Raw genomic sequence first — 56,456 nt, 5'->3', positions numbered from 1 at the left:
GATCGGCACCACCAGCGGTCCGGGTGCGATGGCCAGTCCGGTTTGCAGCGCCGACCACCCCCACACGTTCTGTGCCCACAGCACCACCGAGAGCAGCATGCCCGCGAACGCGATATTGAACAGCATCGAATTGCCAACCATGAGAGCGAAATTCGGCAGCCGCAGCAGTGCGGGATCCACCACCGGACTGTGATGCCGCCGCGACGACAGCACGAAGGCGAGCCCGAAAACGAACGCCGCGACCAGTCCCCCGATCACCCCGGCCGAACCCCAGCCCCAATCCTCGCCCTTCACCAGCGCCAGGATCAGCGCCGCCACCGAGGCGACCAGCATGAGCGCGCCGAACCCGTCGGGCAGCGCACCGCCGTCACCGGCCGGATTCGGCAGCAGTCGCCAGCCGACGACCAGCGCCGCGAGCCCGATCGGCACATTCACCAGAAACACCCAGCGCCAATCGATTTCGACGAGCAACCCGCCCAACACCGGACCCAGCGCCGCGCCGAGACCGCCGAACGCGACCCACAGTCGCACCGCCATGGCGCGGCGCTCAGGCGGAGTCGCCGCCAGCACCAGCCCGAGCGAGGCCGGGGTGAGCATCGCGCCGCCGATGGCCTGCACCACCCGGAAACCCACCAGCGCACCGGTATTCCAGGCCACCGCGCATAGCGCCGAACCGAGAATGAACAGACCGAGCCCGACCAGGAAGGTGGTGCGGTTCCCGCCGCGATCACCCAGTCGCCCGGCGGGCACCAGCAGCGCCGCGAACACGATGGCGTAGGCGTTCAGCACCCAGGACAGTCCGGAGATATGCGAGCCGCTGAAGTCCGCGGCGATCTCGGGCAGTGCCACGTTCACGATGAACAGATCCAGGCTGGACAGCAGTACGCCGATGGCGACGATGCCCAGCACCAGCCGCGAATCGACGACTTTGCGGTCCTGTTCGGCTACAGCGGTATTCACGCTCGTTCCCCTGTCGGTCTCCGGGTTCCGGTGTCCTGACCGTGGCTGGATTCGCCACGGCTGCGGCCGGGAGGGCCAGTGAGTTGCATCATGAAACGCACCATAGCCGGGTGAGTTCTTTCAAGCAACCGACTATGGTGGAGGTATGCGCCGAACCAGTTTCGAGGACATGAACTGTTCCATCGCCCAGTGCCTGGAAGCCGTCGGCGAATGGTGGACGCTGCTGATCGTCCGCGACGCGCTCTTCGGCGTCACCCGGTTCGACGACTTCCGCTCACGCCTGGGCATCGCCCGCAATGTCCTCACCCAGCGCCTGGAATACCTTGTGGCGCAGGACATCATGACGCGCGAGCCGTATCAGGAGAACCCGCCGCGCTACGACTACCGGCTCACCGAGAAGGGCCGCGCGCTCTGGACGGTCATCGCCGCCATGCGCCAGTGGGGCGACACCTTCGCAGCCCCGGACGGTCCGCCGATCGAGACCGTGCACAGGGGCTGCGGCCACACCATGACCGTCGAACCGGTCTGCTCATCCTGCGGCGAGCACGTACAGCGCCGCGACCTGCGACTACAGCTCGGCCCCGGCGCGCGAACCCCGGACCTCCTGCCGACTACGGGGCGGTGAGCGTCGCCGAGTGAACCCGGCGAACCGATCGTCGGAGCGCGAAGGACGGTGCCGCCGGACCTACTTCACCGAGATGGCGAGGTCCGCGACACCCAGGGCGCGGGCGATGCCCTCGGCCTCGGCGGATAGTTCCGACACGGGCGCTGGGGCGTCGTCGAACATCGAGACGATGAGGTCGGTGCCCGAGGTCTCCCAGGTTCCGGTGATGCGGCCGTCGATCAGCACGAGCGGGGAGATCCAGCCCGCGGTGCGGCTCACCTTGGCGCGATGTTCTGCGGAAAGCAGTGCGGTATCGGCGGTTCCGGGGCCGAGAACGTATTGATCGAACGCGCCCAGCAGCCGCACGGAGTGTGCGGGTTCGGTGGTGGCCAGAGCTTCGGCGTGTTCGGTGAGGATGTATCCCTTGCGCCCCTCGACCTCGATTTCGGTGATCCGGTCGCCCATTTCGGCGAACCAGCGGCGCAGCACAGGCTTCTTGATATTGCCGCGCGAGAGCCAGGCGTCGAAGGTTTCCGGTGCGGCGGGACCGTATGCCCCGAGATACGCCGCGATGACCTCGGGTGCGGCGGCATCGGGATCCGGAATCCCCTTCCAGCCGGGAATCAGATGCGCGGGGCTGGCGAAGGTGATCGAATTGCCGTCGGCGGGACCGTGGCACAGCGCGCCCTGCCAGGCCAGCGGTTTGAGCACCGAGCCCCAGCCGGAGCGCAATTGCTCGCCGAGCGGGTGGAACCGGGGTTCGGCGACGATGGCGGACACCAACTCATCGCGCGACAGGATCGCTCCGTCGAGGATCTCCCCCACCGCGTCGACCAGTGCCGCGACATCCTGCGGGGTCGCACCGTAAACCTTTGTCCAGGAAGGCTTTTCCCAGGTGCGGGCCGAACCCATGAGCGATAGCGCCCCGGCTGCGATATCGGGGGTGAGCGCGTGCAGGGTGCCGCGCATGGCCCAGGTCTTGACCAGTTTCCCATCCCCCAGCGCCTTGACCACCGCGCCGGGCTTACCCTTCGCGGTCCGGAGCGCCACGGCGGTTTCGGCCGCCGAAGTCACCTGCGCCTGTACTCCGGCCAATCGGCCCACCACCGCAACGGCATCTGCCCCATCGCGCGCGTCGATGAACTGCCGATTCATACGCCACGCGAACACCTGATCCCAGGAAACCCGCACCGCACCCACCTCTCGACGACACCGAAGCCGAGATCACCGTACGACCCCGCGCCGACATTCTCGTGAACGGCGGCACCGCGCGCACTCACGCTTCCCATCTCCGCCGGACCATGTCCCGACAATCTCTCGCCCGGCTGGCACGCGAACCGCGGGCCCCACACCGTGGTAGTCGCGAACTGCTGGTGACTCGGCGCGATGCCCAGAACGCGGGCGGGGTGCTGAGCCCGCCGAGTCGGCCGTGGAATTCGGCTGCCCCGGCGGGCGCGCTCAGCCGTCGATTCGAATCAGGCTGCGCGAGTGCGAGTTTCCCCGCGAGATCAGAGGCGTTCGATAATCGTGGCGTTGGCGAGCCCGCCCGCCTCGCACATGGTCATCAGGCCGTAGCGCCCGCCGGTCTGCTCCAGGTGGTTGAGCATCGTCGCCAGAATGCGCACCCCGGACGCGCCGAGCGGATGCCCGAGCGCGATAGCACCGCCGCGCGGGTTCAATTTGGCCGGATCCGCGCCGAGCTCATGCGCCCACACCAGCGGCACCGGCGCGAACGCCTCGTTGACCTCGTAGGCGTCGATATCGTTGATGCTCAATCCCGCTCGCGCGAGCACCTTGCGGGTGGCCGGAATGACCGCGGTCAGCATGAGCAGCGGATCATCGCCGACCACCGCGAACGAGTGGAACCGCGCCCGCGCCTTCAGACCGAGCTGATTCGCCTTCTCCTCGCTCATGATCAGCGCGGCGGACGCGCCGTCGGTGAGCGGTGACGAATTGCCCGGGGTGATCGACCATTCGATCTCCGGAAAGCGAGCCTTGAACTCGGCGTCGGTGAACGCGGGCTTCAGCCCGGACAGCCCCTCGACCGAGGTGGTCGGCCGAATCGTCTCATCGGCGGTCAGCGTGCCCGCGGCGACGATCTCATTGTCGAACCCGCCGGAAGCCGCGGTGACAGCGGCCAATTGGTGCGACCGCGCCGCGAACTCGTCCAGTGCGGCCCGATCGAACTTCCAGCGCGCGGCGATGATCTCGGCCGCGATGCCCTGCTGCACAAGCCCATTCGGGTACCGGTGCGCCAGCGGTGCGCGATTGGCGTCCTTACCCTGCGCATTGGAGAACATGGGCGCGCGCGACATGGATTCCACGCCACCGGCGATGGCGATGTCGTACGCCCCGGCGATGACACCCTGCGCCGCGAAGTGCGCCGCCTGCTGGCTCGACCCGCACTGCCGGTCGACTGTGGTGGCCGGCACAGTTTCCGGGAATCCGGCCGCCAGCGCCGCCGTCCGGGAGATATTGAACGCCTGCTCACCCGATTGAGTGACGCAACCGCCGATCACATCATCGATCAGCGCCGGATCGATTCCGGTGCGCTCGACGAGCGTCTCCAGGACCCCGGCGAAGAGGGTCGCGGGATGCACTTCCGATAGTCCACCACCGGATTTCCCTTTTCCGGAGGGCGTGCGGACGACGTCGACTATGACGGCGGAAGTCATGGCTTCTCCTTGTTCGTACCTGCCTACCGGATGTGAATTCCGGTTAACATCAGTACTGTACCGCACCGTCGAGCCGACGCGTTCGGCCCGATCGGAACATCCAGGAAGACCTCAGAATTGGTTGCTAGCCTGTTGCCATGACTGCCAGCCAGGGCGTCTCACCGGGTCCCTTCTGGGATCTCGAGACCCGACTGTCCTCTGTCCTGTCGATGCTCGCCGGATACATCGGCGCGGCCGCCTACGCCCACTCCGCGGGCTATTTCGTCACCTTCATGACCGGCAATACCGAACGCGCCATCATCGGTAATTTCGTCGGCGATCACACCCTCGCGGCGGGTGCGGCCCTGCTCATCGGCTGTTTCGTCCTGGGTGTTTTCGTGGCCTCGATGTGCCGTCGATACTGGTGGCGCAATCACCCGCACGGCGCGACCATGCTGACCACCGCGGCGCTGATGGTCGCGGCGGTCGGTGATCACATTCTCGGCGAACGCGGAATCGGCCTGACGCCGATTCTGGCCGTCGCCTTCGGAATGGGCGCGCTGAACACCTCTTTCGTGAAGAACGGTGAGGTATCCATTCCGGTCAGTTATGTCACCGGCACGCTGGTGAAACTCGCGCAGGGTATCGAGCGGCATGTGGCGGGTGGCGGTACGGTGCGCGACTGGGCCGGATATGCCGTGCAATACGGGTCTTTCGCGCTCGGCGCGCTCATCGGCGGACTGGTCAGTATTCCGGTGTCTGGTGAATACATGCTGGATGCGGCGGTCATCGGATCGATGTTGGTCGCGATCTACACCTGGCGAGCCGATGTGCGCTACTGCCGGAACGAGGAGAAACGCCGAACCGACGTCGCTTGCGCCGCATCACAACCTGACACCACACCGGGCAACTTAACCGCAAAGTGACTTAGCTGGGCATATTCTCCGAAACATGACAACCAGCAAAGAGGAAGTTATGGAAGGGCCGGTGCATGCTCTGGCCCGGAGCGCCTGGCAGTCGATCCTGGTCACCGGCATCCTCTCGGTGGTGCTGGGGATCCTGATCCTGGCCTGGCCCGGCAAAACCATTCTCGTGGCGGGCGTTCTCTTCGGCGTCTATCTGATTGTGTCCGGGCTCTTCCAACTCATCGCGGCCTTCGGTGTGCACCTGAGCGCCGGAATGCGAATCCTGTCCTTCATCAGCGCGATTCTTTCGCTGATCCTGGGCTTCCTATGCTTCCACAATTGGCGTGACAAGGGCGAGGCCACCGCGGTCCTGCTGCTGGCCATCTGGATCGGCATCAGCTGGATTTTCCGCGGTGTCTCCTCACTGATCGCGGGCATCTCCGCGGACGGTATGCCGGGCCGCGGCTGGGCGATCTTCTTCGGCATCATGCTGGTCATCGGTGGTGGCTGGCTGATCGCGGTGCCGTTCACCTCGATCCTGACCCTGACCCTGGTCGCGGGCTGGTGGTTGATCTTCATCGGCATCATGGAGATATTCAGCGCCTTCACGGTCAAGAGCAATGCGAAGGACGTCCCGAAGACGCTCTGACGCAATAGAATTCACCTCCCGGCGGTCGTTCTCCTCGGAGAGCGGCCGCCGGATTCTTTTGTCCCGAGCCGTTTTCAGCGCAATCGTTTGGGCCGTTTGTCCATCAGCCGCAGGATGAGCGGGGTGAAGATGAGCTGCATGGCCAGATCCATTTTCCCGCCCGGCACCACAATGCTGTTGGGCCGCGACATGAACGAATCGTGCAGCATGGACAGCAGATACGGGAAATCGATCACCTTCGGATCGGCGAAGCGAATGACAACGAAACTCTCATCCGCGGTCGGAATCGAGCGGGTGGTGAACGGATTCGAGGTGTCCACGGTCGGCACCCGCTGGAAGTTCACATAGGTCCGGGAGAACTGCGGGCAAATGTGTTTCACGTAATCGGGCATGCGGCGCAGGATCGTATCGATGATGGCCTCACTGGAGTAACCGCGTTCGGTCTTGTCGCGGTGCACCTTCTGAATCCACTCCAGATTGATGATGGGCACCACCCCGACCAATAGATCGGTGTATTGCGCGACATCGATGCCCTCGGTGGTGGCGGCTCCGTGCAAGCCCTCATAGAACAGCAGATCGCTGCCCGGCGGCAGTTCCTCCCAGGGGGTGAACGTACCGGGCGGCTGCCCATAGGGTTTGGCCTCGCCCTCATCGTGCAGATAGCGCCGGACCGCGCCCACCCCGGTTTCGCCGTAGTCGCGGAAGAGCCGTTCCAATTCCCCGAGCAGGTTCGCCTCCGGGCCGAAGTGTGAGAATCCGAGATTGCGATTCTGCTCGGCTTCGGCCATGGCCAACTGCATTTCATTGCGGTCGAAGCGATGGAACGAATCCCCTTCGACGATGACCGCGCTGATCCCCTCGCGGCGGAATATCTCCTGAAAGGTCCGCGTGACGCTGGTCGTTCCCGCACCGGATGACCCGGTGATCGCGACCACGGGATGTTTGACCGACATGGCACCTCCTGGATTGCCGGACAGCTGATTTCGCCGCTAACGGGCCGGGCGGAAGAGCGAGCGCGATCCGAACAGTGAGGCGTCGAAACTCGGCCCCTCATCGGGTTCGGAGTGATAGCGCTCGATGCGCTCGACCTCGTTGCGCGAGCCGAAGATGAACGGGATCCGCTGATGCAGCTCATTGGGCTGCACCTGCAGGATCCGCTCGTGTCCGGTGGTGGCCGCGCCGCCCGCCTGTTCGACGATGAAGGCGATCGGGCTGGCGCCGTACAGCAGTGAGACCCGGCCGGGGCGGTCGGGATTGCGGGTATCGCGGGGGTACATGTAGAGCCCGCCGCGGGTGAGGATGTGGAAGGTGTCCGCGACCAGCGACGCGACCCAGCGCATATTGAAATCCCGTCCGCGCGGGCCTTCGACGCCCTGGAGGCATTCGTGGACGTAGCGGCGTACCGGACGCTCCCAGAAGCGCTCATTGGCGGCGTTGATGGCGAAACCCGAAGTGTCGTCCGGGATTCGCATGCGCGGGTGGGTGAGCACGAACGCGCCCACCTCGCGATCGAGGGTGAAGCCGTCCACGCCATTGCCGGTGGTGAGCACCAGCATGGTGGCGGGCCCGTACAGCGTGAACCCGGCGCACACCTGTTGTACGCCGGGTTGCAGGAAGTCCGTGGCGATGGCCGCCCGCCCGTCCTCCGGGGCGCGCAGCACGCTGAATATCGTTCCCACGGGCAGATTCACATCGATATTGCTGGAGCCGTCGAGCGCGTCGAAGGCGAGCAGGTACTTACCGCGCCGCACTTCCGAGGGCACCGCGTGGAACTCACGCATCTGCTCGGACACCAGCGCCGAAAGCGGTCCGCTCCACTGGCTTTCGGCCACCATGACGTCGTGCGCGATGGCGTCCATCTTGCGATGCACGGTGACCGGGAGATTATCCGGTTCGTACGCGCCGAGCGATCCGACGATGGCGCCCCGTGTCACCTGATTCGCGATGATCTTGGTGGCGGTGGCCAATACGTTCAGGAGCGCCGAGAACTCCCCCGATGATCCGGGGTGCCGGTGCTCCTGCTCGATGGTGTAGCGGGTGAGGGTTTTCAGACCTTCAGGCATACCCCTGCTCAATTCCTCACGTGGTGGCCACCTCCGGTGCGGTGGCGTCCGCGAACACGCTGCTGCCGTAGACGTCGTTGTCGGTCAACGTGATCAGATCGGTCCGGCTCAGCGGCCGGTGCAGTTCGACGAGCCGCTTGGCCTGGCGCAGCCGGCAGCGGTCCAGGGCATTGCGCACGCTGCGGGCGTTGGCGAAGCGCGGGCGGGTCATGCGGAGTTCCAGATAGCGCGAAAACGCTTGCGTCGCCGCGGTATCGAAGTGGAAGTTCTCCTGGGCCACCATCAGCTCGGCGATGGCCAGCAGTTCCGCATGGGTGTAATCCGGGAACTCGATATGGTGCGCCACCCGTGAGGACAGGCCCGGATTGGCGGAGAAGAAGGTGTCCATGCGATCCGGATAGCCCGCGAAAATGACCACGAGCGAGGTGCGTTCGTTCTCCATCTCCTGCAGCAGGATCTCGATCACCTCCTGGCCGTAGTCGCGTTCGTTCTCCGGCCGGAACAGGTAGTACGCCTCATCGATGAACAGGACGCCCCCGGCGGCTTTGGCGAGGGCTTCCTTGGTCTTGGGTGCGGTGTGCCCGATGAACTGGCCGACCAGATCATCACGGGTGACGGTGTGCACCTTGGGTTTACGGATATAGCCGAGCGAATGCAGCATCTCGGCCATGCGCAGGGCGACCGTGGTCTTACCGGTGCCCGGCCCTCCGGTGAAGCTCATATGCATGGTGGGCCGGGTGGCCTGCAATCCGAAGCGCTGGCGGGCGCGGTCGATGAGCAGCAGCGCCGCGATCTCCCGCACCCTGCGCTTCACATTGGCCAATCCGATGAGCTCGGCGTCCAGGCGGGTCAGGGTGTCCTCGACATCCTTGCCCGCGATATCGGTCGAGAGGTCCAGCAGCGCGTCATCGGCTAGATGGTCGGCCGCCGCATCCTGCGGTGACGAGGGGTCGGCGGCCGATCCGCGCAGCGGTGCGGGGTTCGTGGCCCCGGGCCGATGCATTTGGAACCCGTTGCCCGAGCGGCCGGCTGCAGGTGCCCGATCGCCCGGAACCGCGGGATGCGCTGTACTCACGATAGGTCCTCCCGATCCGAATTATGTTCAGCCGCCGTAACGTTGGCCGGGACGGTCATCCAGGGCGTACGCGTGGTAGCCGTAGCGCTGACTGCGGTCGGCCGCATCGGTGCGCTCCAGCCGGAAGCCCGGTTCCTCGGCCGGACGCTGCACCAGGAAGCTCAGCGCGGTGCTCTGCCGCCCGTAGGTGGCGTCGTAGGCGTTGACCCGGATGTAGTGCCGCGGGAAGGTGGCGCGGCAGGCATTGATCTCGGCGAGCACGCCGTCGGGCTCGTCCAGGTCGAACAGGGGCAGGCCCCACATCTCCCAGTAGACATTGCGCGGGTGCGGATCATCGGTGTATTCGATGGATACCGGCCAATTGTTGAGCAGGGCGTAGCGGACCTGGGCCGCGATTTCCTCATCGCTGAAATCCGGCAGGTGCGCGAAGGTGCCGTGGCGCAGTTGCATTGCGGTTCACCGCCTTTCAGCGTGTAGCGGTCGGAATGGCGTCGGGTGCGTCGGTGGAGGTGTAGTCGAAGGTGACATCACCCCAGGTCTTGAGCGCGACTTCGAGGGGGTGATTGGTCTCGGCGGCGCGGCGCAGGATATCCGGGCCCTCCTTGAGCAGATCGCGACCTTCGTTGCGCGCCTTGACGATTACCTCGAGTGCGACGCGATTGGCTTCCGCGCCCGCGGCGATGCCCATGGGATGGCCGATGGTGCCGCCGCCGAATTGCAGGCAGACGTCATCGCCGAACAGATCGAGCAGCTGATGCATCTGCCCGGCGTGGATACCGCCGGAGGCCACCGGCATGACGCCGGGCAGGCTCGCCCAGTCCTGATCGAAGAAGATGCCGTTGGCCGGATTCGCGGGAACGTGGTTGTCCCGCAGCGTGTCATAGAAGCCCTTGACCGTATGCGGATCGCCTTCCAGCTTGCCGACGACCGTGCCCGCGTGCAGGTGATCCACGCCGATCAGGCGGCACCACTTGGCCAGTACACGGAAGCTCACACCGTGCGTCTTCTGCCTGGTGTAGGTGGAGTGGCCGGCGCGGTGCAGGTGCAGCAGCATGCCATTGCGCCTGGCCCACTTGGACATCGACTGCATGGCGGTGTAGCCGACCGTCAGATCCATCATGATGATGACGCTGCCGAGCGATTTGGCGAATTCCGCGCGCTCGTACATGTCTTCCATATCGGCGGCGGTGACATTGAGGTAATGCCCTTTGAGCTCACCGGTATCGGCGATCGCGCGATTGACGCCCTCCATGGCGTACAGGTAGCGATCACGCCAGCGCATGAACGGCTGCGAGTTGATGTTCTCGTCATCCTTGGTGAAATCGAGTCCGCCCCTGCAGGCTTCGTAGACCACGCGGCCGTAGTTGCGGGCCGAGAGACCGAGTTTCGGTTTCACCGTCGCACCCAGCAGCGGGCGGCCGTACTTATTCAGGTATTCCCGTTCCATAACGATTCCGTGCGGCGGACCCTGAAAGGTCTTCACGTATGCAACGGGAATTCGCATGTCCTCCAGGCGCAATGCCGCCAGCGGTTTGAAACCGAATACATTGCCGATCACCGAGGAGGTCAGATTGGTGATCGAACCCTCTTCGAAGAGGTCGAGATCGTATGCCACATAGGCGAAGTACTCGCCCGGGCGGCCCGGTACCTCGTCGACGCGGTAGCACTTGGCCTGATAGCGGCTGTGCGCGGTGAGGCGGTCGGTCCACACGACAGTCCATGTGGCGGTGGAGGATTCGCCCGCGACGGCGGCCGAGGCTTCGATCGGGTCGACGCCCTTCTGCGGGGTGACCCGGAAGACGGCCAGGACATCGGTGTCCTTGGGCTCATAGTCGGGGTTGTAGTATCCCATCGACGCGTAGGACTGTACGCCCGGATCCCACCGGCCGCGGGTGCCATCCTGATCATCGGTTACGGCCATCATTCCTCCTGCGAAGGGGGTTGGGCGACTTGCGATTCCCAGGATGACGGCAGTGTTATCGACAAACAATTCGATTGTTTCTCGTCTCCCTCAACCATTTTGTCGTGTTTGCTACCGTTTGACGATGGGTACGGTGAGCGCTGTCCGCATGGAAACGTTTCTCGCCGTGGCCCGGCACAGCAGTATCCGGCGGGCCGCCGCGCAGTTGCACATCACCGAAGCCGCCGCGTCGGCGGCGGTTGCGCACATCGAGAAACAGTTGGGCGCCAAACTGATTGCGAAATCCGGCCGCGGTATCGCGCTCACCGAAGCCGGGCGGGTGTACGCCGACTATTGCCGCAGCATCCTCGGACTCATGAAGGAGGCGCATGCGGCGGTGCGCGAGGCCGAGACCGGGCGGCTGCGCATCGGGGTGGTGGCCACGGCCGGTGAGTACGTGCTGCTGCGGCTGCTGGCCTCGTTCCGGAACCGGTACCCCGATATCGAGCTGGGACTGTCGATTCAGCCCCGCGACGTGCTGTTCGTCGAATTGACCCACCACGAAACCGATCTCGTGGTCGCCGGGCGTCCGCCGCGTGAGGCCGGGCTGGTCACCCGCGCCCGAAGACCCTGCGAGCTGGTCGTGGTGGGCGCGCCGGGGCGCTGGCCGGATCCCGCCGAGGCGACCTGGCTCCTGCGCGGTGCGGGCTCGGGAACCCGCGACACCACCCTCGCGCTCTTCGACAGACTCCAAATACGCCCTCCGACACTGACTCTCGGCACCCACGGCGCGGCGCTGGCGGCCGCGCGGGAAGGTCTGGGCATCACGCTGATCCACAGCGACGCCATCGAGAACGATCTCGCGGACCGCCATCTGGAAATACTGCCGATCGAAGGCACGCCACTCACCCGTCCCTGGCACGCCGTCACCACCCGCACTCCGACCCCGGCCGCCCGCCTGTTCCTGTCCCACATCACCGATCCGGAACGGGTTGGCGAGAAGGCATTCCGCGCCGCCTGATCCGGGCCGCGTACGCCCACGGTCGTACACCGGAATACGCCCGGGGTCGCAAGCCGACCCTCGATTTTCGGCCTACTGTGGTGGACAGCGAATTTGATTCTCCCGGTGAGGTGGTTGGACATGACCGATTTCAGCCCCGCGGTATTCGGACCGCCCGCCCTGCGCGTGGGCACGGCCGAACGCGAGCAAGCCGCCGAAGCCCTCGGCAAACATTTCACCGCCGGCCGCCTCGACGTCGACGAATACGACGACCGGGTAGCCCGCGCCTACGCCGCCAAAACCACAGCCGACCTCTCAGTCCTCTTCACCGACCTCCCCCAAACCGCCCCCATCCGCCCACCCACACCCCAAACTCCCCCGCGCCCACCCCGCGCGTTCGTCCCGGTAGCCCTGATCTCGGTCCTGATCCTCGCCGTGGTGCTGGCCGCCACCACCCACATCTTCCCCTTCTTCATCTTCCCCCTGTTCTTCTTCCTCTTCGTGCGCTCCCGCCGCCGCGGCTTCAACCCCGCCTACCGCCGCTACTGACGGCCCAATCCGCCAGCGCCGACAACGGAACAAGCAGTGACTCGCCACGCGGCGAGAGCCGATATTCGACGCTCGGCGGCGCGGTGGGCAGCACGGTGCGCTCGACAAGCCCATCCGATTCCAGCGCCCGCAGCGTCCGCGTCAACATGCGCTGACTGATGCCCTCGATAGCGCGATGCAACTCATTGAAGTGATACGCGCGCCCACCCAGTAGCGCCAGCACCACCATCGTCCACTTGTCACCGATCCGCCGCACCACCTCGGTGACCGGACACGCCTCGTACTCCCCGGCGGGTATCCGATCGGGCAACCGCGTGGCCACCAGGGAGGGCACATTCGTGTGCGTATCGGACATGAGAGTGCCTTCTTTCGCCATCACCGCACCTCCCCGAGGATCGAGGTACACCCCGAGCCTAATGGAGGACATATGCCGAAAACCGTTGTGATCAGCGGAGGTACAGACGGAATGGGCCGCGCCTTCGCCCTGTCTCGCCTGTCCCGCGGTGACCGCGTGATCGCGATAGGCAGCAACCCCGCCAAAGGCGAATCGCTGATCGCGGCGGCGTCGTCAACCGCCCACAACCTGACCTTCTTGCGCGCCGACCTGAGCTCGACGGCCGAGGTGAACCGGGTTATCGATCGGGTGAACGAGACCGCGGCCGCCGTGGACGCCCTTCTGCTGTTCGCCAATCGCGTTCTCCCCCAACGGGTCCTGACCCCCGGAGGGTTCGAGCACACCTTCGCCCTCTACTACCTCAGCAGGTACCTCCTGGCGCATGGCCTGACCCCACTGCTGGCGCACGGTCCCTCCCCGGTCATCATCAGCATCGCCGGGGTAGGTGTCACCAAGGGCGGCATCAATTGGTCCGATCCCAACCTCTCCGGCCGATACACCCCCATCACCGCCCAACTCCAGGCGGGCCGAGCCAACGACCTCCTAGCCGTCTCCTACGCCGAAAAATCCCCCACTCCAATCCCTTTCATCCTCTACCACCCGGGCTTCACCCGCAGTGGCGACCACTCCACCCTCAATCCCCCGACCAGACTGTTTCTGCGGGTGCTCTCCCGGCTGGCGGCGCAATCGGTGTCAACCGCCATCGCGCCCGTGCACGGCCTGATCGAGAACCCACCCGAAGCGCCCCTCACCGCGATCGATCGAGGCCGCCGGATACCCCTGGACTTCCCGACCCTCGACCCCGCCGAGGCGCGCCGCCTCGCCGAACTGACAGCCGCCATGCTCGGCGCGTAGCCGGATCGTTCTCGAATCTCACTACGCCCCAATGCTGATTCCGTAGTCCTGCGGCCAGCCTCGCTGTAGCAGAACATGGGGCAGGTAGTCGGATCTCACGTTGATGGCGTGGCCGCAGTCCTGGGCGAGGCAGGCTATGGCGAGGGGGCCCAGGGCGAGGTCGGCTTCGAGGGTTTCGGGGTGTTCCCTGTCGGTCCAGTAGTCGCGGTGCAGGCGCAGGGCGCGGGTCAGGGCGTCGTTGAAGGCGCGCTCGTCGCGGCGGTGCAGGATGTGGAAGAGGCTGATCGGCTGGTAGAGGATCAGGCTGAGGTAGTCGGTCGGGACGGTTGTCGCGACTTCGGGGCGGGAAAGTGTGATCGCCTCGCCGAGCCGCTCGGTCCAGTCGGGCTCATCGGCGAACCAGGCTTGCAGCGTCTGTACCCAGCGGAAGTGAAACTCTTCCTCGAAGACGCGCGGTGAGCGCAGGGAGGCGATCGGGATGCGCGAAAGCTGTTGTAAGCGTTCCGGATCCGCGCAGATCAGGCCCAGGTAGAAGGTGGTCGTCCAATGCTCGACCCGCTGCTCGGAGCACGGTCCGAGCGCGCGAATGCGACGGATGTAGCCGTCGATCTCGCATTCGACGATACCTTCGGTGCGTGCGGTGAGCTCCAGCATCGCGCAGCCCAGTTGCAAGGCGTGGATGGCCGCCATGCGCGCCTCGTGCGGGCTGTCCCCGGGCGAGTAGGCCGCGCACTGTGCCCGCAGGGAGAACTCCGCCAAAGCGAACGCCGAGAAGATGGACCGGGGTGATCGCTCCAGGTTAGAGATCGCGTCGGCGACAAGATTTCTCAGGGTTCGTGCGAGCTGGGACGTACTCCGCCGTTCGCCGGGATGCGCCGGAACCGAGACGGTCAGTACGGCGGGGACACCGTCGATCTCGATGGGGAGGCCAGGCGGCAGCCAGCCCGTGTCGGCCTGGGCGCGCCAGCCGTGCGCGTGCACGGCCAGTGCGGTCAACCCCATCACGGGCAGCGGCAGCAGATCCCGGGGCTCCGGATCAGCGCCGAACTGCTCGCGATGCCAGGCCAGCCATGTCTCCCGCTCCTGCTCGAAGGCCGCTTCGTCATCGGCCAGCAGCGCCCGCAGCATTCCGGCCTCCGAACCCGCGGTGATCGGGGCCGCTGCCAGGCGATCGAGGTGATGCTGTCGAACGGTGGGCGGCGGCAGGCATACGTAGGACTCCGGAAACGGCCCGGCGATATAGGCGGACAGTGCCATCACGACGAGCCCTTCGACGCTGTCGCCGCAAACGTCGGCCACCTCCGGTGCGTGATCCTCTACCAGGACCGCGCCCTGCAGGGCGACCTGTCCGCCCAGGATCATCAACCAGTACGACTCCATCCATCGGGACACCGCCGGGACCCCCTCGGTCAGGTGGCGGAAATCCTGCCTCTCCGAGGAGATGGCCTCATTGATCATCAGCAATCGAATGTCCTGATTGCCGCCGGGCCACCGCTCCAGACAGATCGCCCCGAACGCGGCTTCGGCGGCGGTGCGAATCGCGATACGCGCGGGCTCGGCGTGCACATCGCGGTCTTTGATCGATTCCGCTCCGACGTAGTCCAGCAGTGCGTCGACCATCCCCCACAGCTCCGTAACCGGATCGCGCGAGTCGTATCGAATCGTGTACCAGGACTTCCAGATTCGCCGATCGATATCGGTCAGTGCGGCCTCGACACGGTCGTCGGCGACGCCGTACAGCGGGAACTCCACGCTCCATCTCCTTTGTGTGGCGACACAGCGTATCCCTCGCCGGGAAACTTCGAAGATGTTGTGCTGCTTCGTGATAGGCGATGGCAGTATCGCAATGACAAACCAAACGAGAGGTATCGACCATGGCGGATCAGATGTTTCATCCCATCGGCCGCGTGGAATCACCGCTGACCGACCTCGACGCCGCGCCACGACAGGGTGACGAGGGCGCTCCCGACTGCGATCTGGTGCTGGCGGCGGAATTCGCTCCCGCGCTGACCGGTCTGAGCGCCGGTGCGGAAATCGTCGTTCTCACCTGGCTCGACCGGGCCGCTCGCGATCGACTGGTCGTGCACCCGCGCGGAGATCTGACCCGTGCCGAAACCGGTGTCTTCGCGACGCGGTCCCCGCATCGCCCCAATCCGATCGGACTGCACACGGTCACGATCGTGTCGATCGACGGCACCCGAGTCCGGGTCCGCGATCTGGAAGCGGTGGACGGTACGCCGATCCTGGATATCAAGCCCGTGCTGGGCCCGATAGACCAGCGATAGCGGTCCCCAACGGCGAAGTTGTCGTAGTTTGTCGTAGGGCGTCCGTATGGTCCAGTTCATGACCGATATCGCCCCCTTGGCCGCAACCGCACGGGCGAAATTCGGCGACCCCGGGGTGCACGCCATCGTCCGCAACGGCCGCACCGTGCACGCGGTCGGCCTGGGCACCTGGTTCGGCACCGAGGAAGTCCCGGAACTGTTGTGCCACACCGGAGTCGCGGGATGGTCGCCGTCGGCGTTGCAGCCGACCCGAGCTGCCGTCACCTGCGTGCGCTGCCTGCGCAGTCTCAATGCCGATGTCGAGTCCGCCTCGCCGCAGCTCTCGCTGTTCGGCCGCGACTGGCAATCCGAGCAGCTCACGCTCTGACCGAACGCTGATCATCGCGCGGTGCCGCCACCGCGCTGTTCACCCATGTCCGGGGCATGATCCGGCCAGTGGGACACGTCACCATTTCGTTAGTTAGCCTTATGCAACTATATTGGACGAGTTCGTTCGATTCAGTTTTGGAGGCTCTGCATGGGTGCGCCGACCACCGACCTCGACAGCGGTGATGTTCAGACCATTCGGAGGCGGCTCCGGGTGGATCGCGATCATCCGCACTACAAGTGGGTGGCGTTGTCGAACACCACCCTGGGCATGTTGATGGTGACCATCAACTCCTCGATCGTCATCATCTCGCTGCCCGCGATCTTCCGCGGCATCGATCTGAATCCGCTGGAACCCGGCAATGTCAGCTATCTGCTGTGGCTGCTCATGGGCTTCCTGCTCACCTCGGCCGTGCTGGTGGTGCTGTTCGGGCGGCTCGGCGACATGTTCGGGCGAGTGAAGATCTACAACCTCGGGTTCGTGGTGTTCACGATCTGCGCGGTCGCGCTGTCATTCGATCCGTTCACACACGGGGCGGGAGCCATCTGGCTGATCGGCTGGCGAGTGGTGCAGGGCGTCGGCGGTGCCATGTTGATGGCGAACTCCGCGGCGATCCTCACCGATGCGTTCCCGGCGAATCGGCGCGGTGTCGCGCTGGGCATCAATCAGGTTGCGGCCGTTGCCGGTTCGTTCCTGGGCCTGCTCATCGGCGGCATTCTGTCCGAGTGGGATTGGAAGGCGATCTTCTGGGTCACCATTCCGTTCGGCATCCTGGGCACGGTGTGGTCCTACCGCTCGCTGCACGACAACGGCATGCGCACCGCCGGATCGCTGGATCTGCCGGGCACCATCACCTTCGCGCTCGGTCTGACCGCACTGCTCACCGGCATCACGTATGGCATTCAGCCGCACGGTGATTCGAAGACCGGCTGGGACAACCCGCTGGTGCTGGCCGCCGTATTCGGCGGTATCGCACTGCTGGTGCTGTTCTGCTATATCGAATCCCGGGTCGCGCAGCCGATGTTCCAGCTGTCGCTGTTCAAGAATCGGGCGTTCGGGCTCGGTAATCTCGCGGGCCTGATGGCCTCGGTGGGACGCGGTGGCATGCAGTTCATGCTGATCATCTGGTTGCAGGGCATCTGGTTGCCGTTGCACGGTTACGACTTCGAATCCACTCCCCTGTGGGCCGGCATCTACATGCTGCCGTTGACCGCCGGATTCCTGGTGGCAGGACCGATCTCGGGCTGGCTCAGCGACAAGTACGGCGCGCGGTACTTCGCGGCCGGTGGCCTGCTGCTCGCCGCGGTCACCTTCGTTTTGCTCGTGGTGATTCCGGTGGACTTCAACTACTGGCTGTTCGCGCTGATCATTCTGTTGAACGGTCTCGGCACCGGCATCTTCACCTCGCCGAACACCGCGGAGATCATGTCATCGGTCCCGGCATCGCAGCGCGGTGTGGCCTCGGGCATGCGCGGCACCCTCATGAACGGCGGCATGGCGCTCTCGATCGGCGTGTTCTTCTCACTCATGATCGTCGGCCTGTCCGGAACCCTGCCCGGCGCAATGGATTCCGGGCTGCGTGAACAGGGCGTCTCCCCCGCGGTGGCGGGGCAGATCGCGGATATGCCGCCCGTCGGCAGCCTCTTCGCGACGTTCCTGGGCTACAACCCGTTCAAGGAACTGCTCGGCCCGAGCGGCACGCTCGACAAGCCGGGCGTGAACTCCGACGTGCTGACCGGCCAGGAGTTCTTCCCGCACTTGATTTCCGGCCCCTTCCACTCGGGTCTGGTGGTCGTGTTCCTCGCGGCCGCACTTATGATGCTGATCGGTGCGGTGGCATCGTGGTTCGCGGGCAGCGGGAAGGTTCCCGACGAAGTCGAAGAACTCCGCGAAGCCGACCGCGCGGGAATCTGACCCTTGATCGAGGAGGCCGCACTGCACCAGCACACGAGTGTCGCCGACCCCGATCAGCTGACCGAGGCGGCCGAGCTCTACCACACCATCGGCCGCCTGCTCCGGCTGCTGCGCCATTCGGGTGACCTGGGTTCGCTCAGTCCGGGCGCGGCATCGGCGCTGGCCTCGGTGGCGCGCGGCGGGCCGATGCGGCTCAGCGATCTGGCCAATATCGAAAGGGTCAGCGCGCCAACCATGTCCCGCATGGTGACGGGCCTGGAGAAGGCGGGCTATATCGTCCGCGAAGCCGATCCGGAGGACGGCCGCGCTCAACTGCTGAGCGCGACCGCCCAGGCGCACAACCTGGTCACCGGCCTCACCTCGGCTCGCATCCAGCGCTTCGCCGCCGCGATGGGCAATCTGGATCAGCCGCAGCGCGAGGCGCTCATGTCATCGCTTGGCACCCTGATCGAAGCATTGGACCAGCAGCCCGACTCGGACTGACCACTCGATCAGCCGGTCGATCGCTGTGAACCGGGGGCTGCGCGTCGCCACCGCCTCCCCGGTACCGCCGCGAACTATGGTGGCCGGGAACCGCCGGTGATCGGATCATCGGGTTGGTGAAGTGGACTGCGTGTCCATACTTCTCGCACCCTCCTCGGTCGCCAAGCCGGGATTCGTCCGATGGCTCGGCGTCCTCGCGGTCATGCTCGGCATCTTCGCGATCGTGACAACCGAGATCCTGCCGATCGGATTGCTCACCGCGATCGGCGCGGATTTCACCGTGTCCGATGGCATGGCCGGGCTGATGATGACCATGCCCGGCCTGCTCGCCGCGATCTCGGCCCCGGTGGTCAGCGTCGCGGGAGCGCGGGTCGACCGCAAACGCCTGTTCATCGTCTGCACCCTCCTGCTGGTGGCGGCCAATCTGATCGCGGCCGTCGCCCCGGCGTTCTGGATGGTGCTGGCTTCTCGGGTGCTGCTCGGAATCACCATCGGCGGATACTGGTCCATCGCAGCGGGATTGGCGAGCAGGCTGGTGCCGCCGGAAGCCGCGGCGCGGGCGACAGCGGTGATCTTCGCCGCGGTGCCGCTGGGTTCGGTACTGGGAGTCCCGGTGGGGACGTTCATAGGAGATATCGCCGGATGGCGAGCCGCGTTCGTGGTGCTGGCCATCCTGTCGGCGGCGGTGCTCGCACTGCTCGCCTTCGCGGTACCCGCACTACCCGCGCATCAGGAACTCGGCTGGTCGACACTCCGCACGGGCCTGACCGCCGCAGGCACCCGATTCGCCCTCCTCGCAACGCTTCTCATCGTCACAGCCCAATTCGGGACCTACACCTATGTGACCCCCTTCCTCGAACAGGTCACCGGCGTCGGCAACGTCACCGCACTGCTGCTCATCTACGGAATCGCGGGCATCGCCGGAAACTTCCTGGGCGGCAACCTGGTCGGCCGCAGTCCACGCGCCGCACTCGGAGCAGCCGCGACCCTGATGGCGGCCGCCCTATTACTCCTGCCGGTATTCGGCCACCGGGAATTCGCCGCCGCAGCCCTGCTGACCGTCTGGGGTATCGGATACGGCGGCATCCCCGTCATCCTCCAAACCTGGTTCGCCGCCGCAGTTCCCGACCACGCCGAGGTCTCCTCAACCCTGTTCACCGCCTCATTCCAAGCCACCTTCTGCGCCGGAGCCCTAGCAGGCGGCCTACTCCTCGATCGCACCTCCCCATCAACCGTCCTGGTCTGCGGCGGTGCCATCGCAATTGCAGTACTGGTCATTTGCCTTTCTGATTTGTCCGAAAAGCTGGCCCATTAGCGACGATTCGTGCCATAAAGATCAGCCAATTCCTGGAACGCGTGTTGGAGTTCAAGCGCCGGTTCATAATTGGCACCATTGATCGATCCCACTGCAAGGGAGGGTCGGCCCTTGCCGGATAGTGAATCGAGGGTGCCATGTCGAATCCTCAACAACCCCCGCCCCCGCCTCCGGGTGGTCAGCCCATGTACGGGCAGGGGTATCCCGCTCCGCCGCCGCGAAAACGAAAGATATGGCCGTGGGTGCTGCTCGGGGTAATAGTCCTGTTCTTCGGCGGGTGTGTCGCGATTTTCAGCACGGCGGCGCACGAAGTGTCGAAGAGCGAGGATAAGCGCACGTCGGCGGCCGCGGCGGGGTCGGAGGTGCGTGACGGTAAGTTCGCCTTCATTGTCACTTCGGTGGATCCGGCCGTTGCGGCGTTGGGCGACAATGAGATTCTGCGCAAGACGGCGCAGGGTGAGTACGTCGTGGTGCACGTTGATATCACCAATACCGGAGACAAAGCGCAGAGCTACTTCGGCGATAACCAGAAACTGATCGACGATCAGGGAAAGCAGTACAGCAATGACACGGCCGCGGAGTTGGCCGTGAATACGAGCCTCACGGCGGAAATCAATCCGGGGAACAAGTTATCGGTGTCGATCCCGTTCGATGTGCCGAAGGGGACGGTTCCGGCGGCCATCGAACTGCACGACTCGGCGTTCTCGGGTGGGGCGCGGGTGGCGCTCAAATAGAGTGGTGCACAACGCTTCGGCCGGTTCCGTGGAACCGGCCGAATTGCGTTGGTCGGTGTCAGGCGTTGTCGTACGCGTCCTGCAGGGCCTTGAGGTCGATCTTGGTCATGGTCCGCATCACGGCGTTGACGGCCATCATGCGGGAGGGTTCGGCTCCGCTCAGCAGGGCGGGCAGGCCCGAGGGGACGATCTGCCAGGAGAAGCCGTACTTATCGGTGAGCCAGCCGCACGGGCCGGGCTCGCCGTCGGCGGTGAAGGCGGCCCACAGGCGGTCGACCTCGTCCTGGCCGTCGACGACGACCTGGAGGGAGGCGGCGTCGGTGAAGGTGTGGCCCGGGCCGCCGTTGAGCAGCGTCAGCGCGTGCCCGGCGAGTTCGAGGGTGACGACGAAGGCCGTGCCGTCGGGGCCACGGGAGATATCGGTGATGCGGGAGTCCGCGACGAGGCCGGTGTAGAACTCGGCGGCCTCCTCGGCCTGGTTGTCGAACCAGAGGAAGGTGTTGACGGTGGTGGTCATGATGGGCTCCTGGGGTGTTGGTGAGCTTGTTTCACCTACAGGTCGGAGCCAATCACGTCCCCTCGACGTATCTCCGGACATTTCTCGAAAACTTTTTTCGCGTCCCGAGTCACTGCTTGTAGGTGGCCAGGAAGCGGCCGATGCGCTCGATGATCGCCTCCAGGTCATCGGCGTACGGGAGGGTGACGATGCGGAAGTGATCGGGGCGCGGCCAGTTGAAGCCGGTGCCCTGCACGATGTGGATCTTCTCCTGTAGCAGCAGGTCCAGCACGAACTGCTCGTCATCGTGGATCGGATACATATCGAGGTCGATGCGCGGGAACGCGTACAGCGCGCCCTTGGCCTTCACGCATGAGACGCCAGGGATCGTATTGAGCGCCTCCCAGGCCCGGTCACGCTGTTCGCGCAGGCGGCCACCGGGCAGGGTGAGGTCGTAGATGCTCTGATGTCCGCCGAGCGCGGCCTGAATCGCCTGCTGCGCAGGCACATTCGCGCACAACCGCAGACCCGCGAGCATGGTCAGACCCTCGAGATAGTTCTGTGCGTGCTCGATCGGACCGGAGACCACCAGCCAGCCGGAGCGGAATCCGGCCGCGCGGTAGGACTTCGACAGTCCGGAGAAGGTCAGCACCAGCAGATCGGGAGCGAGTGAGGCGGTCGCGGTGTGCTGCAGATCGTCGTAGAGGATCTTGTCGTAGATCTCATCGGAGAACACTACGAGGTTGTGCCGCCGCGCGACCTCGAGCACCTCGCGCACCACCTCGGGCGAATAGACCGCTCCCGTCGGATTATTGGGGTTGATCAGCACGATAGCGCGGGTGCGATCGGTGACCTTGGATTCGATATCCGCCACATCCGGGAACCAGTCCGAACCCTCATCGCAGATGTAGTGCACGGGCTTACCGCCGTTGAGCGCGGTGGCGGCGGTCCAGAGCGGGAAATCCGGTGCTGGAACGAGGACTTCGTCACCGTTCTCCAGCAGTGTGGTCATTGCCATCATGATGAGTTCGGAGACGCCGTTGCCGAGGAACACCTCTTCGACGTCGACCCCGGTCACCCCGAGCGTCTGGTAGTACTGCACCACCGCGCGCCGCGCCGAGAGCAGCCCTTTCGATGACGAGTAGCCGCTGGACACCGGCAGGTTCCGCACCATGTCATGCAGCAGTTCAGCGGGTGCCTCGAACCCGAACGGCAGCGGGTTGCCGGTATTGAGTTTCACCACATGATGACCCTCCGCCTCCAGCCGTGCCGCATGCTCAGCCACCGGCCCGCGGATCTCATACGACACACCCGACAGCTTGCTCGACTGCTTGACCTGCATGGAAGTCCCTTCTGAATGCGCTTGCGGCATACCTTACTTGGAATTTCCAAGTTTGCACTTTGTTTTTCCAAGTTAGAAGTTACAGTAGATCCGTGCCCCGCCGAAGCTACGACCACTACTGCGCCGTCAGCCGCGCCCTCGACATAGTCGGCGACCGCTGGAACCTCCTGATCGTCCGCGAACTCTGCTCCGGCCCCCGCCGCTACAGCGACCTGTTCGCCGACCTCCCCGGCATCAGCACCGACGTCCTCGCCGCCCGCCTCAAGGAACTCGAACGCGACGACATCCTCACCCGCAACAAGGTCGGCCCCCGCGCGGCCACCGCAGTGTACGAACTGACGTCGGCGGGCGCGGCCCTGCGCCCAGCGCTGGACGCGCTGTCCTCATGGGGCACCGAACATCTCGGCGAGCGCCGTCCTACCGATGCGGTCCGTGCACATTGGTTCGCACTGCCACTGGGACGCGCTGTCGCCCAAGTACTTCCACAGGGCACCGCCACCGTCCATATCGGTGAGACCACCCTGCACTACGTCATTACCGAGAACGGCATCACCCACCACGACGGCCCAGCCGTCGCATCCGATCTCGAACTCCGGTTAGACCTGCCCACCGCCACCGAGGTGGCGACAGGAGCACGCGTGCTCCCGACGCCCGACTCGTCAGCCGTGTAGATACCGAACCAGGTGTTCGCGTTCGGTTTCGAGTTCGGAGATTTGGCTTTTCACCACGTCGCCGATGCTGACGATGCCGACCATGCGGCCGTCCTGCAGGACCGGTAGGTGCCGGACTCGGTGTTGGGTCATGGTCTTGTTCAATGACTCCACGCGGTCGTCGGGGGAACAGGTGTGGACGACCGCGGTCATGATTTCCGAGACCGGACGCTCGAGTAGGTCCGCGCCGACGGTGTGCAGGCGGCGGACGACATCGCGTTCGGAGGCGATGCCGACGATGTGTTCACCATCGTCGGACACCACGACCGCGCCGACGTTATTCTCTGCCAGCACTCTGATCAGGTCCCGCACTGTCGCATCCGGTGCAACTGTGACCACATCGGGTCCCTTGCGACGCAGGATCTCGGAGATTCGCATATGCCACCGCCAATTGCTCGAACCATCGATGCCTATCAGGATGGCGCGTTCGCGAGCGAGTGAACAGCAACGTTTTGTGCGTCGAAACCTAACTGGCAGACAGTGCATCCAGCGCGGCCTCGACGGCGCGATGGAATGTGGGATAGGCGAAGATCATTCGGCGGAAAACGCTGGTCGGCACCTTCGCATGCACTGCCAGCGTCAAGACGGCGAGAACTTCGCCGCCGTCAGGGCCCACTGACGTGGCACCCACCAGGATGCCGCGATCGGCGTCCTCGACGAGTTTGATGAAACCCGCATTGCCGGTCTTGTGCAGCCAGCCGCGGGTGGAATTCGGGAGTTCGGTGAAACCGGTGCGGACATTCAGACCGGCTTTGCGCGCCTGCGCCTCGGTCATGCCGACACCGCCGATCTCCGGATCGGTGAAGGTGACATGCGAGACCGCGTGGTACTCGGCGGTCTCATCGGAGTCGCCGAGGATATCGCCCGCCGCGATGCGGGAGTGGTACATGGACATATGTGTGAAAGCGCCGTGACCGACCACATCGCCGATGGCCCAGACACCGGGAGCCGCGCGCAGGCGCTCATCCACGGTGATACTGCGGGCCGACTCATCCAGGCCGACGGCTCCGATGCCCAAGGCGGACAAATCGATTCGGCGGCCGGTGGCGATCAGCAGCTGCTGCGCGCGAACCGGATCGCCACTGTCGAGTTCGACCGTGAACTGCGAACCGTCATGACTCACCGCCGTGCCGTGCCCACTGCGGACCGCGATGCCCTCGGCGTCGAAGACCTTCGCCAGCAACTCCCCCGCTTCCGGTTCGTTCTGCGGCACCAGATGACTGGCGATCACGGTGACCTTCGCACCGAAGCGCGAGAACACCTGCGCGAACTCCACACCCACCGGACCGCCGCCCATCACGATGAGCGATTCGGGCACCTCGGTGACCGCGACGGCCTCACGATTGGTCCAGTACGGGGTCTCGGCCAGACCGGGCAACGCCGGAACCTGCGGCGAGGTACCGGGATTCAGTACGATGCCCCGGCTCGCCCGGAAGACGCGATCGCCATCGGAGGTCGCGACGGTGACCTCACCGGGTGCGCTGATCCGCCCCCAGCCGCGCACGAAGTGCCCTCCGGCCTTCTCGAATTTCACCACCGCGGCGGTATCGTCCCAATTGTCGGTGATCTCATCGCGAATCCGCGCGGCCACCGGAGCCCAATCCGGTGTCACCACAGCCGATCCCGCGAGCTCGCCCACCCGCCGCGCCTCCGCCAGCGCCCCGGCCGCACGCACCATCGCCTTGGTGGGCACGCACGCGTAGTACGGGCACTCACCGCCGACCAGTCGCCCGTCGACACCGATGACATTGAGTCCGGCATGCGCCAGCCGGGTCGCCAGATCCTCACCGCCCGGCCCCATTCCGATCACGACTACATCCACGGCTTCGGCAGGCATGGCTCCTCTTTCGTTCGGCGGCGGTCCCGTCCGACGTTAATGTGCCGCCGCACATGACAACACCCGCCCCGCCGACTCGTCCCGGTCCGGTAATACTTCGGCGCGGCCGCCCAATCCGCCGGAGTTTCGCCGCGACGCGCGGAGGGATTCCGGCGAACCTGCCACCAGCGGTCATACCTAACCCGTACCATCCGGTGCGTGGCCGAACCGAAGCGTCCCGCCGCGTTGCGGGTTCTCGTATACAGCAGTGACGCCGATACTCGGAGGCAGGTGATGCTGGCTCTGGGTAGACGCCCGCATCCGGAATTGCCCCCGATCGAGTATCTCGAGGTGGCCACCGGTCCGATTGTCATCGAGCGCATGGATGCGCGTGAGCTCGATTTGGCCATTCTGGACGGCGAATCCGCGCCGACCGGTGGTCTGGGCCTGGCCAAACAGTTGAAGGACGAGATCGCGGACTGCCCGCCGATCGTGGTCCTGACCGGCCGACCGGATGATGTGTGGCTGGCGAACTGGTCGCGTGCGGAGGCCGCGGTCTCGCATCCGCTCGATCCGATCCGGTTGACCGACGCCGTGCTCGGCGTACTCAGGAACCGTTCCGCGGCCTGATCTTTCCGCTCCCCGTCACCTGGGGAAATCTATGTCACGTGACATTCGCGATTCCGTCGAATCGGTCATGAAAGACCGTTCCGAATTCGATCAAACACCGTCGCGAAACGTCATGTATGTTCTCGTCTGAGTTGTAGGCTGTGCCGTAGCTCACACGAGCGCGGGCCCCGGTATCAATGAAGCCGCCGCGTCAGTCCCCCGAAGTCCGCGCCCTCGACGAGTGGTGCCCTGGTGTGACTGGCCCGGCGGACAACGATGTCAGCCCGCCTCGGCAGCTGCCGTCCACACGCGTCAGTCCGCAGGAGGGGTAGTGCTGTTGTGAATATCGAGGTGCCGACGCTTGTCCTCGGCGCGGTAGCCGCCGCGTTCGGGGTGTTCTCAGTTCTGCTTGCGGCCATGATCGGCCCCAAGCGCTATAACCGCGCCAAACTCGAAGCGTATGAGTGCGGTATCGAGCCGACCCCGCACGCCGTCGGTGGCGGTCCAGGAAATGGTGCGGGACAACGCTTTCCGGTGAAGTACTACCTCACCGCCATGTTGTTCATCATCTTCGACATCGAAATCGTCTTCCTCTACCCGTGGGCGGTGCATTTCGATTCGCTCGGCCTGTTCGGGCTGGCGGCGATGGCGCTGTTCATCTTCAACGTCTCGGTGGCCTACGCCTACGAGTGGAGGCGAGGCGGGCTCAGCTGGGACTGAGCCGCACACAGGGGATTCCAACCAGAACAGCCTGCCCCGTGCGGGGTGTTCCGATCCGGGAGATGTAGTTCGACATGGGTCTCGAGGAGAAACTGCCCAGCGGATTCCTGCTGAGCACGGTGGAAGATTTGGCCGGCTATCTGCGCAAGAGCTCGCTGTGGCCCGCGACATTCGGCTTGGCCTGCTGCGCGATCGAGATGATGGCAACGGGCGGTGGGCGTTTCGATATCGCCCGCTTCGGTATGGAGGCGTTCCGCGCCTCGCCGCGCCAGGCCGACCTGATGATCGTCGCCGGACGGGTGAGCCAGAAGATGGCCCCCGTCCTGCGCCAGGTCTACGACCAGATGACCGAACCGAAATGGGTGCTGGCCATGGGTGTTTGCGCATCCTCGGGCGGCATGTTCAACAATTACGCCGTCGTGCAGGGTGTGGATCACATCGTGCCGGTGGACATCTACCTGCCCGGCTGCCCGCCGCGCCCGGAGATGCTGTTGAACGCGATCCTGAAGCTGCACGAGAAGATTCAGGAGATGCCGCTCGGCGTCAATCGTGAGGAAGCCGTGCGCGCCGCCGAGGCCGCCGCCCTCGCCAGCCCCACCACCATTCAGATGAAGGGGCTGTTGCGATGACGTTCGATGCGCCGACCGGCACGGAAAGCCCTCCGGAGGACGCCGTGAAACCTGGCGATGCTACCCCGCAGCCGGACGAAACCCAGAGCGCCGCAACCGAACCCGCACAGGCTCCGGCCGATGAGGTGATCGGCACGCGCAAGGGCATGTTCGGTGTCACCGGCACCGGCGACACCTCCGGCTACGGCCGCCTGGTGCGCACGGTCAGCCTGCCCGGCGGCAGCGCGCCGCCCTACGGTGGTTACTTCGACGAGCTGGTCGCCGTGCTGCACGACGCGCTCGCCGATACCGGCAGCACATTCGAGGACGCCATCGAGAAGATCGTGGTCTTCCGCGATGAACTCACCCTGCACGTGCGGCGCGAGCATCTGCCCGCGGTGGCGCTCACCCTGCGCAATCACGAGGCGCTGCGCTTCGAATTGTGCCTGGGCGTGAACGGCGCGCACTTCCCCGATGACACCGGACGTGAATTGCACGCGGTGTACCACCTGAACTCCATCACGCACAATCGCCGTGTGCGGCTGGAGGTTTCGGTGCCGGACGCCGATCCGCACCTGCCCTCGCTCTACTCCGTGTACCCCACCACGGATTGGCACGAGCGCGAGACCTATGACTTCTTCGGCATCCTGTTCGACGGCCACCCGTCGCTGACCAGGATTTCGATGCCCGACGACTGGCGCGGTCACCCCCAGCGCAAGGACTACCCGCTGGGCGGGATCCCGGTCGAGTACAAGGGTGCGCGCATCCCGCCGCCCGACGAGCGGAGGGCGTACTCCTAATGCACGACACCGATATCGAGTCCCGTCCCGAGACCGGCGAGCGCCCCGAGCGCGTCATCACGGTCGGCGGCAATGACTGGGACGAAATCTCCGCTGCCCTGGACGGGGCCGCCGAGGAACGCATAGTCGTGAATATGGGCCCACAGCACCCCAGTACACACGGGGTGCTGCGCCTGATTCTGGAGATCGAGGGCGAGACGGTCACCGAGGCCCGCTGCGGTATCGGCTACCTGCACACCGGCATCGAGAAGAATCTCGAATACCGCAGCTGGGTGCAGGGCGTCACCTTCGTCACGCGCATGGACTATCTGTCGCCGTTCTTCAATGAGACGGCGTACTGCCTGGGCGTGGAGAAGCTGCTCGGCATCACCGACGATATTCCCGAGCGCGCCAGCGTCATTCGCGTCATGCTCATGGAACTCAACCGCATCTCCTCGCATCTGGTGGCGCTCGCCACCGGCGGTATGGAGCTGGGCGCGCTCACGCCCATGCTGTTCGGCTTCCGCGAGCGCGAACTGATCCTGGATGTCTTCGAGAACATCACCGGTCTGCGCATGAATCACGCGTATGTCCGGCCCGGCGGCGTCTCGCAGGACCTGCCCGAGGACGGCGTGTCCAAGGTGCGCGAGCTGCTGGCCCTGCTGCCGAAGCGCCTGCGGGATATGGAACTGCTGCTCAATGAGAACCCCATCTGGAAGGCCCGCACCCGCAATGTCGGCGTGCTGGATCTGACCGGCTGTATGGCGCTGGGCATCACCGGCCCGGTGCTGCGCTCGACCGGACTCCCCCACGATCTGCGCAAGGCCCAGCCGTACTGCGGTTACGAGACATACGAATTCGATGTCCAGACCGATACCGGCTGCGACTGCTACGGCCGCTACCTCATCCGCGTCAATGAGATGAAGGAATCGCTCAAGATCGTCGAGCAGTGCCTGGACAAGCTGCGACCGGGCCCGATCATGGTGGCGGACAAGAAGATCGCATGGCCTGCCGATCTGCAACTGGGGCCGGACGGCCTCGGCAATTCGCCGCAGCACATCGGCAAGATCATGGGCACCTCCATGGAAGCGCTGATCCACCACTTCAAACTGGTGACCGAGGGGCTGCGCATTCCACCCGGCCAGGTGTACACGGCGGTCGAATCACCGCGCGGTGAGCTCGGCGTGCACATGATCAGCGACGGCGGCACCCGGCCGTACCGGGTGCACTACCGCGACCCTTCCTTCACGAATCTGCAAGCGGTGGCGGCGATGTGCGAAGGCGGCCTGGTCGCCGACGTCATCGCCTCGGTGGCCAGTATCGATCCGGTTATGGGCGGTGTAGACCGATGACAGAGATTCTGCTCAATCTGACCGTGCGCCCCATCCCGTATCCGCAGGAGGTGCACGACCGGCTCCAGTTGGAGGCCAAGGAGATCATCGCGCGGTATCCGCATCCGCGTTCGGCACTGCTGCCCCTTTTGCATCTCGTGCAATCGGTGGAGAGCTATGTCTCGGGCACCGGCATCGAATTCTGTGCCGAGCAGCTGGGATTGACCGATGCCGAGGTGACCGCGGTCGCCACGTTCTACTCCATGTACCGGCGCGGGCGCACCGGCGATTACCACGTCGGGGTGTGCACCAACACGCTGTGCGCGGTCATGGGCGGCGATGAGATCTTCTCGGAACTGAAGCAGCACTTGGGCGTCAAGCACGGGGAGACCACCGCCGACGGCGCGGTCACCCTGGAGCACATCGAGTGCAACGCGGCGTGCGATTACGCACCCGTTGTCATGGTGAATTGGGAGTTCTTCGACAACCAGACGCCGGAATCGGCTCGCGGCCTGGTGGATTCGCTGCGCAAGGGCGATCAGGTGACGGGTTCGCGCAGCGGTATCCCGCTGTGCACCTTCCGAGAGACCGCCCGCATTCTCGCGGGCTATCCGGACGCGCGCCCCGGTGCGACCGATGGCGCACCAGGACCCGCCACGCTCGCGGGTCTGCATGCGGCCGAACAGGATTCGAACGGAGGCGGCAAGTGACGCAGACCCAGGCCGCCCCGCGCGGACTGACCCCGGTGCTGTCCAAGTACTGGGGCGAACCCGATTCCTGGACCCTGGCGGCATATCGCAGCCAGGGCGGCTATCGCGGCCTGCCCAAGGCGCTGCGCATGCAGCCCGACGAGGTCATCGCTACCGTCAAGGACTCCGGTCTGCGCGGGCGTGGCGGTGCGGGCTTCCCGACCGGTATGAAATGGGGTTTCATCCCGCAGGGCCCCGGCCCGGACGGGGTGACCAAACCGCACTACCTGGTGGTCAACGCCGATGAGTCGGAACCGGGTACCTGCAAGGACATTCCGCTCATGCTGGCGAGTCCGCACACCCTCGTCGAGGGCGTGATCATCGCCTCCTACGCGATTCGCGCCTCGCACGCGTTCATCTACGTGCGCGGTGAGGTCGTGACGGTGCTGCGACGTTTGCAGGCGGCCGTCGAACAGGCTTATGCCGCAGGGTATCTCGGCGAGAACATCCAGGGCTCGGGCTACAACCTCGATATCGTCGTGCACGCCGGTGCGGGCGCGTACATCTGCGGTGAGGAAACCGCGCTGCTGGATTCCCTGGAAGGCCGTCGCGGTCAGCCGCGCCTGCGTCCGCCGTTCCCGGCCGTGGCGGGTCTGTACGCCTGCCCGACCGTGGTCAACAATGTGGAATCCATTGCGTCCGTGCCGTCCATCCTCGCCAATGGCGTGGATTGGTTCCGGTCCTTCGGCAGTGAGAAGTCGCCGGGGTTCACCCTCTACTCGCTCTCGGGTCACGTGACGCGACCGGGGCAGTATGAAGCGGCCCTGGGAATCACGCTGCGCGAGTTGCTGACTCACGCCGGAGGCGTGCGCGCGGGCCACACGTTGAAGTTCTGGACCCCGGGCGGCTCGTCCACCCCGATCTTCACCGACGAGCACCTCGATGTCCCCCTCGACTACGAGGGCGTCGCCGCGGCGGGTTCGATGCTCGGCACCAAGGCATTGCAGATCTTCGACGACACCACCTGTGTGGTGCGCGCCGTACTGCGCTGGACCGAGTTCTACGCCCACGAATCCTGCGGTAAATGCACCCCCTGCCGCGAGGGCACCTACTGGCTGGTCCAGCTGCTCGAACGCCTGGAGAAGGGCACCGGTCACGAGACCGATCTGGACAAGCTCATGGATATCGCCGACAACATCAACGGCAAATCCTTCTGCGCCCTCGGCGACGGTGCGGCGAGCCCGATCTTCTCCTCTCTCAAGTACTTCCGCGATGAGTACGTCGAGCACATCCGCCTCGGCGCATGCCCGTTCGACCCAGCCCGGTCCACCGCCTGGGCTGAAGGAGTGCGATGACCGCGATAGCCAATTCCAATGCCAGCGGAGTCACGCCGACCGATATGGTGAGCGTGATCATCGACGGCACAACGGTTTCCGTTCCGGCGGGGACGCTGGTGATCCGTGCGGCCGAGTTGATCGGCGTGCAGATTCCGCGTTTCTGCGATCACCCGCTGCTCGATCCGGTCGGCGCGTGCCGCCAGTGTCTGGTGGAGGTCGAAGGCCAGCGCAAACCGGTCGCCTCCTGCACCCAGACGGTGGCCGAGGGCATGGTGATCCACACCCAGATGTCCTCCCCCGCCGCCGAGAAGGCGCAGGAGGGCGTGATGGAGCTGCTGCTCATCAATCACCCCCTGGACTGCCCGGTCTGCGATAAGGGCGGCGAATGCCCGCTGCAGAACCAGGCCATGTCCACCGGACGGGCCGAATCGCGATTCGACGGGGAGAAGCGGACCTATCCCAAGCCGATTCCGCTGTCCTCGGCGATTCTGCTGGATCGTGAGCGCTGTGTGCTGTGCGCGCGGTGCACCCGGTTCTCGCAGCAGGTCGCCGGTGACCCGTTCATCGAATTGATGGATCGCGGTGCGCTGCAACAGGTCGGAATCGCCGCCGGGGAGCCGATGGACTCCTACTTCTCCGGCAATACCGTGCAGATCTGCCCGGTGGGCGCGCTCACCGGCAGCACCTATCGATTCCGGGCGCGGCCCTTCGATCTGGTGTCCAGCCCGGCGGTGTGCGAGCACTGCGCCTCGGGGTGCGCCCAGCGCACCGATCATCGGCGCGGAAAGGTCATGCGCCGCTTGGCCGGTGACGATCCGCAGGTCAATGAGGAATGGAACTGCGATAAGGGCCGGTTCGCCTTCCAGTACGCGACCGAGCGGGATCGGCTCACTACCCCGCTGGTGCGCACCTGGGACGGCACCCTGCAACCCGCCTCGTGGTCCGAGGCCATCGCGCACGCCGCGCGCGGCCTGGCCGCGGCGCGCGGCAACGCGGGCGTGCTGGTCGGCGGGCGCGTGACACTGGAGGACGCGTACGCGTACTCCAAGTTCGCGCGAGTCGGCTTGGCTACCAACGATATCGACTTCCGATCCCGGGAACATTCGGCGGAGGAGGCGGATTTCCTCGCGGCACGTGTTGCCGGACAGGGCATCACCGTCGACTATGCCGCGCTGGAGCGTGCTCCGATCGTATTGCTCATCGGCTTCGAGGCCGAAGAGGAATCGCCGATGGTTTACCTGCGATTGCGCAAGGCCGCCCGCAAGAACGGCACCGAGGTCTATTCGCTCGCGCCGTACACCACGCGCGGACTGCAGCGCATGAACGGCACGCTGCTGCCGGCCACTCCCGGCGAGGAACCGCATCTGCTGGAGGCGATTCGGACCGGCGAAACCGATTCCGTCGCAGTGGCTCCCGGACATCTGCACCACATCGCCACCATGTTGCGCGAGCCCGATGCGCTCATCCTGGTCGGTGAGCGGCTCGGCGGAATTCCCGGTGGCGTATCGGCCGCCGCCCGCCTGGCCGATGACACCGGGGCTGCACTGGCGTGGATTCCGCGCCGCGCGGGTGAACGTGGCGCACTGGAAGCGGGCGCGCTGCCCGTGCTGCTTCCGGGCGGACGCCCGGTCGCGGATCCCGTTGCGCGGCACCAGCTCATCGACGCCTGGGGCGTGGACGAACTGCCCATGAACCCGGGTCGCGATACCGCCGCCATCCTGGCCGCCGCACCGACGCTGGGCGCACTGCTCATCGGCGGCGTCGAGGTCGGCGATATGCCCGATCCGCATGCCGCGCTGGCCGCCATCGACGCCGCGAGTTTCGTTGTGAGCCTGGAACTTCGGGCCAGCGATATCAGCGAGCGCGCCGATGTGGTGTTCCCGGTGGCCTCGGCCATGGAGAAGGCGGGCACCTTCCTCACCTGGGAGGGCAGGCACCGGCAATTCGATGCCGCGCTGCGTGATTCGACCGTGCGCCGCGAGGCCGCGCCCATGCCCGAACACCGGGTGCTGGACGCCATCGCGCAGGAGATGGGCATTCGCCTGGGCCTGCCCGATGTCTCCAGTGCGCGTGCGGAATTGGCGGATCTGGGCGCGTGGGACGGTCCGGCCGCCGCGACGCCCACCCATCGCCCGCAGCCGATCGCCCAGACCACCTCGGGCACCGCGATCCTGTCCGCGTGGCGCATGCTCATCGATCGCGGTCGATTGCAGGACGGGGAACCGAACCTGGCGGGCACCGCCCGGACGCCGGTGGTGCGGCTCTCGCATGTCACCGCCGCCGAAATCGGCGCCACCACAGGCGATCCGGTGACGGTCGGCAACGATCACGGCCATATCACCCTCCCGCTGGTCATCACCGACATGCCGGACCGGGTCGTATGGCTGCCCATGAATTCCCCCGGGGCCGATGTGCTGGTGCAGCTCGGCACCACACCCGGCCACCTCGTGCGCATCCGTCGGGAGGACCACCGTGAGTGAGCTCGTATCGATGTGGGCGGCCGCGGGACCCTATGCCGCGGGTCCCGCACCGGCCGCCAACACCCTGAGCGTTTTCGGCCATGATCCGTGGTGGCTGGTGCTGATCAAATCGATCGGCATCTTCGTCTTCCTGCTGCTGATCCCGATGCTCGCGGTGTACGCCGAACGAAAGATCGTGGCGTTCATGCAGATGCGCGTCGGCCCCAACCGGGTCGGCCCGCGCGGATCACTGCAATCGATCGCCGACGGCGTGAAGATGCTCCTCAAAGAGGACATCATCCCGGCCATCGTGGATAAGCCGATCTTCATTCTCGCGCCGATCATTTCGCTGATCCCGGCCGTGATGGCGTTCGCGGTGATCCCGTTCGGCCCCGAAGTGTCCATGTTCGGGCATCGCACGCCGTTGCAGCTGACCGATATGCCGGTGGGTGTGCTCTACATCCTGGCCATGGCCTCGGTGGGCGTATACGGAATCGTGCTGGCGGGCTGGGCTTCCGGGTCCACCTACCCGCTGCTGGGCGGGCTGCGCTCCACCGCGCAGGTGATCTCCTACGAGATCGCCATGGCGCTGTGCTTCGCGGCGGTGTTCCTGCTCTCGGGCTCGATGGCGACCTCGGATATCGTGCGCGCGCAGTTCGGCACCTGGTACGTCTTCCTGCTGCTGCCGTCGTTCCTGATCTACGCGGTGTCCATGGTCGGTGAGACCAACCGCGCGCCCTTCGACCTCCCCGAGGCCGAGGGCGAGCTGGTCGGCGGTTTCCACACCGAGTACTCCTCGCTCAAGTTCGCCATGTTCATGATGGCCGAGTACATCAACATGGCAACGGTTTCCGCACTGGCCACCACGCTGTTCTTCGGCGGCTGGCACGCGCCGTTCCCGATCAGCCTGTGGGCGGGCGCGAACACCGGCTGGTGGCCCATGCTGTGGTTCACCGCCAAGGTGTGGGGCTTCCTGTTCGTCTTCATCTGGCTGCGCGGCACACTGCCTCGCCTGCGCTACGACCAGTTCATGAATCTGGGCTGGAAGCTGCTGATTCCGGTATCGCTGGCGTGGGTCATGTACGTGGCCACGCTGCGGGCGCTGCAGAACGAGGGCATTCACGTCCAGACGCCGGGCATGATCATCGGCGGCATCGTGATCGCGGCACTGCTGCTCGGGCTGGTGCTGAAAGCCGGGCACGCGGGCGACGATCGGAACAAGGCCGCACCGGATGCCGATGCGACAACGGCCTATTCGGACTTCCCGGTCCCGCCGATGCCCGCCGAGGCGAGCGCTCCGGTGCAGAAGCCCGGTCTGCTGGAACCCCTCGGTGGCTTCTACGTCACCGCTGCGACCATGTTCAAGAAGCCGAACACCGAGCTGTACCCGGAGGTCAAGACGCCGACCCAGCCGCGCTATCACGGCCGGCACCAACTCAATCGGCATCCGGACGGCCTGGAGAAGTGCATCGGCTGCGAGCTGTGCGCGTGGGCCTGCCCGGCGGACGCGATCTTCGTCGAAGGCGCGGACAACACCGAGGAAGAGCGCTACTCACCCGGTGAGCGTTACGGCCGCGTCTACCAGATCAACTACCTGCGCTGCATCGGCTGCGGCCTGTGCATCGAGGCGTGCCCGACGCGGGCGCTGACCATGACCAACGAGTACGAGCTGGCCGATGACAATCGCGCCGACCTCATTCTCGAGAAGAAGAATCTGCTCGCGCCGATGGAGCCGGGTATGGCCCCCGCACCGCACGCCATGTACCCGGGTGCGGACGAGGGTTCCTACTACCGCGGTGAAGTCCCCGGTGCGCCAAGCGAACTCGCTGGCGTCGAAGGAGGGAAGAAGTAGTGCTCTCGCTCCTGGCCCAGCCTGCCCCGCAGCTGGTCACGCACACCTCCACCGGTGAGGCCGTGCAGTTCTGGATTCTCTCGGTGATCGCGGTGGTGGGCGCGCTCGGCATGGTGTGCGCCCGCAAGGCCGTGCACTCCGCGCTCTGCCTGGCCGCCACCATGATCACGCTGTCGGCGTTCTACATCGCCGAGAACGCGCTGTTCCTGGGCATCGTGCAGATCGTCGTCTACACCGGCGCGGTCATGATGCTGTTCCTGTTCGTGCTCATGCTGGTCGGCGTCGACTCCTCGGAATCGCTGCGGGAGACCCTGCGTGGGCAGCGCATCGCCGTGCTGATCGTCGGCATCGGCTTCGGCATGCTGGTCATCGCCGCGGTCGCCCGCGGCATGAACGAGACCAGCGTGGCCGAGACCGGACCGGGGCTCGGCGGTAACGATGCCATCGGGGCGCTCGCCGAACTGCTGTTCGTGCGCTACGTATGGGCGTTCGAGCTGACCGGTTCGCTGCTCATCACCGCCACCATCGGCGCGATGGTGCTCGCGCATCGGGAGAAGTTCGGGCCGCGCACCGATCAGCGCACGCTGTCCAAAGAACGCTTCCGGGACGGTAAGCGGGTCACACCGCTGCCGACGCCCGGCGTGTACGCCCGCCACAATGCCGTCGACGCCCCTGCTCGACTGCCGGACGGCTCCTTCGAGGAGCTGTCGGTCAGCAGCATTCTGCGGCATCGCCGCAATCGTGCCCATGAGGAAGCCGTGGTGCGGACCGTCGGCAACGGCAGTGACCACTCGACGAGCGGCAACGGCGGCAACGATTCTCCCGAGGAAGGCTTGCGGTGAACCCGGACAACTATCTGTATCTCTCCGCCCTGCTCTTCACCATCGGCGCCGCCGGAGTCCTGGTGCGGCGCAACGCCATCGTGGTGTTCATGTGCATCGAGCTCATGCTCAATGCGGTCAATCTGGCCTTCGTCACCTTCGCCCGGCTGCACGCCAATCTGGACGGGCAGGTGTTCGCCTTCTTCACCATGGTGGTCGCCGCCGCCGAGGTCGTGGTCGGCCTGGCCATCATCATGACCATCTTCCGTGCCCGCCGCTCGACCTCGGTCGACGATGCGAATCTGCTGCGGTACTGACATGGACACTGCGCAGATGATGCTGTGGCTGCTGCCCGCGCTGCCCCTCGCGGGCGCTGTATTCCTGCTGCTGATGGGACGATTCAGCGATAAGTGGGGGCATATCGTCGGAACCGCCTTGGCGCTGGGATCTTTCGGCGTCGCGGTATGGGCGTTCTCGGAAATGCTCGGTCGTTCCGATGCCAACCGAGCGGTGCATTACAACCTGTTCAGCTGGGTGCCGGTCACCGGGCTGAAGGTCGATGCCGCACTGCAATTGGATCAGCTGTCGATGTGCTTCGCACTGCTGATCACCGGTGTCGGATCGCTCATCCACATCTATTCGATCGGGTACATGGCGCACGATGAGGGACGGCGGCGGTTCTTCGCCTACCTGAATCTGTTCCTGGCCGCGATGCTGGTGCTCGTTCTCGCGGACAACTTCCTGGTGCTGTATCTCGGCTGGGAAGGCGTGGGTCTGGCCTCGTATCTGCTGATCGGGTTCTGGTATCACAAGCCTTCTGCCGCAACGGCTGCCAAGAAGGCGTTCGTGGTGAACCGCGTCGGTGATATGGGTCTGGCGATCGCGCTGATGATCATGTTCGCGACGTTCGGGAGCATCGATTTCCGGACCGTGTTCGGGGCGGCCTCGCAGGCCAGCGACGGAACCCTCACGGCCATCGGGCTTTTGCTGCTGTTGGGTGCCTGCGGTAAATCCGCTCAGGTGCCGCTGCAAGCCTGGCTCGGGGACGCGATGGAGGGTCCGACACCTGTCTCGGCGCTCATCCACGCGGCCACCATGGTCACCGCGGGTGTGTACCTGATCGCGCGATCCAATCCGATCTTCGATCTCGCCCCGGGCGCACAGGCCGCCGTAATGGCCGTCGGCGCAGTCACTTTGCTCTACGGCGCGATCATCGGCTGCGCCAAGGACGACATCAAGAAGGCGCTGGCCGCCTCCACCATGAGCCAGATCGGCTACATGATTCTCGCCGCGGGCCTCGGCCCGGTCGGATACGCGGCGGCCATCATGCATCTGCTCACGCACGGATTCTTCAAGGCCGGACTGTTCCTCGGCGCGGGATCGGTCATGCATGCCATGAACGATGAGACCGATATGCGGCGGTACGGCGGACTGCGCAAGCTGCTGCCGATCACCTATGTCACCTTCGGGCTCGGGTATCTCGCGATTCTCGGCGTGCCGCCGTTCGCGGGGTTCTTCTCCAAGGACCGGATCATCGAAGCGGCATTCGCGCATGGCGGATTCGGCGGCATCATCACCGGGCTGGCGGCGCTCGCCGGTGCGGGTATCACCGCGTTCTACATGACCCGGGTCATGCTGCTCACCTTCTTCGGTGAGAAGCGTTGGAAGGAAGGCACTCATCCCCACGAGTCGCCCGCTTCCATGACAGGTCCGATGATTCTGCTGGCCTTCGGTTCCGTCGCCTCGGGCGCACTGTTGGCTTACGGTTCGTCTCTCCAGAACTGGCTGGCTCCCGTGGTCGGCACGCATCACGGCGAACCGATCATTCCGGTGTGGGCCATCACCTTCTTCGCGCTGGCCGTGGTCGCGGCGGGCGTATGGGTGGCCTACGACCAGTACTCCGCGCATCCGGTGCCCGAAACCGCTCCTGCCGGAACGCCGCTCACCGCGGCCGCGCGACAGGATCTCTACGGTGACGCGTTCAACGAGGCCGCGTTCATGCGCCCGGGCCAGCATCTGACCCGTTCGCTGGTCTTCGTCGACAATCGCGGGATCGACGGTCTGGTCAACACCACCGCCGCCGTCATCGGCGGCCTGTCCGCGCGAGTCCGGCGCGTGCAAACCGGTTTCGTGCGCTCGTACGCCCTGTCCATGTTCACCGGCGCGGCACTGGTGGCCGCCGCCCTGCTGGCGGTGAGGTTGTTTTGAGTGACTTTCCCTGGCTGACGACGCTCTGGGCGGTTCCGCTCGTCGGAGCCGCGCTGGTGCTGTTCTTCCCCGCCGCCTGGCGCACCGGAGCGCGATCGTTCGCGCTCGCGGTGTCCGTCGGCACGCTCGGGGTGGCGATCTGGCTCGCCACCCAGTTCGAAGCCGGTGGGGCGCAATACCAATTCGTGGAATCGCGGGAATGGATTCCGGCGTTCGGGGCGGGATACACGCTCGGCATGGACGGCATCGCACTGGTGCTGGTGCTGCTCACCGCCGGGCTCATGCCGCTGCTCATGCTCGCGGGCTGGCAGGACGAACGCGAAGTAGGCAATGGGCCGCGCGTGGTCAACTACTACGTCGCGCTCATGCTCGTCGTGGAAGCCATGGTGCTGATTTCCTTTGTGTCGCTGGACATTCTGCTGTTCTACGTGTTCTTCGAGGTCATGCTGATCCCGATGTACTTCCTCATCGGCGGATTCGGGCCGCGCACCGGCGATCCGGCGGTGCGGGCGCAGCGATCCCGGGCCGCGGTGAAGTTCCTGCTGTACAACCTGTTCGGCGGGTTGATCATGCTGGCGGCGGTCATCGGACTCTATGTGCTGACCGCGCGGGAGAAGCTGGGCAGCAATGGAAATGGCACCTTCGACTTCCGGACCGTCATGGAGGCCGCCAATTCCGGACAGCTCGGCGCCGGACCGGTGGTGCTGAACGCGCTGTTCCTCGGCTTCATGTTCGCGTTCGCGGTGAAAGCGCCGCTGTGGCCGCTGCACACCTGGCTGCCGGATGCGGCCGTGGCCGCCACCCCGGCCAGCGCGGTGCTCATGATGGCGGTGGTCGACAAGGTCGGGACGTTCGGCATGCTGCGCTACTGCCTGCTGCTGTTCCCTTCGGCCACAGCGACTTACGCGCCGGTGATCAGCGTGCTCGCGGTGATCGGCATCATCTACGGCGCGCTGCTGGCCATCGGGCAGACCGATGTCATGCGGTTGATCGCGTACACCTCGATCTCGCATTTCGGGTTCATCATCCTCGGCATCTTCGCGCTCACCACGCAGGGCGGGACCGGGGCGACGCTGTACATGGTCAATCACGGCATCTCCACCGCGGCGCTGTTCCTGATCGCGGGATTCCTGGTGTCGCGCAGGGGAACCCGGCTCATCGCCGAATACGGCGGGGTGCAGAAGGTCGCGCCGATTCTGGCGGGTACCTTCTTCATCTCCGGTCTGGCGACGCTGTCGCTGCCCGGGCTCGCACCGTTCATCAGTGAGTTCATGGTGTTGATCGGGACGTTCACGCGGTACCCGGTGGCGGCGATATTCGCTTCCACCGCACTGGTTCTCGCCGCCCTGTACATCCTGTGGATGTACCAGCGGATGATGACCGGGCCGGTGAAGAAGGGCAATGAGCGGCTCTACGATCTGCTGCCGCGCGAAATGCTCGTGGTCGCGCCGCTGATCATCGCGCTGCTGTTCCTGGGCGCGTACCCCAAGCCCGTGCTCGATCGTATCGATCCGGCGGTGGCGCGCACGCTCACCACGATCGGACAGCATGATCCGGCTCCGGCAGTGAAACCCGAAGCCGCCCAGACGTCTAGCGGAGGTGCTCACAAGTGAGTGCTACACCCCTGATCCTCGCCGCGGCCGTGCCCGCACCGAGTATCGAGTATCGCAATCTGTCTCCGATGTTGATCGTGTTCGGTGTGGCCGTGGTCGGGGTGCTGGTGGAGGCGTTCGCGCCCAGGGCATCCCGGTATGTGCTGCATATGGTGCTCGGGCTCGGCGGTATGGGTGTCGCGCTCGGCGCGGTGATCGGGCTGCGCGGCACCAATTCGACCGCGGTGGTCGGTGCGGTCGCCATCGACGGCGTGACGCTGTTCTTGCAGGGCACGATTCTGGTGGTGTCCATTCTCGGGCTGCTGCTGATCGCCGAGCGGCGTGCGGATCGGATGCCGATTCACAAGGAGGGACCGGGCACCTGGAGTCTGGCCGCCTCGCGCGGGGTGGACGCCTTCGCACCGCAGGCCGCCGCCATGCCGGGTAGCTCCGATGAGATCGCGGCGACCAAGGCGGGCGTGGCGACCACCGAGGTCTTCCCGCTCACCCTGTTCGCGGTCGCCGGGCTCATGCTCTTCCCGGCCTCCAATGATTTGCTCACCATGTTCATTGCGCTGGAAGTGCTTTCGCTGCCGTTGTACCTGCTGTGCGGGCTCGCTCGCCGTCGTCGGCTGCTCTCGCAGGAAGCGGCGCTGAAGTACTTCCTGCTCGGCGCGTTCTCCTCGGCGTTCTTCCTGTACGGGATGGCGCTGCTCTACGGCTACGCCGGAACCGTGCGCATGGGCGGCATCGCCGACGCGGTGGCCCGCGACACCAGCAATTCGCACACCCTGGCCATTCTCGGTGTGGCCATGCTCGCCGTCGGCCTGCTCTTCAAGATCGGCGCGGTGCCCTTCCAGTCCTGGGTGCCCGACGTGTATCAGGGTGCACCGACCCCCATCACCGGATTCATGGCCGCCGCAACCAAAATCGCGGCCGTCGGCGCGCTGCTGCGCGTGCTGTACGTGGCGGTCCCCGGCCTCCGCAACGACTGGCGTCCGATCCTGGCGGCCGTCGCCATCGCGACCATGGTCGTCGGCGCGGTCCTGGCCATCACCCAGACCGATATGAAGCGCATGCTCGCCTACTCCTCGGTGGCGCACGCGGGCTTCATCCTCACGGCCCTGGTGGCGGCCAACTCCTCCGGCGTCTCCTCGGTCCTGTTCTATCTCGCCGTCTACGGCCTCGGCACCCTCGGCGCCTTCGCCGTGGTCAGCCTGGTCCGCGACGAAAACGGCGACGAGGCAACCGCATTGCCCGCCTGGGCGGGCATGGGCCGCCGCTCCCCCTGGCTCGCCACCATCTTCTCCCTCTTCCTCCTCTCCTTCGCCGGCATCCCACTGACAAGCGGCTTCATCGCCAAATTCAGCGTCTTCGCCGCAGCCTCCGCGGGCGGCATGACCCCCCTGGTCATCGTCGGCGTCCTCAGCAGCGCCATCGCCGCCTTCTTCTACATCCGAGTAATCGTCCTCATGTTCTTCACCGACGCCCCCACAACCGCCCCAACCGTCGTCTCCCCCACCCTCACAACAACAGTCATAGCGATGACGGCCGCCGCAACGCTCGTCCTCGGCATCTTCCCCCAGCCCCTCCTGGACCTCGCCGATCACGCGGCCACCTTCGCCCACTGACCCCCGAAACCCTTAGTCCCGCCGCGACTCTCGCGGCGGGACTTTTTCGTTTCCGGAACCCGCATACAGCGTGCTAGGACTCTGGTGTGGATTCGTTTCTGAAACGACAGGCAGCGATCCAGCTGGCGAGGACGGGTCAGCTGGCGGAATTGCGGAAGTGGGCCGATAACGGGGATCCGCAGGGGTGCAGACAACTGGCCGTTGCGCTGGTTCGCGCGGGGCGGATCGGTGACGTTCGGGAGCGGATGGCGGGCGGAGACCTTTACTCGGCTCGCGCACTGGCGAAGTGGCTGGCACGGCAGAAGCGGTTCGATGAGGCGATCGAGGTCATGCGGGTGGTGGCCGAATCAGGGAACGTGGGTGCCCGCAGGCGGCTGGCTCGGCTGTTGGCCGGGCAGGGATACGTTGAGGAGGCCATCGCACAGCTCGAGCGCGTGCCCCGATGGGACCGGTACGAGAACATCGTCCGATGGGTGTCGGGCCAGTACCGGTTCGACCTGCTCCGGCAGCTCGCTGCCACCGGAAACGCCGCTGCCGTGGACGATCTCGAGCGGGCGGTCGTGTCTCTATGGGGTAGTGCCCGCTTCACAGCCGCTATCGATCTGCTGAACGATATCGATGCGGGCCTGTCGCGCTACGACGATCTCGATCTAACCCTGGTGTGGTTCGCGAACCGGTGGCGGGTCCGCCGACTCCATGTGCGAGATGAAGCCATAGATCTGCTGGGTGGCACGAGTCATCCGATAGGTCGCCGGGCACTGGCCGGATTGCTGCTCATACAGGGACGCTACGACGAAGCGGTCGCCGAGCTTCGAACTCTGATCGCCGCGGGTGACCACGTCGCCGAGGAGCGATTGCGAGTGGCATTGCGCCGCGAGAAGCCGGTGCAGGAGCTGCGAGCATACGAGCACTGCGCCGGAGGTTTCCAGGCGGTTGCTTTCAGCCCGGACGGCACCATGCTGGCCACTTGCGACGGCAACAACCACGCGATCGTGATGTGGAGTGCCGTGAGCGGCGAGCACCTGCATACCCTGTGTACGGAGTATCTCGTCTCCGCTCTCGCCTTCAGCGAGGACGGCACCATGCTCGCCGCGAACGGCTGGGGTCGAGCGGGATTGTGGGATACGGCGACCGGGGACCGCCTGCGCGAAATCGGCACGGAGGTCGAGTACGGCAGTGGCGTGGCCTTTCTCGCGGACGGGACACTGCTCGCGGGCGACACGACGTGGAATGTCTACACCGGTGACCCCGTGCGAGTCCTGGACCTCGATAAGCCCGCGGACCGCTTTGCCAAGCGAGTTGCCGCCATCGCGGTGGGGCCGGGCAAACGGGTGCTGGCTACCAGCACCGAGCGCCGGGATCGGGAACCCGCGGAGAATCCGACTGTGCGGCTGTGGGATTCGGCCACGGGCGAGCGCATTCGCGATCTGCGGATCGAGAATCAGCGGTTCGTCGAGCACCTCGCCATCAGCCCCGACGGTGATCTGCTGGCCGCTGCTTGTAAGAGCGGTGTGTGGTTGTCGGACCTCAGCAATGAGCAGATCCGCCGCATCGGCGACGAAGGTGCCCATGCGATCGCCTTCCACCCTGGCGGTCATCTTCTGGCGACTGCCCGCCGCAACGGCTGGGTCAATGGCGGAGTGCGACTGTGGAACCCGGTGACAGGGGCCTTGGTCGGTGAGTTGGACACGGCTGCCAACTCGATCGCCTTCAGCCCGGACGGCAGGTTTCTCGCCACCGCGGACGAGGGTAGCGGGCTGGTATGTCTATGGGACACCGCACGTTTCGAGTCTCAACGGTCAGGCGACAGGTGAGTGTCGAGGAAGTTGAAGAATGGGGTGGTTATTCGGGAGGGGTATAGGAAGCCGTAGCCGAGGAAGAGGTGGTCGGCTCGGGGGTAGATGAGCAGGTGGTGTGGGACCTGGGCTGCTGTTAGGGCGCGGTCGAGGAGGATGCTTTGGTCGGGGGCGACTATGTGGTCTATTGCGCCGTGCTGGATGAGCATTGGGGCGGTGTTCGGGGTGATGTGGGTCAGGGGGCTGGCGGCGCGGTTGAGGTCTGGAGATTGGGAAGGGAGGCGGCCCAGGAAGTGTGATTCGGGTGAGTTCTCGGTGTCGTGGCGGAGCAGGACCGGTGGGATGAGGTGGTCGTCCATGCGGGCGAAATCGGTGGGGCCGTACCAGTCGACGGCGGCTTGGACTCGGCTGGAGAGGCCGGTGATGCCCACGTCGCCTTCGAGGTCCGGGAGGTCGCCGGTGGTGGCCAGCATGGCGGAGAACCAGCCGCCGGCGGATTCGCCCCAGGAGGCGAAGCGGTCGGGGTCGAGGTTGAATTCCTTTGCGGTGGAACGCAACCAGCGGACTCCGGCTTTCACGTCGTATAGAGGTAGCGGGAATTGCGCCTCGCCGGATAGGCGGTAGTCCAGGCTCGCTACCGCATAGCCGCGATCGATCAGATCGGCGAAGATGCTCAGCGAGTTGCGGAAGCCCGCGATGGGCAGCAACCCGGTCTTGTCGAATGCGGCGAAGGCTCCGCCGTGGATGTAGACGACCGTCGGGCGCGGCCCCGGCCACCGCGCCGCATCGGGGGTGTACAGGTCCAGTGCGAGATCGCGATTCGGTTCGACGGTCGCGTACACCAGGTTGTAGCGGGCCAGGCCGCCCTTCGCGAACGGTATCCCTTCCGGGCCCGCCGATGCGCTGGGCATTCGGCGAGAGACGGCGGAGACCACGAATTCTCCTGCGGCGCAGACGCGCTCGAACACCGTCATCAGACGGAGGCGGCTGTGCGTTGCAGTGCCGCGAGCAGAGCCGCCGTGTCCACGACGCCGTAGCCGTAGTCGTTGTCGAAGCCTGGCGCGCCGCGATCGGTTGCGGTGTTGCGCAACAGGTCTCGCAGTCGAGCCGGTGGGAGGGCGGTCGCGGACCATTGGGTGCGGATGGCGGCCACTACGCCCGCGGCGACCGGGCAGGCGGCGGAGGTGCCGGTATCGGGTTCGGTGGCCCCGAAGGCCGTTGAACCGAGAAAGTGCGTGTACGAGCAGATATCGGGTTTGCGGGCGCTGAGACGGCCGGGACCCTGCGAGGAGTAGCCGACCCGGGTGCCGGTGTTGTCGACGCCGCCGATGCTCAAGGCGCTGGGATGCGAGTTCGCGCCGCCGATGGGCTGATCCTTGTACGCGCAGCGGCCGTCGGGGCAGTCGCGCCCGCAGTTTCCGGCGGCGAAAAGGATATCGGCTCCGGCAGATTCGAGCGATCCCACGATCACGTTGAACGGGTGCGAGGGATTGTCGGAGTAGTTCCCGGGGTTGCCGACCGGGAAGTCCCACTGCGGTGAGAACGACCCCCAGCTATTGCTGACGACCAGGGCGCGAGTGGCCTCGGGCTGATCGCTCAGCACGGTCCGCAACTGTGCGAAGGCGGCGACCGCGTCGGAGAGCAAGCCGTCCATCACGCTGCCGCCGTGCCGGGCGCTCTGCAATACGGGATAGTCAAGGAACGTCGCCTGCGGTGCGGCGATGAGTGCGTCGAATGCGCACATGGATCCGTGCGCCACCGGGAACTCGCCCGGCGCACCGGTCACACCGGCGGGATTCCAACTGCGCTTGGCATCGATGGCAGGCGGTGTACCGCGCACCTTGCCGACGAACGCGGCATTGATGCCGGTATCGAGAATCGCCAGCGCCACACCCGCCCCAGTGAGCCCCGCGGACGTGAGTTGAGTTGTGTGCAAACGTGATTCGATATCGTGCCAGGTTCCGACGGCCGGAGTCCCACCGCAGGTGAGGTTGTTCTCGATGACCGGATCCGCGAATACCCCGGTGACCGTGGCCGATCGATTCAACAGCCGTATGCCGGACGTGATCTCGTCATCGGGAATCTCCCCGCGCACCAGCACCGTCGCGTCCTCGAGCGCCGCCGAGTAGGTCGCCCCACCGGATGCGGAGGCGATCGGCCCCACCCCGGGCAGCAGCACCGGCGTATACGAATCATCGAGCGTGAACCCGCCGGATTCGCCCAGCACCTCGGACGAGCGAACCGTGATCCCGGGATCTGCCACCGCCGCAACCAGTTCGGCCGACGGGCGAAGCTGAATCAGAAGACGCATCCCGCCATCCTGCCGCCATTCGCCTGATCTCGCGCGAATCGTGATCAAAATCAGCGCGCACCAGCGCAATACGCCGGTCTCATTCCGGCCGCGTGACCATCCGCACCATGAGATCGAGGGTGTACTCGAATTCGCGATCGCGGTCGAAGCGAGCCAATTCGGAAGCGGCCGCGGCCAGTTGCGGCAGTCCGGACGTCTCCAGGGTGCGGCGGCGTTCCGCGATGCCCTCGATATCGGCGGTGCCGAAGGTCGGCCCGGCGGAGACCTCACGAAGCAGGGTTCCGATGAGGGTGGCCAGCAGCGTCCGCAGTAAATGGACCGATTCGCCCGGATCCCTTCCGCTTCGGCGCAGCAGGGCCAGAATCGCGTCGGTCGGTGCGAGCCCGGCCGTCGAGGAGAGTTGACGGGTCAGCACCAGCGTCGCCGCCTCCGGATGCGCGTGCGTCACACGGCGGAATTCGTGCGCGAGGGCACGCAGATCGGCCTCGATCGAATCGGTCGGCGGCGGTATCCGCAGTTGGCCGAGAATGTATTCGGCGACGGCGTCGAGCAGGTCGTCCTTACCGTCAACATGGTGGTACAGGCTCTTGGCGTCCACGCCGAGCACCCGGCCGACGGATCGCATACCCAGCGCCGCGATGCCTTCGGTATCGATCACCGCGAGCGCCGCCGACTGGATCGCCGCGCGCGAGAGCTGCGTCTCATGCTTCGGCGGGCGTCCGCGCCGAGGTGGGATAGCCGGATCGGTCATGGTTCCACCATTGCATATTTCCACGGCGTGGGTTTAATCTGACGACTATTCCCACGCCGTGGGTTTACAGGAGATCCTCATGACCGACCGGTTCGCCATGCCGTCCGCCGAAGTGCTGCGTGCGCGCGAAAAGCTCGTCCTCGACCACTTCCACGATGAGGTGCGCCAGGACTGGGACGATGTGCTCGCCACCTTCCCGCATCCGCGCTACGAGATCATTCCCACGCTCACCGTCCACGACGGCGATACCGCGGTGCGCGGCTACTACCACGACACTCGTGTCGCCTTCCCCGATCAGGATCACGAGATCATCGCCCTGCGGCACAGCGCCGATGCGGTCATCGTCGAATTCTGGCTACTGGGAACACATTCGGGCCCGCTCGGCGCGATCCCGCCGACCGGTTCCCGGCACCGCACCCGCATGACGGCCTACTTCGTCTTCGACGCGGACGAGAAGCTGATCGCCGAACGCATCTACTTCGACACCCTGACCATGCTCAAACAGCTCATCGGCGGACTGAATCTGCGCGACCCGCGCACCTGGCCCCTGGTCATTCGCGCCCTGCGCGGATTGCTCGCCATGACAGGCGATCCCAACCCCGCGCTCGTCGACACCCCGGCGGCGGATCTCGCGGTCCGATGAGAGTCCATCACCTGAACTGCGGCACCATGCGCCCGCGGGCCGCACCCGGCGGGCTGGTCTGTCACGTACTGCTCATCGAGACCGGAAACGCTCTCGCACTGGTGGATTCGGGACTCGGACTGTACGACGCCGACTCCCCCGGTGCTCGCTTCGGCCTCGCCCGTCACTACGTCCGGCCGCTCTTCGATCCGGCTGAGGCGGCAATCACCCAGATCCGGGAACTCGGGTTCGATCCCCGGGACGTCCGGGATATCGTGCTCACCCACTTCGACGCCGACCATGTCGGCGGACTCGCCGATTTCCCTTGGGCACGAGTGCATCTCACCGATGCGGAAGCGCTCGCCGCCCGCCATCCGCGCGGCCTGGTCGAACGACAGCGCTACCGCCCCGCCCAGCGCTCACACACCCCCGATCTCATCGCCTACGAGCCGACCGGCGAAGCCTGGCGCGGCTTCGAGAGCGCCCGGGAACTCACCGCCATCGCACCTGGCGTAGTGCTGATCAACCTCCCCGGGCACACCCGCGGTCACGCCGCGGTGGCCGTCGACGCCGGTTCGCGGTGGATTCTGCACGCGGGTGACGCCTTCTACCATCACGCCCAACTGGACGGTACGAATGCGGCCCCGCTCAGCCTGACCGCGATGGAACGGCTGGTCGCCGCGGACCGGTCTCGCGTGCGCGCCAACCATCAACTCCTGAAAGAACTTTGGTCGGCCGCCGACCCCACCCTCATGCTCGTCAACGCCCACGATCCCAAGCTGCTGACCCGGGCCCGGGAACGGTTCGAGCCGGTCATCGATCTGCCCTGATTAGCGGCAATGTTGGGTGGAAACCCTGAGGCGCGAATCAGCTACCACTAGGCACACTTGCAGGATGGATAGATTGCATGTGGTGGGCGGCTCCGCCGCTGCCGAATCCCTGCGCATCGCGCTCGACGCCGATGCCGGTCGTCGCCAGGACACCGTCATCGAATTCCCGGACAGTCTGGACTGCGGACCGCTGCAACCCGATGACCCTGCGGTCCGCGTCGAATGGTGGGGTTGGCTGACCGAAATGGTGCTCGCGCAAACCGGCAGCCATTTCGCCCCGCTGGGTGAGCTGCCGGGGGAACTCGCGGCCTTCTGGGAACAGATGGACAGCGCCCGGTCACCTGTCATCTGGTACGGCCGCGACAACGTCGCCGAACAGTCGATGTTCCACAAGATCTGCGCCACCCGCCCCGACACGGCGTTCGACGTGGTTGAGATTCCCGGCGCGGTCGGCGCGCAATCGCCGGAATCGCTGGCGAAATCGCTCTCCGAGGTCCGGCCGCTCACCCGGGCCGAACACGATGCGGCGATTCGCGACTGGCACACCCTCGAACAACAGAACCAGGCGTTTCGCGTCATCACCTGTGCCGGACTGTCCTCGGCCCCGGCCGACCACTATGACGCCGCGATTCTCGAAGCCGCCGGATCGGAGTGGACCGTCATCGCCCGAGCCGTGGGCCCGGTGATGGCGGATATGAACGTCGGCGACTCCCCGCTCTTCTGGCGGGTCAAATCGCTCGTCGATTCCGGAGCCCTGCTCGCCGACGGCAACCCCTGGCTCCCGCGCCAAACCAAGATCAAACGCGCCAACCCTGATCAGTAGCCCACGGCGAGCCGGTATCGGACGCGATGATTTTCGCCGTGCTGCGACGTCTGAAGTAGCGGATCACTCTATTCGGAGGTGGAGCATGGCTGAAAGTCCGGTGTTGGTACCGAGTGTGCTGTTGGAAGGATTGGCGCTGGGTGAATCGCCGCGATGGCATGAGGGACGGCTGTGGCTCTCGGATTGGCTCGCCGGTGAGGTGATGTCGGTCGATGCGGCGGGAGTGCCGACCGTCGAATTGAAGATGTCCGGCTTACCGTTCTGTTTCGACTGGCTGCCGGACGGCCGGTTGCTGATTCTGTCGAATGACCAGGGGCGCAAGCTGTTACGGCGCGAGGCCGACGGCACGCTGGTCACCCACGCCGAACTCGCCGACGTATCGCCCTATCCGTGGAACGAGATCGTCGTGGACGCGCACGGGAACGCGTACATCAACTCGATCGGCTTCGACATGATGAGTGGCGAGGACCCCAAACCCGGTGTGCTGGCAGTGGTTTCGCCGGATGATGCGGTGCGGCAGATCGCCGATGACCTGCGTTTCCCGAACGGCATGGTGATCACCCCGGACGGCTCGACGCTGATCGTCGCGGAATCGCATGCCAAGCGGCTGACCGCCTTCGATATCGCCGCCGACGGAGACCTGGTGAACCGGCGCGTATGGGCCGAGGTGGACGGCTATCCGGACGGTATCTGCCTCGACGCCGAGGGCGCGGTATGGGCGGCTGCGATGGAGCGCTGCCTGCGCATCGAGGAAGGCGGACGGGTCCTCGCCCGGGTCGAACTCGACCGTGCGCCGTTCGCCTGCATGCTCGGAGCCGAAACCCTGTATATCGTTGCGGCGGAATGGAAAGGGGCAGAAGGGATGACACTCGCAAACAGGACGGGCCGAGTCCTCGCCGTGCAAGCCCCGGCACCGGGCGCAGGGCATCCCTGACCTCGGCAATTATCCGGCACTTCGGCAACTTCGAATATGCGAAGCACGACCGTGCCATAACGTGGAGTTTCACCGGGCCCGGACACGAAGGGATGGGCAGATGCGGCAACAACCGGCGGCGATCGGATTTCTCCGCCACGATGTGTCGGGCACGCACCAGCGCTGGGATAAGGCTCAATTGCACCAGCTGGCAAAACGTTTGGGATACGACCTGTGTCAGACACTCGTCCTGGGGCCGGAGACGGGCGAACTCATCGATGAGGTGCGCACGGCCATCACCGAGGCCGAAGCCGATGCGGTGATCACCCCGAGCCTGGATCATTTCGACGGCGAGATCCCCGACCCCCTGGTCGAGGTCGCCGACCTCATCACCGTCACACCGGAGAACACCTACGCCCGCTGGAGGGTCCCGCCCACTCCCAAATCCTGACTAGAGCAGCTCACGCACACGTTTGGCGAAGGCTTCGGGATCCTCCATGAATCCGCCGTGCCCGCCGGGAAAGAGTTCCGGCTCGATATCGAGCGCGGCGGTGAGCTGGCGCGAGGTGCGATCGCAGAACAGACCGGCGGAGGTTTCGCCGATCCCGACGATGATCCGCACGGGAGTGGCGCGCAAACCGTCCAGATCCGGTCGCCAGCCAGCGGTGCCCTGAAACTCGTGCAGATAGAAGAACCGTTCGGAGGCAAGGTCTTCGGCGCTGCGCTCACCGCCGAAGACCTCCTGGAAAACCGGTTCCGGCAGCGTCAGCCCGGTGCTGGCGAAGAACTTGCGGACCGCGGGAAGAATCTCGCCGCGGGCATAGGTGGCGATGATGTCATCCGCCTCGGCGCGGTGCTCGACACGATCGTCGAGCAGCTCGCGCAGCGGCGGCTCATGCGCGATCAACGTGCTCACCACTTCGGGGTGATCGAGGACCAGCGCCAGACCGGTGATCGCACCGCCGCTGGACCCGATAACGATGGCCGGTCCCGCATCGAGGTTGGTGATCAGGCGAGCCAGATCATCGGCCCGCAGCTCGGGGGTGGAGTCCTGTTCGGTATCGGTGAGGGTGCTCTGGCCGTGCCCGCGCGGATCCGGCGTCAGCACCGTGTAATCGGTAGCCAGCAGTTCCGCCAGCGGGGCGAACGGGACCGAATCCATGGGCGCGCCGACGAGGGCGACAAGCGGTCCGCTACCTCGGGTTTCGTAGTAGAGGCGACCATCGGGGACGGTCAGGAATCCGGATGTGACGGGGGCGGGTGAGGTCATGGTTTCTCCCAGCGAGCTGACTGCGCGGATACCAATGCAGACGGTACGCCGGGACGATATTCATCGGCTCGGATCGACCGAGTCGATTTCCTCGGCGATGTGCGGTACCGCGGCGGTGTTAGTGCGCGTTTCCGGCGGTCGCGCTGCCCACGAGGACAGGATGCGCAGCGCCTCATGACTCGGTGAGCCGATCGGCGCGGTATAGGTGACCAGGGACTTTTCGCTGGCGGAAAGCACCTGTAGCACTTGCCAATCCAATTCCAGATCGCCGACCACGGGATGGCGCAGGCGTTTGCGCCCGCCCGCCACCGCCCGAACGCCGTGCCCCGCCCACCAGCGCCGGAAGTCGGCGTCGAGCACCGATAATTCGCCGACCAAGCTCAGCAGCCGGGGATCGCCCGGAGTACGGGCCGCTGCCATCCGGAGCCGGTCCACGGCCTCGGCGGCCACCGCCTCCCAATCGCGGAAGACCGCGCGCATGCGCGGTTCCAGGAATACCAGCCGCACCAGGGCGCGCTGGTGGGCGGGAATCTCACCGAAATCGAGGAAAAGCGCTGCGGCAGCGGCATTCCAGGCCAGGATGTCGGTGCGCGGACCCAGGACGAACGCCGGTGCGGTGAGGGTATCCAGCAGATCGCGCAGCGGCGGGCTCACCTCCGGCGCGGCGTGGCCGCCACGCACGGGCCGCGCCTGCACCAGCATGCGCAGATATTCGTGCTCGGCCGCGCTCAACCGCAGTGCGGTCGCGATGCCCGTCAGTAGATTCTCCGAGGCAGCCGCGACGCGCCCCTGTTCCAGTCGCGTGTAGTGGTCGACGCTGACCGAGGCCAGCAGCGCCACCTCTTCGCGGCGTAATCCCTTGACCCGGCGCGGATTTCCGATGGCCGGCAGGCCGACATCCGCCGGGGATATCGCCGCCCGCTTGGCCTTGAGGAATTCGCCCAACTCGCTCACCGGGTCAGTCTCGCATTGCGGGAGCGGGCGTTCCTGGGGGTGCCATCCCCCGGAACGGCGAGTCCAGCCACGACAGCACCCTGGTCGGAGGTGCCGAGTCCGGCGAATCTCATTGGCATGACGAATATTTCGCTCGATTCCGCAGCCCGCGTCACCGCCGCCGGACTGAAGGCCGCCGCCGCCATCGACACCCCGATGAATATCGCGGTCGTGGATGCCGCCGGGCATCTGCTGCACTTCGTTCGGATGGACGACGCCATGCTCGGCTCCATCGATCTCGCGCAGCGGAAAGCCAAGACCTCCATCCTCTTTCATATTCCGAGCGCCCTCCTGGGCACGCTGTCCCGCCCGGACGGGCCGATCTACGGGATCGAGTTGAGCAATGACGGACTCGTCTCCTTCGGTGGTGGCCTGCCCATCACCGACGCGCGGGGGCGGGTGATCGGTGCGGTCGGTGTTTCGGGCGGTACGGCGGATCAGGACGTGGAGGTGGCGCAGGCCTGTCTCGCGGCGTTGTAACCGGGTTTGCCCAAACCTTCTTCCTATGTATATTAGGTTTCAACCTACGAACCATAGGAAGAAGGCGATATGAGGTCCGATACCCTGCGCGTGGCCGGTGCGACCATCTATTACGAGGTGCGCGGCGATGGTCCGCTGCTGCTGCTGATTCCGGGGGGGCGGCGGTGACGCCGCGGTGGTGGACCCGATCGCGGATCGGCTGGCCTCCCACTTCACGGTCGCCTGCCTGGATCCGCGCGGGTATTCGCGCAGCACCATCGATGCGGGGGAACCGCTGGATCAGCGCGTCGAAGTGCAGAGCGATGACGTGCACCGGCTGATCACCCACCTGACCGATGAACCCGCCTATGTCTTCGGCGGCAGCAGCGGCGCGATCGTCGGCCTGGATCTGCTCGCGGGCTATCCGGAGCGGGTGCATCGGCTGGTCGCGCACGAACCGCCCTGTTTCGCAATCCTTCCCGATGCGGCGGTACAGCGCGCCTTCATCGATGAGGTGTACGCGCTGTTCCGCGCCGAAGGGCCGGGTGCGGCCGGTGCCCGATTCCTGGCGGGCATCGGCGGCACGATGAAGCCGATGCCGGATGCGGCGGAACTGCCGCCGCGAGCACAGGCCATGATGGCGCGGCTCATCGCCAATGGCCCGATCATGCTGGAACACGAACTGCGGCAGTTCACTTCGCATATCCCGCATATGGACGCGCTGGTGACGGTGACCGACCGCCTGGTGCTGGCATCGGGTCGCGACACCGGCCTGCACCTGCCCGCGCGCCCGGCGGCGGTCTTGGCGGACCAGCTCGGAATGGAGGTCACCGAATTCCCAGGCGGGCACAGCGGCTTCACCGATGAACCGGAGGCCTTCGCCGATCTGCTGCTGGAGATCTTCTCGGTTCCGGCGGTGCGAAGCGCTTGATCGGGCGTCGCTTATCGTAAGTATTCACTTCGAATCTGTTCCACCCGTGTTGCTTTCGTGTATTTCTTGATCTGGGCGACCGCTTGGGGAGCCACCGTTGAGGGGATGAGCATGATCGTGGTGACGGGCGCGACCGGCAATGTCGGCGCGGATCTGGTGGCGGCGCTCGCCGATGGCGAGGAGCCGGTCCGGGCGCTGGTGCGCGATCCGAAACGGGCGGAGCTGCCGGCCGGAATCGAAAGCCGCGCGGCCGATCTGACGGCTCCGGGCAGTCTCGCGGCCGCGTTCGAGGGCGCGCGTGCGCTATTCCTGCTGCCGGGATATCCGGGCGTCGCCCAGGTGGCCGCGAAGGCGGGCGTCGAACATATCGTGCAACTGTCCGGGGTGTCGGCGGCGACAGGCAATACCGGCAACGCGGTGACGCGCTACATGATGGCCTCCGAACGCGAGGTCACCGAATCCGGTGCGGCCTGGACGATTCTGCGGCCGTGCGCCTTCGATTCGAACGCCCTGCGCTGGCTGCCGCAGCTCGCGGCGGGTGATGTGGTGCGGGCCCCGTTCCCTGAGGTCCGCACCGCTTCGCTCGATTCCTACGATCTGGCGGCGGTGGCCTCGCACGCGCTGCGCGAGGACACCTATCGCGGCGAAATCCTGTGGCCTACCGGTCCGGAAGCGCTGCGGCCCGCGGATCAGGTGGCCATCCTCGCGCAGATCCTGGATCGGGACCTGCACTGTGTCGGACTGTCCGATGAGGAGGCGCGCACGGAAATGCTGCGCACCACCCCGGTCGACTACGTCAACGCCTTCTTCGATTTCTATGTCGATGGCGCGATCGACGAATCCATTGTGCGGAACACCGTCGAAGAGATCACCGGACGCGCACCGCGCACCTTCGCCCAGTGGGCAACGGTGCACGCCGATGCTTTTCGCTGACTAGCCCGTCAGACCGCGCCGGGCCAGCAGCGGCTGGATTTCGGGAGCGCGCCCCCGGAATGTTTCGTACGCCGCGAGCGGATCGACCGATCCGCCCTTGGCGAGCAGGCCGCGGCGGAATCGCTCACCCTTCTCGCGGATCGGCGCCGCACCGTCTTCGAACCATTGCACGGTGTCGGCGTCGAGCACCTCACTCCAGATGTAGGAGTAGTAGCCCGCGCCGTAACCGCCAGCGAAGATATGCGCGAAGTAGCCGGTGCGATAGCGCGGCGGAATCGCCGAGAGTGCGAGCCCTGCTTTGTGCAGCGCCGCCTCTTCGAACAGCTCGGCGTCGATATCGGCGGACTGGTCGGCGGTAATGCGATGCCAGGCCCAATCCAGGAGGGTCGCGCCGAGGTATTCGACGGTGCGGAAGCCTTCGCCGAATCGTTCTGCCGCCGCGCGCTTTTCGAGCAGTTCCGCGGGAATCGGCTCGCCGGTCTCGACATGCCGGGCGTAGTTGGCCAGGATTTCCGGGCGGCTCGCCCACATCTCATTGACCTGGGACGGGAATTCCACGAAATCCCGGGGCACGGCGGTTCCGGCGAAGAACGGGTACCGCACATCGGAGAACAAGCCGTGCAGGGCGTGGCCGAACTCGTGGAAGAGCGTGCGGACGTTATCCCAGGTCAGCAGTGCCGGTTCGGATTTGGGCGGCTTCACGATATTGAGGTTGTTGACCACCACGGCCCGGGTGCCGATCAGCTCGGACTGGCCGACGAGTTCATTCATCCACGCGCCGCCGCGCTTGGACGGGCGGGCGAAGAAATCACCGAGGAACAGGCCCAAACCGCTGCCGTCGGCGTCGAAGACCTCGAAAACTCGCACCTCGGGGTGATAGCCGACCAGATCGGTGCGCTCCGAGAACGTCAGGCCGTACACCTGTTCGGCGGCGTAGAAGACGCCGTCGCGCAGTACCCGCTCCAATTCGAGGTAGGGGCGCAAGGCGTCCGCGTCGACCGAGAACCGTTCGGCCCGCACCTTCTCCGACCAGAATTGCCAATCCCAGGAACGCAATTCGGCATCGCCGGACGCCTCGCCCGTGCGCATGGCGGTCGTCAATTCCGCCGCCTCGCGTTCGGCATTGGTGACGGCGGGGCCGATGAGCTGGCTCAGCATTTCCTCGACCGCGTCGGTGGTGGTGGCGGTCTGATCGGCGACGATATACGAGGCGTGATCCGGATAGCCGAGCAGTGCGGCGCGCGCGGCGCGCAGGCGGGCAATACGGCCCGCGAGTTCGGCATTCGGATTATCGCCGAAGCCGCGACCCAGCGAGGCCATCATCATGCGCCGGCGGACTTCGCGATCGGCCAGTTCGGCGAGCACCGGCTGATTGGACACATTCTGCAAACTCAGCGCCCAGCCGTCGTGGTCGAGCGAGCGCGCGTTCTCGGCGGCGGCGGTGACCGCGGCGGGCGCGAGCCCGGCCAATTCGCCCTCGCTGTCCAGGAACAGGGTCGCGGCCTTGGTCGCGGCCATGATGTTGTGCTTGAACTCGGTGGTGGCAGAGGCCAATTCCATATTCCAGGCGCGCAATTGATCCCGCTCGGAGGCGCTCAGCGCCGCACCGGCCCGCACGAATCGGTTGTAGTAGCGCTCCAGCAGTCGCGATTCCTCGGCGCTCAACCCGAGCGTGTCGCGCTGGTCGAACAGCGTGCGAATGCGGGCGAACAGGTCCTGATTCAGCAGCATGGCATCGCTGAGCGCGGCCAGTTTCGGCGACATCTCCGATTCGATGGCCTCACTGCCCGGGGTGGAATCCGAGGAGGAGATATTGAAGAACACATTCGCGACCCGGGTCAGGATCGCACCCGAAAGCTCCAGCGCCACTACGGTATCGGCGAAGGTCGGCGCGGTCGCCGTGGCCGCGATGGCGTCGATCTCGGCCAGCTTCTGCGCGATGCCCGCTTCGAAAGCGGGCAGATAATGCTCCTCGCGGATCTCCGCGAACGGCGGCAGCTGATACGGCAGGGTGCTGGGTTCGAAGAACGGATTGCTCACCCCGCAAACCCTATGCCGGAACCGCGAGCGGGGTACACCGGACACGGGTGCGGCGTCGGTCGCACGATGGTTCGATGC

General features: G+C 65.7%; 56 protein-coding genes (1 of these 56 running past the window's edge). 36 read left to right on the top strand and 20 right to left on the bottom strand.

Going from position 1 to position 56,456, the window contains the following annotated elements; all coding sequences use genetic code 11:
• On the bottom strand, positions 1-960 hold the 5' portion of the coding sequence (locus ACFC4D_RS00280) for an MFS transporter (protein WP_376061023.1). Its footprint begins 435 nt before the window's first position; the window shows 960 of its 1,395 coding nt (coding positions 1-960); it begins with the start codon at positions 958-960; its stop codon lies beyond the left edge, outside the window.
• Between the two features lie 145 nt (positions 961-1,105).
• Between ACFC4D_RS00280 and ACFC4D_RS00275 the strand changes: the two genes are divergently transcribed.
• The gene (locus ACFC4D_RS00275) at positions 1,106-1,585 is read left to right on the top strand and encodes a winged helix-turn-helix transcriptional regulator (RefSeq protein ID WP_376061022.1); all 480 of its coding nucleotides are present in this window, start codon (positions 1,106-1,108) and stop codon (positions 1,583-1,585) included.
• Positions 1,586-1,645: 60 nt separating this feature from the next.
• On the opposite strand, the gene ACFC4D_RS00270 is transcribed toward ACFC4D_RS00275, so the two are convergent.
• Together ACFC4D_RS00270 and ACFC4D_RS00265 are read right to left on the bottom strand one after the other, a co-directional pair.
• The gene (locus tag ACFC4D_RS00270; protein ID WP_376061021.1) at positions 1,646-2,755 is read right to left on the bottom strand and encodes a winged helix DNA-binding domain-containing protein; all 1,110 of its coding nucleotides are present in this window, start codon (positions 2,753-2,755) and stop codon (positions 1,646-1,648) included.
• Between the two features lie 317 nt (positions 2,756-3,072).
• A complete protein-coding gene (locus ACFC4D_RS00265) occupies positions 3,073-4,239 on the bottom strand; it encodes a thiolase family protein (RefSeq protein ID WP_376061020.1) in 1,167 nt (388 codons plus the stop codon).
• Positions 4,240-4,376: 137 nt separating this feature from the next.
• Here ACFC4D_RS00265 and ACFC4D_RS00260 point away from each other — a divergent pair, with 137 nt between their 5' ends.
• Complete coding sequence (locus tag ACFC4D_RS00260; RefSeq protein ID WP_375967203.1) at positions 4,377-5,144, top strand: YoaK family protein; 768 nt, start codon at positions 4,377-4,379, stop codon at positions 5,142-5,144.
• Between the two features lie 25 nt (positions 5,145-5,169).
• Positions 5,170-5,772, top strand: a complete 603-nt coding sequence (locus ACFC4D_RS00255; protein WP_376061019.1) for an HdeD family acid-resistance protein — start codon at positions 5,170-5,172, stop codon at positions 5,770-5,772.
• A 74-nt stretch (positions 5,773-5,846) separates the two neighbouring features.
• On the opposite strand, the gene ACFC4D_RS00250 is transcribed toward ACFC4D_RS00255, so the two are convergent.
• From ACFC4D_RS00250 to ACFC4D_RS00230, 5 genes are read right to left on the bottom strand one after another with little or no spacing between them, the layout of a single operon-like run.
• The gene (locus ACFC4D_RS00250) at positions 5,847-6,725 is read right to left on the bottom strand and encodes a phosphoribulokinase (RefSeq protein WP_364634452.1); all 879 of its coding nucleotides are present in this window, start codon (positions 6,723-6,725) and stop codon (positions 5,847-5,849) included.
• A 36-nt stretch (positions 6,726-6,761) separates the two neighbouring features.
• Positions 6,762-7,835 carry a class 1 fructose-bisphosphatase gene (locus tag ACFC4D_RS00245; RefSeq protein WP_375967200.1) on the bottom strand — a complete coding sequence of 358 codons (1,074 nt, stop codon included), beginning with the start codon at positions 7,833-7,835 and terminating at the stop codon, positions 6,762-6,764.
• 16 nt (positions 7,836-7,851) lie between these two features.
• Positions 7,852-8,910 (bottom strand): AAA family ATPase, encoded by a 1,059-nt coding sequence (locus ACFC4D_RS00240; RefSeq protein ID WP_364634458.1) that lies wholly within the window; start codon positions 8,908-8,910, stop codon positions 7,852-7,854.
• Positions 8,911-8,937: 27 nt separating this feature from the next.
• Positions 8,938-9,360: a ribulose bisphosphate carboxylase small subunit gene (locus ACFC4D_RS00235; protein WP_364634461.1), complete on the bottom strand. Its 423-nt coding sequence runs from the start codon at positions 9,358-9,360 to the stop codon at positions 8,938-8,940.
• A gap of 16 nt (positions 9,361-9,376) precedes the next feature.
• Positions 9,377-10,831 (bottom strand): form I ribulose bisphosphate carboxylase large subunit, encoded by a 1,455-nt coding sequence (locus ACFC4D_RS00230; RefSeq protein WP_375967199.1) that lies wholly within the window; start codon positions 10,829-10,831, stop codon positions 9,377-9,379.
• 124 nt (positions 10,832-10,955) lie between these two features.
• On the opposite strand from ACFC4D_RS00230, the gene ACFC4D_RS00225 reads away from it, so the two are divergent.
• Positions 10,956-11,831: a LysR family transcriptional regulator gene (locus ACFC4D_RS00225; RefSeq protein ID WP_376061018.1), complete on the top strand. Its 876-nt coding sequence runs from the start codon at positions 10,956-10,958 to the stop codon at positions 11,829-11,831.
• Between the two features lie 120 nt (positions 11,832-11,951).
• Positions 11,952-12,359, top strand: a complete 408-nt coding sequence (locus ACFC4D_RS00220; RefSeq protein WP_376061017.1) for a DUF1707 domain-containing protein — start codon at positions 11,952-11,954, stop codon at positions 12,357-12,359.
• Here ACFC4D_RS00220 and ACFC4D_RS00215 read toward each other — a convergent pair.
• The gene (locus tag ACFC4D_RS00215) at positions 12,334-12,735 is read right to left on the bottom strand and encodes a winged helix-turn-helix transcriptional regulator (protein WP_376061016.1); all 402 of its coding nucleotides are present in this window, start codon (positions 12,733-12,735) and stop codon (positions 12,334-12,336) included. The two genes, ACFC4D_RS00220 and ACFC4D_RS00215, sit on opposite strands and share 26 nt — an antisense overlap.
• A gap of 51 nt (positions 12,736-12,786) precedes the next feature.
• Between ACFC4D_RS00215 and ACFC4D_RS00210 the strand changes: the two genes are divergently transcribed.
• Positions 12,787-13,608, top strand: a complete 822-nt coding sequence (locus ACFC4D_RS00210) for an SDR family NAD(P)-dependent oxidoreductase (RefSeq protein WP_376061015.1) — start codon at positions 12,787-12,789, stop codon at positions 13,606-13,608.
• Between the two features lie 21 nt (positions 13,609-13,629).
• Here ACFC4D_RS00210 and ACFC4D_RS00205 read toward each other — a convergent pair whose 3' ends face one another.
• Entirely contained in the window at positions 13,630-15,360 is a 1,731-nt protein-coding gene (locus ACFC4D_RS00205; RefSeq protein ID WP_376061014.1) for an Imm49 family immunity protein, read from the bottom strand.
• Positions 15,361-15,482: 122 nt separating this feature from the next.
• On the opposite strand from ACFC4D_RS00205, the gene tsaA reads away from it, so the two are divergent.
• The 6 genes from tsaA to ACFC4D_RS00175 all read left to right on the top strand — a co-directional run bounded on the left by tsaA (position 15,483) and on the right by ACFC4D_RS00175 (position 20,706).
• Positions 15,483-15,893: a tRNA (N6-threonylcarbamoyladenosine(37)-N6)-methyltransferase TrmO gene (tsaA, locus tag ACFC4D_RS00200; RefSeq protein WP_376061013.1), complete on the top strand. Its 411-nt coding sequence runs from the start codon at positions 15,483-15,485 to the stop codon at positions 15,891-15,893.
• A gap of 58 nt (positions 15,894-15,951) precedes the next feature.
• A complete protein-coding gene (locus tag ACFC4D_RS00195; protein ID WP_364634485.1) occupies positions 15,952-16,260 on the top strand; it encodes a hypothetical protein in 309 nt (102 codons plus the stop codon).
• A 150-nt stretch (positions 16,261-16,410) separates the two neighbouring features.
• Positions 16,411-18,174, top strand: a complete 1,764-nt coding sequence (locus ACFC4D_RS00190) for an MFS transporter (protein WP_375967192.1) — start codon at positions 16,411-16,413, stop codon at positions 18,172-18,174.
• Positions 18,175-18,177: 3 nt separating this feature from the next.
• Positions 18,178-18,657, top strand: coding sequence for a MarR family transcriptional regulator (locus ACFC4D_RS00185; protein ID WP_364634492.1), 480 nt, complete (start codon positions 18,178-18,180; stop codon positions 18,655-18,657).
• A 130-nt stretch (positions 18,658-18,787) separates the two neighbouring features.
• On the top strand, positions 18,788-19,972 hold the full coding sequence (locus ACFC4D_RS00180) for an MFS transporter (protein ID WP_376061012.1): 1,185 nt from the start codon (positions 18,788-18,790) through the stop codon (positions 19,970-19,972).
• 311 nt (positions 19,973-20,283) lie between these two features.
• Entirely contained in the window at positions 20,284-20,706 is a 423-nt protein-coding gene (locus tag ACFC4D_RS00175) for a DUF4352 domain-containing protein (RefSeq protein ID WP_376061011.1), read from the top strand.
• A gap of 58 nt (positions 20,707-20,764) precedes the next feature.
• On the opposite strand, the gene ACFC4D_RS00170 is transcribed toward ACFC4D_RS00175, so the two are convergent.
• Both ACFC4D_RS00170 and ACFC4D_RS00165 read right to left on the bottom strand, forming a co-directional pair.
• Positions 20,765-21,223, bottom strand: a complete 459-nt coding sequence (locus tag ACFC4D_RS00170; protein WP_376061010.1) for a VOC family protein — start codon at positions 21,221-21,223, stop codon at positions 20,765-20,767.
• Between the two features lie 109 nt (positions 21,224-21,332).
• Positions 21,333-22,544: a pyridoxal phosphate-dependent aminotransferase gene (locus ACFC4D_RS00165; RefSeq protein ID WP_376061009.1), complete on the bottom strand. Its 1,212-nt coding sequence runs from the start codon at positions 22,542-22,544 to the stop codon at positions 21,333-21,335.
• A 92-nt stretch (positions 22,545-22,636) separates the two neighbouring features.
• Here ACFC4D_RS00165 and ACFC4D_RS00160 point away from each other — a divergent pair, with 92 nt between their 5' ends.
• Entirely contained in the window at positions 22,637-23,215 is a 579-nt protein-coding gene (locus ACFC4D_RS00160) for a winged helix-turn-helix transcriptional regulator (protein ID WP_376061008.1), read from the top strand.
• Here ACFC4D_RS00160 and ACFC4D_RS00155 read toward each other — a convergent pair.
• Both ACFC4D_RS00155 and ACFC4D_RS00150 read right to left on the bottom strand, forming a co-directional pair.
• Positions 23,204-23,632 (bottom strand): CBS domain-containing protein, encoded by a 429-nt coding sequence (locus tag ACFC4D_RS00155; RefSeq protein WP_376061007.1) that lies wholly within the window; start codon positions 23,630-23,632, stop codon positions 23,204-23,206. The genes ACFC4D_RS00160 and ACFC4D_RS00155 overlap by 12 nt on opposite strands.
• An 88-nt stretch (positions 23,633-23,720) precedes the next feature.
• Positions 23,721-25,091 (bottom strand): dihydrolipoyl dehydrogenase family protein, encoded by a 1,371-nt coding sequence (locus tag ACFC4D_RS00150; protein WP_376061006.1) that lies wholly within the window; start codon positions 25,089-25,091, stop codon positions 23,721-23,723.
• A 198-nt stretch (positions 25,092-25,289) separates the two neighbouring features.
• Here ACFC4D_RS00150 and ACFC4D_RS00145 point away from each other — a divergent pair, with 198 nt between their 5' ends.
• The 15 genes from ACFC4D_RS00145 to ACFC4D_RS00075 all read left to right on the top strand — a co-directional run bounded on the left by ACFC4D_RS00145 (position 25,290) and on the right by ACFC4D_RS00075 (position 43,520).
• Complete coding sequence (locus ACFC4D_RS00145; protein ID WP_376061005.1) at positions 25,290-25,700, top strand: hypothetical protein; 411 nt, start codon at positions 25,290-25,292, stop codon at positions 25,698-25,700.
• Positions 25,701-26,018: 318 nt separating this feature from the next.
• Positions 26,019-26,399 carry an NADH-quinone oxidoreductase subunit A gene (locus tag ACFC4D_RS00140; protein ID WP_364634516.1) on the top strand — a complete coding sequence of 127 codons (381 nt, stop codon included), beginning with the start codon at positions 26,019-26,021 and terminating at the stop codon, positions 26,397-26,399.
• Positions 26,400-26,473: 74 nt separating this feature from the next.
• Positions 26,474-27,028, top strand: coding sequence for an NADH-quinone oxidoreductase subunit B family protein (locus ACFC4D_RS00135; RefSeq protein ID WP_330180717.1), 555 nt, complete (start codon positions 26,474-26,476; stop codon positions 27,026-27,028).
• The gene (locus ACFC4D_RS00130) at positions 27,025-27,807 is read left to right on the top strand and encodes an NADH-quinone oxidoreductase subunit C (RefSeq protein ID WP_375967180.1); all 783 of its coding nucleotides are present in this window, start codon (positions 27,025-27,027) and stop codon (positions 27,805-27,807) included. The genes ACFC4D_RS00135 and ACFC4D_RS00130 overlap by 4 nt, the downstream gene beginning before the upstream one ends.
• Positions 27,807-29,138, top strand: coding sequence for an NADH dehydrogenase (quinone) subunit D (gene nuoD / locus ACFC4D_RS00125; protein ID WP_375967178.1), 1,332 nt, complete (start codon positions 27,807-27,809; stop codon positions 29,136-29,138). Before ACFC4D_RS00130 ends, nuoD begins: the two co-directional genes overlap by 1 nt.
• Complete coding sequence (gene nuoE, locus ACFC4D_RS00120) at positions 29,135-29,827, top strand: NADH-quinone oxidoreductase subunit NuoE (RefSeq protein WP_376061004.1); 693 nt, start codon at positions 29,135-29,137, stop codon at positions 29,825-29,827. The genes nuoD and nuoE overlap by 4 nt, the downstream gene beginning before the upstream one ends.
• Entirely contained in the window at positions 29,824-31,161 is a 1,338-nt protein-coding gene (gene nuoF, locus ACFC4D_RS00115; protein ID WP_376061003.1) for an NADH-quinone oxidoreductase subunit NuoF, read from the top strand. Before nuoE ends, nuoF begins: the two co-directional genes overlap by 4 nt.
• A complete protein-coding gene (locus ACFC4D_RS00110) occupies positions 31,158-33,623 on the top strand; it encodes an NADH-quinone oxidoreductase subunit G (RefSeq protein WP_376061002.1) in 2,466 nt (821 codons plus the stop codon). The genes nuoF and ACFC4D_RS00110 overlap by 4 nt, the downstream gene beginning before the upstream one ends.
• A 10-nt stretch (positions 33,624-33,633) precedes the next feature.
• Complete coding sequence (gene nuoH, locus ACFC4D_RS00105; protein WP_364636037.1) at positions 33,634-35,454, top strand: NADH-quinone oxidoreductase subunit NuoH; 1,821 nt, start codon at positions 33,634-33,636, stop codon at positions 35,452-35,454.
• Positions 35,454-36,296 carry an NADH-quinone oxidoreductase subunit J gene (locus tag ACFC4D_RS00100; protein WP_376061001.1) on the top strand — a complete coding sequence of 281 codons (843 nt, stop codon included), beginning with the start codon at positions 35,454-35,456 and terminating at the stop codon, positions 36,294-36,296. The genes nuoH and ACFC4D_RS00100 overlap by 1 nt, the downstream gene beginning before the upstream one ends.
• Positions 36,293-36,592: an NADH-quinone oxidoreductase subunit NuoK gene (nuoK, locus tag ACFC4D_RS00095; protein WP_067563639.1), complete on the top strand. Its 300-nt coding sequence runs from the start codon at positions 36,293-36,295 to the stop codon at positions 36,590-36,592. The genes ACFC4D_RS00100 and nuoK overlap by 4 nt, the downstream gene beginning before the upstream one ends.
• A 19-nt stretch (positions 36,593-36,611) precedes the next feature.
• On the top strand, positions 36,612-38,483 hold the full coding sequence (gene nuoL, locus ACFC4D_RS00090; protein WP_376061866.1) for an NADH-quinone oxidoreductase subunit L: 1,872 nt from the start codon (positions 36,612-36,614) through the stop codon (positions 38,481-38,483).
• Positions 38,480-40,096, top strand: coding sequence for an NADH-quinone oxidoreductase subunit M (locus ACFC4D_RS00085; protein WP_364634537.1), 1,617 nt, complete (start codon positions 38,480-38,482; stop codon positions 40,094-40,096). Before nuoL ends, ACFC4D_RS00085 begins: the two co-directional genes overlap by 4 nt.
• Positions 40,093-41,706 (top strand): NADH-quinone oxidoreductase subunit NuoN, encoded by a 1,614-nt coding sequence (nuoN, locus tag ACFC4D_RS00080; RefSeq protein WP_375967171.1) that lies wholly within the window; start codon positions 40,093-40,095, stop codon positions 41,704-41,706. Before ACFC4D_RS00085 ends, nuoN begins: the two co-directional genes overlap by 4 nt.
• 86 nt (positions 41,707-41,792) lie before the next feature.
• Positions 41,793-43,520 carry a WD40 repeat domain-containing protein gene (locus ACFC4D_RS00075; protein ID WP_376061000.1) on the top strand — a complete coding sequence of 576 codons (1,728 nt, stop codon included), beginning with the start codon at positions 41,793-41,795 and terminating at the stop codon, positions 43,518-43,520.
• On the opposite strand, the gene ACFC4D_RS00070 is transcribed toward ACFC4D_RS00075, so the two are convergent.
• The 3 genes from ACFC4D_RS00070 to ACFC4D_RS00060 all read right to left on the bottom strand — a co-directional run bounded on the left by ACFC4D_RS00070 (position 43,499) and on the right by ACFC4D_RS00060 (position 46,564).
• Positions 43,499-44,476, bottom strand: coding sequence for an alpha/beta hydrolase fold domain-containing protein (locus ACFC4D_RS00070; protein ID WP_376060999.1), 978 nt, complete (start codon positions 44,474-44,476; stop codon positions 43,499-43,501). The genes ACFC4D_RS00075 and ACFC4D_RS00070 overlap by 22 nt on opposite strands.
• Positions 44,476-45,813, bottom strand: coding sequence for a S8 family serine peptidase (locus tag ACFC4D_RS00065; RefSeq protein WP_376060998.1), 1,338 nt, complete (start codon positions 45,811-45,813; stop codon positions 44,476-44,478). Before ACFC4D_RS00065 ends, ACFC4D_RS00070 begins: the two co-directional genes overlap by 1 nt.
• 79 nt (positions 45,814-45,892) lie before the next feature.
• Positions 45,893-46,564, bottom strand: a complete 672-nt coding sequence (locus tag ACFC4D_RS00060; protein ID WP_376060997.1) for a TetR/AcrR family transcriptional regulator — start codon at positions 46,562-46,564, stop codon at positions 45,893-45,895.
• A 79-nt stretch (positions 46,565-46,643) separates the two neighbouring features.
• Between ACFC4D_RS00060 and ACFC4D_RS00055 the strand changes: the two genes are divergently transcribed.
• The 5 genes from ACFC4D_RS00055 (at position 46,644) to ACFC4D_RS00035 (ending at position 50,203) form a co-directional block, all read left to right on the top strand.
• Positions 46,644-47,207: an ester cyclase gene (locus ACFC4D_RS00055; protein ID WP_375967163.1), complete on the top strand. Its 564-nt coding sequence runs from the start codon at positions 46,644-46,646 to the stop codon at positions 47,205-47,207.
• Complete coding sequence (locus tag ACFC4D_RS00050) at positions 47,204-48,016, top strand: MBL fold metallo-hydrolase (RefSeq protein ID WP_376060996.1); 813 nt, start codon at positions 47,204-47,206, stop codon at positions 48,014-48,016. The genes ACFC4D_RS00055 and ACFC4D_RS00050 overlap by 4 nt, the downstream gene beginning before the upstream one ends.
• Before the next feature lie 64 nt (positions 48,017-48,080).
• A complete protein-coding gene (locus ACFC4D_RS00045) occupies positions 48,081-48,839 on the top strand; it encodes a DUF3658 domain-containing protein (protein ID WP_376060995.1) in 759 nt (252 codons plus the stop codon).
• 85 nt (positions 48,840-48,924) lie between these two features.
• Positions 48,925-49,773, top strand: a complete 849-nt coding sequence (locus tag ACFC4D_RS00040) for an SMP-30/gluconolactonase/LRE family protein (RefSeq protein WP_376060994.1) — start codon at positions 48,925-48,927, stop codon at positions 49,771-49,773.
• 100 nt (positions 49,774-49,873) lie between these two features.
• Positions 49,874-50,203, top strand: coding sequence for a hypothetical protein (locus ACFC4D_RS00035; protein WP_376060993.1), 330 nt, complete (start codon positions 49,874-49,876; stop codon positions 50,201-50,203).
• Here the strand turns inward: ACFC4D_RS00035 and ACFC4D_RS00030 are convergent, their stop codons facing one another.
• Both ACFC4D_RS00030 and ACFC4D_RS00025 read right to left on the bottom strand, forming a co-directional pair.
• Entirely contained in the window at positions 50,204-51,022 is an 819-nt protein-coding gene (locus tag ACFC4D_RS00030; protein ID WP_376060992.1) for an alpha/beta fold hydrolase, read from the bottom strand. It abuts the gene before it with no gap.
• A gap of 60 nt (positions 51,023-51,082) precedes the next feature.
• Positions 51,083-51,976 (bottom strand): helix-turn-helix domain-containing protein, encoded by an 894-nt coding sequence (locus ACFC4D_RS00025; RefSeq protein WP_376060991.1) that lies wholly within the window; start codon positions 51,974-51,976, stop codon positions 51,083-51,085.
• Between the two features lie 117 nt (positions 51,977-52,093).
• Here ACFC4D_RS00025 and ACFC4D_RS00020 point away from each other — a divergent pair, with 117 nt between their 5' ends.
• From ACFC4D_RS00020 to ACFC4D_RS00010, 3 genes are all read left to right on the top strand, one after another.
• Positions 52,094-52,495 carry a heme-binding protein gene (locus tag ACFC4D_RS00020; RefSeq protein WP_376060990.1) on the top strand — a complete coding sequence of 134 codons (402 nt, stop codon included), beginning with the start codon at positions 52,094-52,096 and terminating at the stop codon, positions 52,493-52,495.
• Between the two features lie 175 nt (positions 52,496-52,670).
• Positions 52,671-53,405 (top strand): alpha/beta fold hydrolase, encoded by a 735-nt coding sequence (locus ACFC4D_RS00015; RefSeq protein WP_376060989.1) that lies wholly within the window; start codon positions 52,671-52,673, stop codon positions 53,403-53,405.
• Positions 53,406-53,510: 105 nt separating this feature from the next.
• Positions 53,511-54,338 carry an NAD(P)H-binding protein gene (locus tag ACFC4D_RS00010; protein WP_376060988.1) on the top strand — a complete coding sequence of 276 codons (828 nt, stop codon included), beginning with the start codon at positions 53,511-53,513 and terminating at the stop codon, positions 54,336-54,338.
• On the opposite strand, the gene ACFC4D_RS00005 is transcribed toward ACFC4D_RS00010, so the two are convergent.
• Positions 54,339-56,378, bottom strand: coding sequence for a M3 family metallopeptidase (locus ACFC4D_RS00005; protein ID WP_376060987.1), 2,040 nt, complete (start codon positions 56,376-56,378; stop codon positions 54,339-54,341).
• Positions 56,379-56,456: the final 78 nt, after the last annotated feature.

Origin of the sequence: Nocardia sp. NPDC056000, assembly GCF_042269265.1 — a bacterium.
GTDB lineage: Bacteria > Actinomycetota > Actinomycetes > Mycobacteriales > Mycobacteriaceae > Nocardia.
This window is presented reverse-complemented; position numbering and strand designations above follow the sequence as displayed.

What these genes read in the sequence shown, in the direction of transcription:
- ACFC4D_RS00110 (WP_376061002.1), top strand. Translation starts at nt 31,158, where the DNA reads ATGACCGCGATAGCCAATTCCAATGCCAGCGGAGTCACGCCGACCGAT.
- ACFC4D_RS00210 (WP_376061015.1), top strand. Translation starts at nt 12,787, where the DNA reads ATGCCGAAAACCGTTGTGATCAGCGGAGGTACAGACGGAATGGGCCGC.
- ACFC4D_RS00190 (WP_375967192.1), top strand. Translation starts at nt 16,411, where the DNA reads ATGGGTGCGCCGACCACCGACCTCGACAGCGGTGATGTTCAGACCATT.
- ACFC4D_RS00065 (WP_376060998.1), bottom strand. Translation starts at nt 45,813, where the DNA reads ATGCGTCTTCTGATTCAGCTTCGCCCGTCGGCCGAACTGGTTGCGGCG.
- ACFC4D_RS00235 (WP_364634461.1), bottom strand. Translation starts at nt 9,360, where the DNA reads ATGCAACTGCGCCACGGCACCTTCGCGCACCTGCCGGATTTCAGCGAT.
- ACFC4D_RS00010 (WP_376060988.1), top strand. Translation starts at nt 53,511, where the DNA reads ATGAGCATGATCGTGGTGACGGGCGCGACCGGCAATGTCGGCGCGGAT.
- tsaA (WP_376061013.1), top strand. Translation starts at nt 15,483, where the DNA reads ATGGCGGATCAGATGTTTCATCCCATCGGCCGCGTGGAATCACCGCTG.
- ACFC4D_RS00195 (WP_364634485.1), top strand. Translation starts at nt 15,952, where the DNA reads ATGACCGATATCGCCCCCTTGGCCGCAACCGCACGGGCGAAATTCGGC.
- ACFC4D_RS00165 (WP_376061009.1), bottom strand. Translation starts at nt 22,544, where the DNA reads ATGCAGGTCAAGCAGTCGAGCAAGCTGTCGGGTGTGTCGTATGAGATC.
- ACFC4D_RS00250 (WP_364634452.1), bottom strand. Translation starts at nt 6,725, where the DNA reads ATGTCGGTCAAACATCCCGTGGTCGCGATCACCGGGTCATCCGGTGCG.
- ACFC4D_RS00215 (WP_376061016.1), bottom strand. Translation starts at nt 12,735, where the DNA reads ATGGCGAAAGAAGGCACTCTCATGTCCGATACGCACACGAATGTGCCC.
- nuoL (WP_376061866.1), top strand. Translation starts at nt 36,612, where the DNA reads ATGCTGTGGCTGCTGCCCGCGCTGCCCCTCGCGGGCGCTGTATTCCTG.
- ACFC4D_RS00040 (WP_376060994.1), top strand. Translation starts at nt 48,925, where the DNA reads ATGGCTGAAAGTCCGGTGTTGGTACCGAGTGTGCTGTTGGAAGGATTG.
- ACFC4D_RS00135 (WP_330180717.1), top strand. Translation starts at nt 26,474, where the DNA reads ATGGGTCTCGAGGAGAAACTGCCCAGCGGATTCCTGCTGAGCACGGTG.
- nuoD (WP_375967178.1), top strand. Translation starts at nt 27,807, where the DNA reads ATGCACGACACCGATATCGAGTCCCGTCCCGAGACCGGCGAGCGCCCC.
- ACFC4D_RS00070 (WP_376060999.1), bottom strand. Translation starts at nt 44,476, where the DNA reads ATGACGGTGTTCGAGCGCGTCTGCGCCGCAGGAGAATTCGTGGTCTCC.
- ACFC4D_RS00045 (WP_376060995.1), top strand. Translation starts at nt 48,081, where the DNA reads ATGGATAGATTGCATGTGGTGGGCGGCTCCGCCGCTGCCGAATCCCTG.
- ACFC4D_RS00035 (WP_376060993.1), top strand. Translation starts at nt 49,874, where the DNA reads ATGCGGCAACAACCGGCGGCGATCGGATTTCTCCGCCACGATGTGTCG.
- ACFC4D_RS00055 (WP_375967163.1), top strand. Translation starts at nt 46,644, where the DNA reads ATGACCGACCGGTTCGCCATGCCGTCCGCCGAAGTGCTGCGTGCGCGC.
- ACFC4D_RS00020 (WP_376060990.1), top strand. Translation starts at nt 52,094, where the DNA reads ATGACGAATATTTCGCTCGATTCCGCAGCCCGCGTCACCGCCGCCGGA.
- ACFC4D_RS00260 (WP_375967203.1), top strand. Translation starts at nt 4,377, where the DNA reads ATGACTGCCAGCCAGGGCGTCTCACCGGGTCCCTTCTGGGATCTCGAG.
- ACFC4D_RS00265 (WP_376061020.1), bottom strand. Translation starts at nt 4,239, where the DNA reads ATGACTTCCGCCGTCATAGTCGACGTCGTCCGCACGCCCTCCGGAAAA.
- ACFC4D_RS00150 (WP_376061006.1), bottom strand. Translation starts at nt 25,091, where the DNA reads ATGCCTGCCGAAGCCGTGGATGTAGTCGTGATCGGAATGGGGCCGGGC.
- ACFC4D_RS00225 (WP_376061018.1), top strand. Translation starts at nt 10,956, where the DNA reads ATGGGTACGGTGAGCGCTGTCCGCATGGAAACGTTTCTCGCCGTGGCC.
- ACFC4D_RS00130 (WP_375967180.1), top strand. Translation starts at nt 27,025, where the DNA reads ATGACGTTCGATGCGCCGACCGGCACGGAAAGCCCTCCGGAGGACGCC.
- ACFC4D_RS00050 (WP_376060996.1), top strand. Translation starts at nt 47,204, where the DNA reads ATGAGAGTCCATCACCTGAACTGCGGCACCATGCGCCCGCGGGCCGCA.
- ACFC4D_RS00230 (WP_375967199.1), bottom strand. Translation starts at nt 10,831, where the DNA reads ATGGCCGTAACCGATGATCAGGATGGCACCCGCGGCCGGTGGGATCCG.
- ACFC4D_RS00170 (WP_376061010.1), bottom strand. Translation starts at nt 21,223, where the DNA reads ATGACCACCACCGTCAACACCTTCCTCTGGTTCGACAACCAGGCCGAG.
- nuoH (WP_364636037.1), top strand. Translation starts at nt 33,634, where the DNA reads ATGTGGGCGGCCGCGGGACCCTATGCCGCGGGTCCCGCACCGGCCGCC.
- ACFC4D_RS00155 (WP_376061007.1), bottom strand. Translation starts at nt 23,632, where the DNA reads ATGCGAATCTCCGAGATCCTGCGTCGCAAGGGACCCGATGTGGTCACA.
- ACFC4D_RS00220 (WP_376061017.1), top strand. Translation starts at nt 11,952, where the DNA reads ATGACCGATTTCAGCCCCGCGGTATTCGGACCGCCCGCCCTGCGCGTG.
- ACFC4D_RS00255 (WP_376061019.1), top strand. Translation starts at nt 5,170, where the DNA reads ATGACAACCAGCAAAGAGGAAGTTATGGAAGGGCCGGTGCATGCTCTG.
- ACFC4D_RS00030 (WP_376060992.1), bottom strand. Translation starts at nt 51,022, where the DNA reads ATGACCTCACCCGCCCCCGTCACATCCGGATTCCTGACCGTCCCCGAT.
- ACFC4D_RS00060 (WP_376060997.1), bottom strand. Translation starts at nt 46,564, where the DNA reads ATGACCGATCCGGCTATCCCACCTCGGCGCGGACGCCCGCCGAAGCAT.
- nuoE (WP_376061004.1), top strand. Translation starts at nt 29,135, where the DNA reads ATGACAGAGATTCTGCTCAATCTGACCGTGCGCCCCATCCCGTATCCG.
- ACFC4D_RS00275 (WP_376061022.1), top strand. Translation starts at nt 1,106, where the DNA reads ATGCGCCGAACCAGTTTCGAGGACATGAACTGTTCCATCGCCCAGTGC.
- ACFC4D_RS00245 (WP_375967200.1), bottom strand. Translation starts at nt 7,835, where the DNA reads ATGCCTGAAGGTCTGAAAACCCTCACCCGCTACACCATCGAGCAGGAG.